Below are 57671 nucleotides of genomic sequence, written 5' to 3' on the forward strand. Positions count from 1 at the left end.
CGCGCGTGCGCACGATGGTTGAGAATCTGCTGGACATGCCGATCATCATCGGCTCGTTCTATTTCTACACGCATGACGACATGCTGCGCAGCGTGGAGCATCACCGCCAGATCATCGCCGCGTTGCGCGCGCGCGATCCGGCATGCGCCGACATCGCGATGCGCTTTCACCTGACCACCACGCACCTGCTTTTTCGCAGCCAGCGCAAGCCGCCTGCGCCGACGCCTGCCGCGTGACACGGCGGCTGATTTCAGCGCCTTTTTTGATTCGTTCCCATGTATTCGCCCCAGATCCTCGTCGCCCTTTTCGTCCTGCTGCTTGCCGTCGTCATTCCGCTGATTGCGCTGATGGTGCGGGTGGTGGAACTGGTTCGATGGCAGACCCAGCCCTATTCGCCCACGCGTGGCGAACGTCCGCGCTTCGCTGGGCCGCTGTTGACGCTGCTGTTCAGTTGCCTGGCAGTCAGCGACTTCACGGACTATGAGCCGTTTCGCACCATCGCCGAAATGAATCCGGTACCGCTGTCGGCGCGCGCGTATTTCACAGTGGCGATGCTGGTGCTGGCGGTGCTGTCGTGGGCATATGGCGGCGCGATCTTGGATCGCATTCTGGGCCGTGCGAAAAACGATAAGGGCTGAAGGAAACAAAATGGGCTGAAGGGCGCACGCAAGCGGCGGCCCTTCAGCCCTTCAACGGTTCCGACATTCCGCGGTTCTGCGGTTCTGCGGTTCAGCTGTTCTGCGGTTCAGCTGTTCTGCGGTTCAGCCATTCAGCCATTCAGCAGTTCAGCCGTTCAGCGATGTCTATCGCCAGGCCCTTAAGGCTTCCAGCCCTGCGCCTTCATCCGCGCGTCGATCCACGACGTGTCCAGCGTGCCGGCGGCGATCTGCGCCAGCATCTGTTCTTCCACTGCGTGCTTGGCGGATGCGGCTTCGTACAGCGCTTCGACCTGGTCATACGGCAACGACAGCAAGCCGTCTTCATCGCCCAGAATCAAGTCGCCCGGTTCGATCGTCATGCCGTCCAGCGAGATGACGGCATTGATTTCGCCGGGGCCATCCTTGTATGGCCCGCGGTGCGTGACGCCCGCCGCATACACGGGGAAGGAACTGCGGCGGATCGTGCCGCAATCGCGGATCGCGCCGTTGATCACGATGCCGGCCAGGCCGCGCGTTTGCGCATAGGTCGTCATGATTTCACCGATGATGGCGTTGGTGAGGTCGCCACCGGCATCCACCACCACCACATCACCCGGCTGAGCCAGTTCCAGCGCCTTGTGCACCAGCAGGTTGTCGCCGGGACGCGTGCGCACCGTCAGCGCGGGGCCCGCCAGCGGATGGCCGTCGTGCATGGGCCGCAGGCGGGCGCCGCCCGCCGTCATGCGCGACATGCAGTCGCTGATATTGGCAACAGGAATGCGGCGGAATTTCTCGACGAAGTCGCTGCTGACCGCGCGCTTGCGCGGGTGGATTTCAAAACCGATCATGGGTGGCTCCGATGGCGTTCAGGGGATCTTGCAAGATCATTGTTTGGGGATGCCGGCTTCCTGCACGACCTTGCCGAAGACGTCGTGGTCGGCGCGATGGCGCTTGCCCAGGTCGGCAGGCGTGCCCGTCATGACGCTATAGCCCGAGTCTTCCAGCTTCTTCACCACATCCGGCTTCGCTTGCGACTTGTTCAGCGCCTGGTTCAGCGTGGCGACCACATCGTCCGGCGTCTTGCCCGGCGCCATCAGCCCCCACCAGATGGTTTGGTTGATGGTCTTGAAACCGCTTTCCGCAAAGGTCGGCACGTCGGGCAAGGCGGGCGAACGCGCGTCGGCCACTACCGCCAGCGCGCGCACTTTGCCGCCGCGAATCTGCGGCAACAGCGATGCGACGGAACCGGTGTAAAGATCAATGCGGCCGCTGGCCAGATCGGGGAACGCCTGCGACCAGCCGCGGTACGGAACGTGCATCAGTTCCATGCCGGCCGCCTTGCGCCACAGATGGCCAATCAAATCGCCGCTGCCGCCAATGCCGGGAATGCCCAGCGAGACCTGGCCCGGGCGCGCCTTGGCTGCCTTGACCACGTCATCCAGCGTCTTGTATGGCGACTCCGGCACCACCACGAACACGCTGGGTGAAGACGCCACCAGACCCACCGGCTTGAAGTCCTTGAAGGTGTCGTAGCTGAGCTTGTTGTACAGCCACGGGTTCAGCACGATGTTGTCCGTCTGCGCCATCACCAAGGTGTGGCCGTCCGGCTTGGCGCGCGCCGTGGCGTCCAGCGCCAGGTTGCCGCCCGCGCCGGGCTTGTTTTCCACGACGATGTTCCAGCCCGTGTCCTGCGCGATGGCCGAACCGATCATGCGTGTCAGCGTGTCGGTGCCGCCGCCCGGCGGAAAGGGCGAGATCAGGGTGATCGGGGCCGAGCCCATGTCGGCCGCGCTTGCTGCGGCCGAGGCGACGAGCAGCGTGGCCGTCAGCAGTGTTTTCAGGGATGTCATTGTCTTCCTCGCTAGTGTTTTGAAATCGGGCAGCCCTCTGCGGGGCCGGCCCTGTCTATCTGATCGATCAGGATTGGCGCGCCAGCGGCGTCAACCACGCCAGCCGGTCGGCAACCGAATCCGGTACGTTGAACGAACCTGCTGCGCGGGCCGCTTCAATGCCTTGCGTGGTGCGCGCGAACAAGCGCTCAACGCCGTCCAGCACCAGCGGCTGCAACCCGGCTTCCACCAGTTGTTCGCGCGCTTCGCGCACTTCGGCCAAGCGGCGCGGCGCGTGCAGCACGTGCGAGCGGACGAAGGAATCAACGAAGGTCGTCAGCGGCGTGCGGTCCATATCGGACAACACTTCATACAGCGATGCGCGCAGGCCCATGCTTTCAGCGGCGACCAGGCATTCGACGGCCAGGCTTTCCATGCCCTTGGTCAGAATGCTGCGCAGCAGTTTCAGGCGCACGGCGTCGCCCGCCTCGCCATCGATGGCTTGCGCGGGCGCGCCGCAACCGGCCGTGAACGCGGCCACCGCAGGGGCGCCCGTGCCGGCGCACAAGAGCGGCGTACGCGCGCCCAGCAAGGCGATGGCGCCCATGATCGCGACGTCGGTAAAGGGCACGCCCAACTGCGCGGCGACCTCGGCCGCCGCGCGCATGTCACCCGAACTGGCGGTCGTGAAATCCGCATAGGCGGCGTCTTTGCGCAGGTGCGGCAGCGCCTGTTTGGCGACTTCAAGCGCGGCGTGGCCGAACACGGCTGACACGACAATGTCCGCCTCGGTCAGCCACGGGCCGGCTTCGGCGTGCAGCACGCTGCCATGCGAGGCGGCGCGCGCCTGCATCTCGGCGTCCTGGCGCAATTCGCCGATACCCACAATGACATGCCCGCCCGCCACCCACTCACGCGCGTAGCAATCGCCGACTTCTCCACAACCTATCAGTGCAATTTTCATCTTCATAAATACAAAAAAAATACATACAGCGTTATAGCCTGGGAGAATTTGGCCGTATAACTCGTGTAAACCCTAGGTTTCCCCAGTTTTTGGAAACATTAAAAGTACAAGAAACCCGGTCATCGATTGCTGGTAGTCTTGCCCTCAGCCGCGCAGGCCCTGCCCGCGCCCGCCTTCAACATTTCAGCGAGACACCTCATGACCGCCCCCCTTTACGACGCCTCCGTCCCCGTCATCAAACAAATGCTGTCCGCGCTGTCGGACGTGCTGAAAAAGGCCGAGGCTCACGCCACCGAGAAAAACATCGACGCGTCCGCCTATCTGGGCGCCCGCCTGTACCCGGACATGTTCCCGCTGTCGCGCCAAGTGCAGATCGCCACCGACTTCGCCAAGGGCATTGCGTCCCGTCTGGCTGGCGCCGACGTGCCGTCGTGGCCGGATGGCGAACCCACGTTTGCCGAGCTGCAAGCGCTGATAGCCAAGACGCTGGCGCACGTGGGCTCGTTCAAGCCGGAACAGTTCGAGCAAAGCGCCTCGCTGGAAATCGTGCTGCGCCCCGGCACGCCGAAGGAAAAGAAGCTGTCGGGCAGCGCCTACCTGCTGCACTATGGTCTGCCGCAATTCTTCTTCCACGTCACGACCGCCTACGCGATCCTGCGCCACAACGGCATTGAAGTCGGCAAGCGCGACTACATGGGCGCGTATTGATGCCTGAGCGCGTCGGCGGCTGACGCCGCACACGTAAAGAAGGGCCGCGAATCACAGATTCGCGGCCCTTTTCATTGGCACTCAGCGCCTGGTGCACGCGCACCGGTTCGCTTTTTCCTCGGCCATCCGACGGGTGCGCACGGCGTTGACGGTGCGCACTTGCTTCGCTCTAATCGCCAGACGCGACGCCGCATGACGCACCACCCGCCTACGCTCTTCCATCGCTGCCCCCGCCCAGGGAGTTCCAAGATGATCGCCACCCCCGTTCTGATCGTAGGCGCCGGCCCCGCCGGTTTGCTGACCGCCGCGGAGCTCGCCCGGCGCGGCGTCGAATGCCTGCTGATCGACGCGCACGAACAACCCATGGACTGGGACCGCGCCACCGTCGTGCATCCTCGATCACTCGAAATCCTGGACGCACTGGGTATCGCTGAACCCCTCTTGCAGGCAGGCGTCAAGCAGCGCCACGCCCATATCCATGCCGACGGGGCCGTGTTGGGCGACATTGACCTGTCACTGTGCGGCAGCCGGTATCCCTTCAATATCGGCATTTCTGAAGAAGTGACTGAATCCAGTCTTCACGATCATCTTGTCGCCCTTGGCGGGGCCGTCACGCGCGCGACCACGCTGGTGGATTTGCAGGTGCAATCCGATGGCGTGATTGCCACCCTCGAACACCACGGCGAGCGCTCGCAGGTTCACGCGCAATGGGTGGTGGGATGCGATGGGCACCGCAGCACCGTGCGCACGCTGATGGGCATTGAACAAGACGGCCACGACATTCATCAGCCCTGGGCCGTATTCGACGCATCCATTGCCGCGTGGCCGATGTCTTACGAAGCGAACTATGCCTATCTGGACCCCACGCCGGTCATTCTGACGGCGCTGCCCGGCCGCCGGTGGCGCGTGTACCTGCGCCCTGCCTCGGCGGATTCCGATCTGGTGGCCGACGCGCTGGTCACGTTGCAACGCTATCTGCCCGACGCGCGCTTTGACGACGTCTCGCATCCCACACGATTCGATTGCCATGCCAAGGTTGCGCAGCAATTCCGGTCTGGCCGCGTGCTGCTTGCCGGCGACGCCGCGCACACGTGCAGCCCGGCGCAAGGGCACGGCATGAATACGGGGCTGCAAGATGCCTACAACCTGGGATGGAAGCTTGCGCTGGTCTGCCAGGGCCACTGCGCCGAGACGTTGCTGGATAGTTATCACGCCGAACGCCGGCCCGTGGCCGACCAGGTGATGGCATCGGGTGATGCGGCCGAAAGCGCGCAGTCGGTCAAAGGGCAACGCGCCCGCCATGAGCGGGACATGGCGATCCAAGCGGCGTTTGCCGACCCGGACACCCGGCACCATGAAGCGGTGGCGGAGGCCGAGCTGGATATCGACTACGCAGGTTCTCCCATCGTCATGGGCGAACCGCAAGCCGCGCTTTGGCCGGGCCAGCGCCTGCCGGACCAGATCACGCTTGCTTTCGCGGACGGAAGTACAGGGCGCTTGCATGCTTGCGCCTATCGCGTGGGCCATACCGCCGTGTTGATCGGCTGCGCCCACACAAGCGACGACGAGCTGGCGCGCGTGCGCCGCGAGATGGAAGCGCTATCGGGCGGCCCCATCATCGAACAAGTCGTCGCGCTGAGTGCGAATGCCGGCGTGGCGGGCGCGGATGCGTACCTGACAGTTGACGTTGCCGACACGCTCGGCGTGCGCGGCATCGTGCTGCTGGTCATCCGGGCGGACGGCCACGTAGGCATGCGAGCCGGACAGGACCATGCCAAAGCCTTGTCGGCCTACATCGACCGCTTGCGGACCTAAGGGTTATTACCGATCCCGGTGATGTCGATTTGGGTGTCCGCTGAACGTCGTAGCAATACGACCCACTCATTCAAGGCGGACACACCATGACTACCGGAACCGTAACGCTCCACCGCGTTCTGCGCGCCTCGCCCGATCGCATCTATCGCGCATTCATCGACGGCGACGCCCTGGCCAAATGGCTGCCCCCGTATGGCTTCACGTGCCAGGTCCACCACCTGGACGCCAAAGTCGGGGGCACCTACAAAATGTCGTTCAAGAATTTTGGTTCCGGCCACAGCCACCACTTTGGCGGTGAATACCTGGAACTGTCGCCGTCAGAGAAGCTGCGCTACTCCGACCGCTTCGACGACCCCAATCTGCCTGGCGAAATGATCACCACGGTGACCTTGCGCAAAGTGATGTGCGGCACGGAACTCACCGTGGTGCAGGAAGGCATCCCGGCCGCGATTCCCACCGAGATGTGCTATCTGGGCTGGCAGGAATCACTGATGCAGCTGGCGAAGCTGGTCGAGCCGGAAATTCAAGACTGAGCGGGGCGGGTGCGCTGGGGGTGCGCTGGGGGTGCGCTGGGTGCTCTACGCGTCCGGCTTTGCCACGAACACCATGGGCGCCCGCAGCGACGCGCAACCGTTGTCCCATTCGCGCTTCATCTTGGCTAGAAATTCTGCGTCGACACGGTGCGCTTCGTCCCGCAGGACTTCGTCCATGGCTGCCGCTATCCGTTCGATAACCGCTTCGGGCCGCGACACGGCGCAAGCCGTACGGCCGAATTGCAGCAAGCCCTTACGCGTCGGATATTCCTTTTTCTTGTTCATCTTCAGCGCAAGGGTGCGGTCAGACAGCGTGCGGCCAGACTGCGGGTCCTCAATTTCGTACACGCTGGTCGTGACCACGTCATACAGCGGCGCCAACGCCGCGGGCTCGGCACCCGGGTGGCGGTAGAGCAATCCAAAATTTTTCAGATGCGCATCCCCGTTGCGCACCATGACCGACAGCGTCACGTATTCAAAATATCGCGCCAGGCTTTCCATTCGATTGGCTCCGCACAACAGGCCGATCATTTCTGCGACGGTCTCGTATGAGCTCAGGTACTTCTCTTTTGCGGTCTTGCGCAACAACACGGCCATGTCTTCAAACCCAAGTTGTTCCGGGCCTTCCAGATCAAAGCGCCGCATCACAAAGAGAGAGCCATCGTCCGACAGCCAAAAATCCGGCACGCGCAGGCCGGCTTTTTTTGCCGCGCTCATGCATAGGAATTCGTTCTGCGCCAGAAAGGGATAGTCTTCGCCCGCCGCTTTCACAATCAGGTCCGACGTGAAGGGGGTGGATTTATCGACGACGGGTTTCGCATTGGCGGTGTCCGCATCCGGCATCATGACTTTCGGTTGAAACCCCGAAATGCCGGACGTGAGGTAGGTGCTGACCAGGTAATCGAAAAGTTCAACGCTTGCCCCGCTGGCCAGCAACGCCGAGAGCCCCATCGTGGGTTGAACCCGCATGGCATCCGCGCCCGGTTCTCGATAGCGCAGGCGTCCGATCTGGTTACTGCCGGTCAAGGCAAGCAAACGCATGTCGTCCAGTTGCACGTCTTTGCCAAAGCGTTCCCAGAGCTTTTCATACAGATAGCCCTCTGGCCGATTCATGGCAAAAATCGGTGGCAAGACGGTGTCGGCGTAACTCTCGGCGCGGTGCGGCATGATGAGCGAGATCTCCCGGTCTTGTTCCGGCCGCGTGTAGTTGAAGACAAAACGGGATTCCTTTTCCAGTAACCCCGACTCGCCTTGCGGCGTGCTGATTTCCAGCTGCTTTATCTTCGCGTTACTCATCGCTCATGCGCTCCACATCGTCATAGTTGATGCTTGCGGTATCAATCCGAAGACCCATGTTGAGCACGGCCAGGGCTCGCATGATCGAATGCAGGCCCACGTTTTCACCTTTCTCGATTTGCACGATCAATTGGCGTGTCAGGCCGGCTCGCTGGGCGAGCTCTGCCTGACTGAGCTGGCGCTGCTTTCGTTCGCGCTTAAAACTGGCTCCGAACTGCGCAGGAAGCACTGCGGTTGGAAAGTACGGCATCGTCGACATTCCTCGAACTGAATCCCACCATGGTGGATATACCGTACATCAAAGCCGCTTCGAAAAGTACGATAAAACAGACAAAATTTAGTTATACCTAATTTTTGTACGATATTTCGTACTTTCATACAGACAGCCTAGCCTTACGGACGCCTTCCTGCCTCCACCTGGATCTTCAATTCCACCTCTGGCTTGAAGCCCATGTCCAAACCAAAGTTCAGGCCGAAATCCTTGCGGCTGAACTTCGTGGATACGTCCGCCCCGCACACCTCGCGCTTTTCCATGGGGTGCTGGATGCATTTGAAGTCGTCGATATCCATCGTCACCTTGCGCGTGACGCCGCGCAGGGTCAGATCGCCGGTGGCTTCTTCGGGGCGGTCGCCGTCGAACTTGGTGAAGGTGCCCTTGAAGGTGGCGGTGGGGTATTTGGCAGCGTCGAAGATGTCGGGCGCGACGGCGTGCTGGTTCATTTCGTCGTGGCCGAAGTCCACGGAATTGATATCCACCGTGACGTCCACGGTGCCGGTACGCGCTTCGCGGTCCAAGACGACCACGCCTTGGGACTTGTTGAATTTGCCGCGCCAGGTGGACAGGCCGCCAAAGTGATCGGCTTCGAAACTGGGATAGGTGTGGGACGGGTCCAGGTCATACGTCACCGGGGCGGCGGCGGCAGGCAGGGTCAGCATCAGCGTGCTGGCGCCCAACAGCAGGGTCGGAATCAACTTCATCAAAGCTCCTTATGACGGGTGGATTTGGCCAGGCGCGAAACGCGCGCTGCCTAGCTCGAAACACCAACAATATCATTCAGGTTGCAGTCAGACTGCAAGTGAAGTCTGACTTCATTTCTCGTTAGGCCGACAGCCTGCAACGCCTTGTCCGAAACCCTCACCATTTTGTAAAGGCGTAACTTCGATTCACGCAATAATGCGCGCATACCTGCTCCGCAATCACGGGAACCACTATGAATAAAGTGTTTGCTTTGCTGATCGCGGCCGCGTTACCGGCAGCGGCCCTGGCGCAACCCACGGTGGAACCGCTGAAGCTCAACGCGGACAACAAGTTGTATTGCAACGCGCAAACGGATTGGTGTGTGGGGATCAACACCGAGGGCACGATGGAAACGAACGGCCCGTACGCCACGAGCCGCACGCTGCGCACCGACCGCAAAGTCTGGGACTTGCCCGACATCCCCAACTTCAAGAGCTTCACCGTCTGGCCCCATCTGATCCGGCTGAGCGAAGAGCGGGCAATTGTCGGCGTCATCGGCCCGTCGCAGCCGGACTACAACCTGGAAACGCCGTTCTCGGGCGGCAGTTTCACGCGCGAAGACCTGTATCTGTTCGAAGTGGATCTGGGCGAGTCCACAAGTTCAAACTTGGTGTTCATCATGCCGAAGTCGGCCAGCGCGTCGATCCGCGCCTGCTTTAACCAAGCCGACGAGAAAAAGCGTGCGGGCCAGTGCATGGATGCGTACCGCTACCAGGCGGAGCTTGCCGCTCTGCCTGGCACGGCGGGCGCAACGGGCAAGGAGTATCCGGACTTGCAGGTGACGACGCAGGCCACGCGCGCGCCCGCTGGCGCGAGCCGCTACGCGGATTCCACGAAGCGGCCGGCGCTGACCGCGGCACAAGCCGCGCCCGCGGCCGATACGGAATGCAGCTACACGGCAACGTACCGTTGGAACCCCGATGGCGGACTCTACGAGCCCGCCAAGCCGGTGCCGGATTGCAGCGAATTCCTGGACGTGACGCCCAAAGCGAAGCCGTAACAGGAAAAGCCGTAACTGGAAAAAGCCGGAACCGGGAAGCCGCAACCGGGAAAGCCGTAACCGGGAAAGCCGCTACCGGGAATGCCGCAACCGGGAATGCCGCAACCGGGAATGCCGCAACCGGGAATGCCGCAACCGGGAAGCCGAAACCGCGAAAGCCTTAACCGGGAAGCCGCAACCGCAATGCGTTATCGCAGCCATAACGGCCACCCGCTAAGCCCCCCGCCCACCTGCGCCCTTAGTCGGCGTAGCCCGGATTGCGGCGGTCCAGCCGGCGCAGCAAGCCCGGCCAGGCCAGAGACGCTTTGTAGGCCCGGTCGGCCGGGGATTCCACGGCGGCGCGCGCCAGCACTTCCGGCGGAATGAAGATCAGCTCACCGCCACCCGCCTGCGCGCGCACCTGCGCCATGCAGGCGGCTTCCAGGCGGTGCATGGCCTGGAAGGCCTCGGCCATCGTCTGGCCCACCGTCAGCAAACCATGGTTGCGCAGGATCATGTAGTTGTTCGCACCCAGGTCATGGACCAGACGCGGTTGCTCTTCCGGGTTCAGCGCCAGGCCTTCGTAGTCGTGATAGCTGAGCGAACGCAGCGCAATGAACGCGAACTGCGACAAGGGCAACAAGCCCGCCTTCTGCGCCGACACCGCCACGCCATTGATGGAATGCGTGTGCAGCACGCACATCGCGTCCTTGCGGGCTGCGTGGATACAGCTGTGAATGGTGAAGCCGGCCGGGTTGATGTTGTATTCCGACTCCATCACCTTGTTGCCGTGCAGGTCGATCTTGACCAGGCTGGACGCCGTGATCTCGTCGAACATCATTCCGTACGGGTTGATCAGGAAATGTTCGGTGCCCGGCACTTTGGCGGTGATGTGCGTGAAGATCAAATCGTCCCATCCGAACAGCGCCACCAGCCGGTACAAGGCCGCCAAATCCGTGCGCACCTGCCATTCGGTTGCGCTGACCTGTTCACGCACGCTGCCGCCCTGCTTGCTTACCGTATCCATTCCCGTCTCCTGTTATTGATGTCGTCCCGCAACGACCGCGCCACGGGACCCGTTTCGCACTTTATTCTTTTTGACGCAAGCAGGTGCAAGGGGGCAATCCGCCGTCCACCTGATGAAAATCCGGGGCGCCCATGCGAGAATCCCCCTCGGAACCCACGGATCAGGACGCCCCATTGACGCAGCATCCGCATCGCCTTCCCGCCTTTTTCCGGTCGCACCTGGAATCGCTATCCGGCGTCGGCCTGCTGCTGGGCACCTTGTTCTTCGCCGCGTCGCTCACGCCCACGCTCGTGCCGCGCACCTATCTCACGCAGGGCGTGCTGGCCGGCGCGTGTCTTGCCGCCGGCTATGGGCTGGGCGTGCTGTGGCACTGGCTATGGGCCTATCTGGAACTGCCCGAGCCCCGCGCCCGCGCGGCGCGCATCGTCAACGCCGTCATCACCGTGGTTTGCCTGTCGGTGCTGGCGCTGTTCCTTTGGCGCGCGGCCGATTGGCAAAACACCATACGCGCGCTGATGCAGATGGAGCCCGTGACCAGCGCCCATCCCTTCAAGGTCTGCGCGACAGCATTGATCACGTTTACCGCGCTGCTAGCGCTGGGCCGGCTGTTCAAATTGCTGGCGCGCTTTGTGGCCAGACATGTACGCCGCGTTGTGCCGCGGCGCGTCGCCAATGTGACGGGCGCGGCCATCGCCGTCCTGATCTTCTGGTCGCTGGCCAACAATGTGTTTTTCCGCGCGGCGCTGCATGTGCTGGACGCGTCGTTTCGCGAATACGACGCGCTGCTGGAGCCGGAACGCCCCCAGCCGTCGGACGGCGCCAAGACAGGCGGACCCGGTTCGTTGATTGCCTGGAATGAATTGGGGCGCGCCGGCCGGGAATTCATTGCGTCCGGCCCCAACGCCAGCGAGATTCGCGCGCAGACCGGCCGCGACGCGCAAGAACCCATCCGCGTGTACGTGGGCCTGCGCGGGGCCGATACGCCGCAGGCGCGGGCGGCTCTGGCGCTTGAAGAGATGAAACGCGTCGGCGCGTTCAAGCGGTCCACGCTGCTGGTCGTCACCCCCACCGGCACGGGCTGGATCGATCCGGCCGCCATGGATTCCGTGGAATATCTGCTGCATGGCGATGTCGCAAGCGTGGCCTTGCAGTACTCGTACCTCTCCAGCCCGCTGTCCTTGCTGGCCCAACCCGAATACGGATCTGAAGCCGCGCGTGCGCTGTTCAGTGCGGTGTACGGGTATTGGACCACTCTGCCCCACGACCAGCGGCCCAAGCTGTATCTGCATGGCTTGAGCCTGGGCGCAATGAATTCCGCGCGCTCGGCGGAGCTCTTTGAAATGATCGGCGACCCCATCCATGGCGCGCTCTGGAGCGGCCCGCCCTTTGAAAGCCGCATCTGGCGCGCGATTACCGACGCCCGCAACCCGGACTCCCCGGCCTGGCGGCCTGAACTGCGCGACGGCAGCTTCGTGCGCTTCATGAATCAACACGGGTCGCCCGTGCCTGCTGATGCGCCCTGGGGGCCGATGCGCATCGTATTCCTGCAATATGCCAGCGACGCCGTGACCTTCTTCGACTATCGCGACCTGTACCGCCGCCCCGCCTGGATGGACCCGCCTTATGGGCCGGATGTGTCGCCCGAGCTGCGCTGGGTGCCGGTCGTGACGATGTTGCAGCTGGCGCTGGATATGTCCGTCAGCACCGAGACGCCCATTGGTTATGGCCACGTCTACGCGCCGCAACACTATGTGGACGCGTGGCTGGCCGTGACGGGCGCGCCGGGTTGGACGCCCGGCGCGCTGGACAGCCTGAAGCAACATTTGGCCGAACGCATGCGCGCGGCGATGGGGGATGCAGACGGCAAGGAAGGCGCGTACGAGAATCGGGGCGGATGACAGGCAGCCAAGCATGCCCGCCCCCGCCCCCGGGGCAGTTCAGTTCGTTTGCACGTTCGCGCCGTCGATGATCTGTTTCCAGCGCACCGTTTCTTCATCAGACAACTTGGCCAGGTCTTGCCGGGTGCCGGCAAACGGCACGGCGCCCTGTTCGGCCAGGTGCGCAACCATCGACGGGTCTTTGGCCAGTGCAATCACCGTTTCCTGCAACTTGCGCACCACGTCGTCGGGCGTGCCGGCGGGCGCCATGACGCCGTACCACGACTCCACCACCGCATCCTTCACCCCCGCTTCCGCCAAGGTCGGCACATCTGGAATGGCGGCGCTGCGGTGTTCACTCGCCACCGCCAACACGCGGACCTTGCCGGGCTTGATGTAAGGCAACACGTTCGGCAGATTCGCGAACAGCACCTGCACCTGCCCCGACAGCAAGTCTGCCGTGGCCGGCCCCGCGCCGCGATACGGCACGTGCTCGAACTTCGCGCCCGAGCGGTACATGAACAATTCGCCCGTCAGATGATTGACGGACCCCATGCCGGCCGACGCCATGTTCAGCTTGCCGGGGTGCTGCTTGGCATACTCGACCAGCTCGGCCACGGTCTTTGCCGGCGTGTCGGCCGACACGGCCAGCACATTAGGCACGGTGGAAAACAACGCCACCGGCGCAAAGTCCTTGTTGGCGTCGTAAGGCAGGTTCTTAGTCAACAGCGGCTGAATGGATTGCTGCCCCATCGTCGCCAACAACAGCGTGTACCCGTCGGCCGGCGCTTTGGCGACGAAGTTCGCGCCGATGCTGCCGCCGCCGCCCGGCTTGTTTTCCACAATGACCGGCTGGCCCAGCGATTCCGACATCCGGTTGGCCAGCAAGCGCCCCATCAGGTTCACCGTCCCGCCCGGCGCGAAGGGCACAACGAGCGTTATCGGTTTGACGGGATACGTCTGGGCATGCGCGCCCAGGCTGATCCCCATGGCTGCGGCAAACGCCGCGACGGTCTTGAGCATTGATTTCCCCTTGATGATGGGCCAGTCAGGCTTCCTGAACGGAACGCTCCGCTGGCTTGGATGACACAAGCTTACCCACGCGCCGCTGCAGCAAGGCTTGCGCGTTGGCCACACGCTGAACCCCCGCGCCGATGATGCCGCGATACTGATCCAGCAAACCCTTTTGCTCGGCGATGTGCGCGCGCACCCGGCCCGGCGCCGGCCCGCCCAGCGATTCCCGCGCGGCCACATTTCGCACGGGGTCCAGGCACGCGGCGATATCGTCTTCGTGCAGCGCAACCGGGCGGCCCAGTTGTTCAGCCGCAGCGGTATTGATCATTGCAGGCGTGATGTGCTTGGCCGGGATGCCGGCCTCCAGAGCCTGCCGCACCACGGCGCCGATGATGTGATGCGCATCGCGAAACGACGCGTCGGCCTTGCGCACCAGCAGGTCGGCCAGGTCCGTCACCGTAGAAAAATCGTCAGCCGCACGGGCCGCCATGCGCGTGCGGTTCGGCTCCACCTTTTCCACCAGCAACTGAATCAGCGCCAGGGCTTTCAAGGATTCGTCGCAGGCCTCCCAGCACGTGCGCGTGCTCTCCCGGCTGCTGTCGCCCGAGTGCGTGAAGTGCGTGGACTTCACCGTCGAGAACGCCGCGGTGGTCAAACCAATCACATGGCCCGTCTTGCCGCGCAGGTACTCCAGCACCGCCGGGTTTTTCTTCTGCGGCATGATGCTGGAGGTGCTGGCGATGCTGTCGGGAAAGCTCAGGTACCCGAACTCGGGCGTGGACCAGATATAAAAGTCCTGCACCATACGGCTGCTGGTGATCATCATGATCGACAGCGCGGCGCTTAGTTCCAATGCGAAATCGCGTGACGCCACGCCGTCCAGCGCATTGGCCAAGGGCTGCGTAAAGCCCAGCATCGCGCTGGTCGCGTCGCGGTTGACCGGGAACGACGTGCCCGCCAGCGCACACGCGCCCAACGGCGAGGCATCTGCGGTGTCCAAAGCGTGCAGCAAGCGCGCGACATCCCGTGACCAGGCATCGACAAGCGCCGACAGGTAGTAGCCATACGTGATCGGCTGCGCCGCCTGCATATGGGTGTAGCCGGGCATCACGCAGTCGGCATATTGCTCGGCCCGCGCCAATGCCGCATCGGCCACGCCGATCAGCGCCGTCGCGATCCGCGTCGCAAAATCCCGCGCACGGATGCGGTCGATGGTGGCGCCGATATCGTTGCGGCTGCGCGCCGTGTGCAACCGTCCGCCCAGCGCTTGCCCCACCAGCTTGATCAGGTGCGCTTCGTAGTTGAAGTAGGCTTCTTCGCGCGCCGGGTCCAGCTCGATGCCGTCCGGCCCATCCGCCTGCATCTTGAGCAGGGCGCGGGCCAGCTCAACCGACGCGTCGTGATCCAGAATGCCTTGCTCGTGCAGCATCACCAGATGCGCAAGATTGATCTGGTTCAGCATCTCGAAATTGGCGAAGAACTCGCGATTCAAGCGCGGAAGAAAAATGTACTGAAGCACTTCCGGGGCGAGCGGTTGCTTCAAGCGGCTGCTGACTTTGGATTCCATTTTCGCGTCGGTCTGAGCATGTAAAACCGTAGTCTCCGCCCGCGCCAATTCATGCGTCAAATCAGATTTTTATAGCTTCGAATACAGAATTGATATGATTTGATCTCAGCATATTTGCAAGCATCCGCCCATGAATTTCAAGCAGATTGAAGCGTTCCGCGCCGTCATGATGACGCGGTCCATGACCACGGCGGCCGGGCTGATGCATACGTCACAGCCGAACATCAGCCGCTGGATCGCGCTGCTTGAGGCGACGCTGGGCTTTGTGCTGTTCAAACGCGTCGGCACGCGGCTGATCCCCACGCCCGAAGCCGATGCGTTCTACACCGACGTGGAACGCGCCTTCATCGGCCTGGAATCGCTGAATGACAGCGCCAACTCGATCCGCCGGCGTGGCACCGGCCTGCTGCGGGTGGGAGCGGTCGGGTCCATCACGCAATGCGTCCTTCCCGACGCCATCCGCTTGTTTCGCGACACGTTCCCCGACGTCTCCGTCGTGGTCAACACAGGCGGCTCCGACGTCGTCGCCAAATGGATGGCCACGGGGTTTTGCGACATCGGATTCTGTTCCATCCAGACCGACGTGCCAGGCTTGCAATACGACCGGATCAATACCGCGTACGGCGTGGGTATTGTGACGCGCACGCACCGGCTGGCGCGCAAGAAGCGGTTGAGCCCCGCCGACTTCACTGGCGAGAACTTCATCTGCTTGCCCTCCGGCAGCTTCAACCGCGCCGCCATTGACCGGCATTTTTCCGACGACGCCAGAATCCTATCCATCGAAACGCCCTACGCCACCACCATCTGCACCATGGTGGGCAAGGGCCTGGGGGTGTCGATCGTGAATCCCGTGGTGTCACGCGCGTTGAGCCTGCCTGACTTACGCGAGATTCCGTTTTCCGAAAAAATCGAATTTCATAGCTACGCGGTCAGCTCAGACCATTTCCCTGTCAGCAGCCCTGCCCAGCAAATGGAAGCGTGCGTGCGGGACGTGTTCAAAGCACTGAGCGCCAGCGCATGACGCTCACCCAGCACGGCTGCCGCCGCGGTCGTGCAGGCCTGCGCGCAAAGTCTTGGCCAGCTCGGCGACGCTTGCCGCATTGACGCTGCCATCAGGGGTTTCCAACCGAGCGATGATCTGGTCGGCCACGTTGATCAAATGCAGCGGCTCTTGCAACACCACCGCCAGCAGCGCATCGCCCAACGCATGGATTTCGGCTTCGCACGCGCGCACGCCCTGCGCGGAAATCGACTGCGCGAGCGCCGCGCCACGTGCTGCGATGTCGTTCAAGCCGAACACCGCGCACGCGCCGCCCAGAGAGTGCAGTTCCGCCAGCAATCGGGGGCCATCTTCCGCGCGCAGCCCGTCCTGCAAGGCCTGCACCGCATCGCGGCAAGACTGCACGAACACCTGCCAGGTGGCGTCCGCCACGGGGCGGCCGCCCAACAGGCCACTGCCGGCCAACGCGTCGCGGCGCAATGGCGGCAGACCCGCGACCTCTGACAACGCCAAGCCCAGGTCGGCCAGCGACAGCGGCTTGCCCAGCACCCGCGCCATGCCGGCGCGCTCGCCCGCTTCGCGCTCTTGCGGCGTCACATTGGCGGTAGCGGCCATCACCGGCATCGCGGGCCAGCGCTGACGCACCTGCCGCGCCAGCGCAAAGCCGTCTTGCCCCGGCATGGCCAAGTCTGTCAGCAACACATCGAACGTGTCCTGCTCCAGGCACGCCAAGGCCTGCTCGGCATCGGGCACGGCGGTAGCGTCGCAGCCCAACAGGGCCAGCTGCTCTTCAAACAGCTTGCGGTTCACGACGTTGTCTTCGGCCACCAGCACACGCAGACGTTTGCCCAGCACCATGCCGTCCACCGCCTGCGCCGCCAAGGCGCGGCCTTGCAAGGCATATTGCAAACCGCTCGCCAGCCCGTGCAGGCCGTACACCGACGCGCTGATCACGCGTCCGGAGGCCACCGGCTGGGCCGGCCCGTCTTCGCTGCAATCGACGACCCATGACGCGTCCTCCACCAAGCGATTCTCGTCGCTGGGATGCCAGGTCTTGCGATCGCCCCAGAACACGAGCGCGCTGGCGTCTTCGACTGATTCTTGCGCAATCAAGGCCGGATGCGCGTAGCTCGTCACGCCCACGCCCCACGCTTGCAAGATGCTGCCCAGCCGCGTGCGCTCGGCTTGTATTGCCGCCACTAGCAGCACGGGTTCACCATCGAAGCGCGGACGCTCGCTGGCCGTGGATGCGTCAGCGTGCAGCGGCAAGCGCAACGTGAAACGGCTGCCCACGCCGGGTTGGCTTTGCACCGTCAGTGTGCCGCCCATGGCCTGGGCCAGCCGCTGGCACAACGCCAGGCCCAAACCGGTGCCCCCGAAGCGCCGGGTGATCGTCGCATCCGCCTGTGTGAAATCCTGGAACAGGGCCGGCAATTGATCCGCGCTGATGCCGATACCCGTATCCTCGACCTCGATCAGCACCTGTGACGCCGCCTCATCGCGCGACAAGCGCAGCGTCACCTGCCCCGTCTCGGTGAACTTGATCGCGTTGGACAACAGGTTGTTCATCACCTGCCCCAGCCGCGCGGGGTCTCCTCGCAGGGGCCAGGTCAGGGTATCGCCCAGCTCACCCGCCAGCGCCAGCTTCTTGGCGCGCGCCACGGGGGCAAACATCATCAAGGTCTGCGAAGCCAGCTCCAGCACATCGAACTCCTGGTCTTCCAGCTGAAGTTCACCGGCCTCGATCTTGGAAAAGTCCAGCACGTCGCTAACCACCGCCAACAGGCCATCAGACGCATTGCGGATGGTGTTCAAGCGGTCGCGCTGCAATTCGTCCAGGGGCGAGTAGGCCAGCAATTCCAGGTTGCCGAGCACCGCGTTGAGCGGCGTGCGGATCTCGTGGCTCATGGCGGCCAGGAAGGCGGACTTGGCGGCATTGGCGGAGTCCGCCGCCTGCCGGGCGTTGCGCAGCTCTTGTTCCAGTTGCTTGTCGGCCGTCACGTCGGTAAACGCCGTCACCAGCACGTCTTCGTCCTGATAGCGCGCACGGACCATGCTCACCGACAAATCCAGCCGCTGCCCGTCGCGCGTGGAAAACGTCAGGTCATCTTCGAAAACCGCCGCGCCGCCCGATTGCGGCGGGGCCAGTTTTTCCTGCTGCAGAAAGTGCCGCGACAAGGCGTAGGAAAGGCCCGGTCCGTCCACCACCACACGGCTGTTCGTGGCAATCATCGACGGGCTGCGCAGCAGCGGCTGCCCCGTGTGCGCCGTGATCAGGCCCAGCCCGACGGGCGCGGTTTCCACCAGCGTCCGGCTCAATTGCTCGCTATCGAACACGCGTTGCGACTGCCGCACTGCCGGCACAAACACGCGCCACTTCACCAACAGCAGCAGCGCCCACGTCAGCGCGATGATGACGGCCGACGTCAGCGCAGCCAGGATAATCTGCGTGCGCACCCCCGTCACAATGTCGCGCCATGACTGCGCGTGCACCAGCGTCCACCCGGTCGGCAACAAGGGCCAGCCGGATAACACGTGCCCTTCCAGAAACACGTTGCGCGACGGCTTGTCCAGCCCCGCGGCCTGCGCCTGGCGCGCCAAGGGCAGCAACGCGGCGGACGCCGCATCCGGGCACGCGACGACCAAGGAGCCGTCCGGCGCCAGCACCAGGCACGCGCCTGCAAAACTGGTCTCGGGCAAGTGTTCGGCCAGCGCGCTCAGCGGCATTTCGTACACCAGGGTGCCAAACGGCGTACCGTCCGCACTGCGCAATTCCGTCGCGATGCGCACGGCTTGCTTGCCGGTCAGCGGACTCTCGTAGGGCGTCAGCCAACGGAACCGGGGGGTGCCGGTGGCGGGGTCGCGCCAACCGCCTTCGGGCGGTGCAATGCCTGCGCCGTCAGCAGACGTCAGCGCCGCAAAGAGGGCGGGCCGCTCGGCCGCTACCTTGTCCTGCCACGCGCTGCCGCCCCACGGCAGGACGGACAGGACCAGCGTTTGACGATCGGGGCTGAACAAGTAGACGGTCAGATCGCCCGCGTTACGCGCGGCGATTCTTGCGGTGGTTGCGGCCATTCTGCGCGCCAGCCGCACGTAGCGCCACGCATCAGTGGCGCTGGCGGATGCATCGCTGCGCAACACCAGCAACGGCGGCCCATCCGCATCCGGCTGCACGCGCAGCAGCCCATCGGGTCCGAAGGGCGCCTCGCGATCCTGCTTGTCGGCGTCCGCGGTGCTCCAGGCCTCCTCCATGTTTTGGACGTTGTTGCGCAACGTGCCGACGGCGCGCGTCGTGAAATCCATGGATCGGCGCATGTCGATCGACACTTCTTCCTTCATGCGCGCCAGATAGGCATTGACCGAGGCCGCCACATCCATCAGGCCGGCCACGAGCACCACTATCGTGATGACCGCCCCGCCCCCCATGACCAGCAAGTGCTGATAGCGGCGCAAACGGGCCAAAACACTGCTTTGCTCGGGAGTCGTCATGAGTCGGGGATGCCGGGAGGGCGCTGACGCCATGATGGGCGTAGCGCCGATTATGACGTGACACCCCCCTATGGGGAAGAGGCGCGCGCCAGCCCGGCCGCAAGCGCGTCCAGCAGTCCCTCTGCCCTATCCAGCCCACGGCCCGTCTTCAGACAGGTTTCGGCATCCGCCGTCAGCCGGCTCAACCCGGGTTCGCCGAAGACATCCAGCATGCCGCGCAGCTTGTGCAGCTCCGCCAACAGTTGCGGGATATTCCCCGCCTGCCTGCCCTGGCCGATTTCCGCTAGCGCCGATTCACAGGCCAGCCGGAACGTGCGCTTCAAGTCCTCACTCATGGCGCGGCCGCCCAGGAAGCTGCGCGGCTTGTCCACCTCCAGACGCCACGTCCGCACGCCGGTGACGTCGGACAGCGCTTGCGCCAGCTCGCCCAGCGGCAAGGGCTTGCCCAGCACCAGCGCCACGCCCGCCTGCTGGCAACGCACCCGCTCAAGCGGCGTCATGTGGGCACTGGCCGCCACGACCGGCATGGCCGGCCAGCGCGCACGCGCGGCCTGGGCCAACGCATAGCCGTCCATCTCTGGCATGGCCAGATCGGTCAGCAACACATCAAACGGCGCCTGTTCCAGGCATGCCAGCGCCTGCACGCCATTTTCGACTGCCGTCGGCTCGCAGCCCAACACGCGCAGCTGCTCCTCGAACAAGCGCTGGTTCACCGGATTGTCCTCGGCGACCAGCACGTTCAGCCGCCGCGCAAGCACCGGCCGCCGCACATCCGGCGCGCTGAGCGGCGTGCCGTGCAAGGCATGGCCCAAGCTGCTTGCCAGCCCCGTCAAGCCGACCATCGACACGCTCAGCACGCGGCCCATCGCCACGGGGTCCGTCGGCCCGTCTTCACCGCAATCAATCACCCACGGCGCTTCCTCGACCAGCCGATTCTCGTCGTCGACCTGCCATGCATGCCGCTCGCCCCACAGCACCACCGCCGCGAATTCGCCCAAGCCATCCGGTGTCAGCGCCGCCGGATGCGCATAGGTCTCGACGCGCAGGCCCCATGCCTGAAGGCTGCGGCCGACAAAAGCTCGCGCCGATGCGCACGCGGTCAGCAGCGCAATGCGCTCGCCCGCAAAGCGCGGCGTCTGCCGGGCCTGTTCGCAGTCGCCCAACGGCAAGCGCAACGTAAACCGGCTGCCTCGCCCCGCTTCGCTTTGCACCGACAAGGCGCCGCCCATGGCCTGCGCCAACCTGGAACACAGCGCCAGGCCCAGGCCGGTGCCGCCGAAGCGGCGGTTGATCGTCGGATCGGCCTGGCTGAACGCGCGGAACAATCGGGACAACTGCTCGGCCGACATGCCGATGCCCGTATCCTCCACGGTCATGACGAGCGACGCCTGCGCCTCGTCGATGGTCAAGGACAGCGCCACGCCCCCCTGCTCCGTGAACTTGACCGCATTGGACAGCAGGTTGTTGATGATCTGCCCCAGCCGCGTCGGGTCTCCCCGCATGGGCAAAGTCACGGTGTCGCCCAGTTGGCCCGTCAAGATCAGCCCCTTGCCGCGCGCGGTGGGCGTGAACATCCGCAACGCCTGCGCGGCCACTTCCAGCACGTCGAATTCAATCGACTCCAGCCGCAGCTCCCCCGCCTCGATCTTCGAGAAATCCAGCACATCGCTGACGATGGCCAACAAGCCGTCAGACGCCGACCGTATCGTGCGCAGCCGGTCGCGCTGCGGGGCATCCAGCGCCGAATGCGACAGCAGTTCCAGATTGCCCAGAATGGCGTTCAGCGGGGTGCGGATTTCATGGCTCATCGCCGCCAGAAAAGCGGACTTCGCCGCATTGGCCCGATCCGACGCCTGCCGCGCCTTGCGCAGCTGCTGCTCAACCCGGCTTTTCGCCGTGACGTCCGTGAACGCCGTGACCAGCACGTTCTTTCCCTGATAACGCGCCCGCACCATGCTGACCGACAAGTCCAGGCCGATACGGTCCTGCGTCTGGAATTGAAGGTCTTCGTTGAACGTTCCTTGCCGCCAGCTCACGTCACCGCGCGCCACATGCGCCTGGTGCAATTGAATGCACGCATCGGGCAGCGCGTCCTCGCCCGGCGCGATACGCGCGGCGATCTCCGCCATGGCCGGGCTGCACAGCAGCGCCTTGCCGGTATCCAACGAGATCAGCCCCAGCCCGACCGGCGCGGTATCGATCAGCGTGCGGCTGAGTTTTTCCCCTTCGTACACGCGCCGGGACCATTCCAGCAGCGGACGAAACACTCGCAGCTTCAACGAAATCAATAGCAGCCACATCATGCCCAGCGTCGGCAAGGTCAGCATCACATCCACGAATACATCTTCGCTGGCGGCGGCTGCAATGCTGCTGCCGGCATAGGCGAACACCAGCACGTGCTTGTCGTCCAGCCCTTGCGACAAGATAAACAGCCCTTCGTCATGCCAGTCCTGCTGGTGCTCGATACCGACGGCAGCCACACGCCGCAGCGTTTCACGCGTGGGCGCCTGCCCGCCATCGCAGCAGTCGCCGACCCATTCGGTGACCTCGCCGTTTTCATCGACGATCATCGCAATGCCCTGCATGCCCGTGATCCTGGCCGGGTCGATCAGCGCCCGGTGCCCATGCTCCATCACCATGGCGTGGCCCAGCGCGAACGCGCGGCGTTGCGCCTCAACATGCGCATTGATGCCCGTGCGTACGCCCATGCCAAGAATCATCAATGCAATCAACGTGCTTGCCAGGCCTCCACCGAACAGCAAACGTCGCTGATACCGGCGAAGGTTCATCAAGGTTTTAAGGTTGCTGTCGGAGGACACGCTTGCGCCACAGGCCCTGTCGGGTCCCGTCCTATGTAAAGTCAAAGATTATGTGATGCCGCGTCCCAATAACGCGGCGTTGCGGGCAAGTTCCGTACGGGTCCGACACGGCTTGGCGCCAGATTCGTACCGGAACGACAGGCCGAAATAGCCTGCAAAAAATCCAGCCGATTCCGGCGGATTACGCTACATTTCTTGGGTTATCCCCAGCTCATTCGGCCCTTGCCAGGCCACACGCCGCGCCATGAAAATTCATGTCTTGCTCGCCGATGACCATCCCGCCCTGCTTGCGGGCATCAAGCACGAACTGGATTGCATACCGTCCATCGCCATTCAGGGTGTGGCGCGCGACTCCGGCCAACTGGTCGAATTGCTCAACAGCGCGACCTGCGATGTGCTGGTGACCGACTACGCCATGCCAGGCGGCGCGTACGGCGACGGCATCATGTTCATCTCGTACCTGCGGCGCCATTTTCCCGATGTGAAAATCGTGGTCTTCACGACGCTGGACAACCCGGCCATCGTGCAAGAGCTATCCAAGCTGGGCGTGCAGTCGGTACTGAGCAAGGCGCATGAGACGAGCCAGCTCGTCTCCGCCATTCATGCGGTCTACGCGGGCGCGCGCTACTTTCCTTCCGAGGGCATCGGCGCGTCGGCCGCGCCGACCAAACCGCGCACCGCCGGCCCCGACCTGACCAAGCGCGAACTCGAAGTCGTCCGCCTGTACGTGACGGGCATGTCGGTCAACGAAATCGCCTCGCACCTGAGCCGATCCAAGCAGACCATCAGTTCTCAGAAAGCCAGCGCCATGCGCAAGCTGGGAATTGAACGCGAAGCTGACCTGTTCCGCTTCGCCTTTGAAACCGGCATCACCGTGACATCGGATGCGGGCGACAGCGAGCCGCAGCAGGCTTGATACGCCATACCGCCGCGCGGCTCATGGCCGTCTTCCCGCCTTGCGCAACGCGTCAAAGGACAGATGTCCCGGCCCGCACGCAAGCAGCATGAGCAGGGCCGCCGACGAATACAGCCGGAACAGCAAGGGAGCAGGCCGCGTCAGATCCCACAGCAAGGGTTCAAAGAACAACGACGCGGCATTGATCATCAGCAAGCCCGCGCACGCGCTGCTCATGAATGCGCCCAGAATCAACAGCACTGCACAGACAATGTCGGCCGCCACAAACAGGCCAGCCGACCACACCGGCGTAATCAGCGGCAAGGGAAAATCGTGCGTGAATAACGCCACGGCCGCCTGCCAGTCAGCGGCTATGGCCACCCCCCGCTCCATGAACTGGGCGGCGACATAGGTGCGCAGACAAAACACGCACAGCGAGAGTATTCCCATAGGCCACGCCGCGACGACGCCTGGCATCCCTCACGCCACCGCCTGTTTGCGCCTCGCCGGCAGGCGCATGCATGAAGACGCCGGCAGAACGTGTTCAATGAAAGCGTCCACCTCCATCGGCCGCCCCAGCCCATACCCCTGACCGATGCGGCAGCCCAGCGCGTGCAGCTGGCGCGCCTGCTCCTGCGTTTCGATACCTTCGGCAACCACCGCCAGTCCCAGCGCGCGTCCGAGCCACAACGCGGCGCTCACGACGGCATGCGAGGCCTGGCCGGACTCCAACCGTTGCACAAACGACTGGTCAATCTTGAGTTCACTGAACGGCAGGCGCGTCAGGCGTTCCAGCGTGGAAGCGCCCGTGCCGAAGTCATCCATGCTGACGCCGAAGCCGCACGCGCGCAGCCGCCGCAGTCCGGCCTCCAGGGCCGTCTTGTCCTGGATGGTTTCATCTTCGGTGATCTCGACGGTGATCAGTTCCGGCGAAATTCCCCGGCGCAAGGTGCGTGTTTCCAGACTGAGCGCAACGCCCGGCGCCGACAACGTCGACACCGAAGCATTCACGGATATGCGCTGCGACACGCCCTGGCCCGCCAATTGCGCCTGCACGTCCAGCACGCGTTCCGTCACGAAGTGGAACAGCATCGGGTCCATCGACAGCCGGCTGATCGCCCGCACGAACTCCGCTGGCGGCACATCGCCTGCCTGCGGATGACGCCACCGGGTCAGCGCCTCGGCGCCAAGAACTCTTCCTGTGGCCAGGTCGACTTGCGGCTGCAACACCACGCGGATGCCGTCCTTGGCGCCCAGCGCCAAAATCACATCTTCATCGGTAAAGCGCGGCGCGGGCGCGTCGGGCTTGACCGGCTCTTGCCACTGCGAAAAACGGGCAAGCGCGGCCGGAATGAACGCCGCGCTACGCACGATGTGGATCACGGCGCCCGCCGCGCGCAGTCCGCTGGCATACGCGTCCAGCACACATCGCGGCAGATCGCTGATCCACAGCACGGCGGGCATGCGCGGCAGGCGGCCAGCCTGGACTTCGCCTTGCAGGCGCCCCGGCACCAGCAGCCCTTCACAAGCGACGCCGGTGACTTCACATACGACCAGATCCGCCGCCTGTTCGCGCAGCGCGATGGCCAGAGCATCCAGGCCGCAGGCGCTGCGCAACGTGTGCAATATGCCGCCGTCGAGCAACGCATTCAACGCCGTGGCGCTGCGCGGGGCGCAACCCATTTTGATGGCGGCCAATCCGCGGGCGCTGCCCGGCCGTTGAGGGGAGATGTGATGAACCATATTGACGACTCGCATAGTGGACTCAGTATGGTCTGACGCCCCTGCACGAACAATCTGACTAGTACCAAAACGGCTCCGCGCGCGCTACTCGTGCTCGGCCAGCATCGCGTCCATCGTGTCGTGCTCGCTCGGTGTACCGCCTTCGGTCAACAGCCCGGTTTCGTAGGCAAAGCGAAACAGCTCGACATCGCGCTCAATGCCCAGCTTGCGCATGGCGCTGGTCTTCTGCGAACTGATGGTTTGCTTGCTGCGATTGAACTGGCTGGCGATCTCGTTGATGGAGACGCCCGACACATACAGGCGCACCACTTCGGTCTCGCGCCGCGTGAGCTTTTGCGCGGGGTCGATCTGCGCCACGCGGCCAACAGCGGAGGATGACCGGAACTTCGGCGAAAAGTAAGTGGCGCCGGCATACACCGCATGGATGGCCGAGATCAGATGCCCGATCACATCCACCTTGCTCAACACCGCATGCGCGCCGATCTTCACCATCTCGGCCACCATGGCGCGGTTGTCGATCGTCGTGAACACAATGATCTTCAGGTCGGGATAACGGCGGCGCAGAAACGACAGCATGGTCATGCCATCGCCGAACTCGCCGCCGGGCATCACGTAGTCGGTCACGAGCACGTCGCAGTGCGATTTCGCCAGCAACTCGAACGTTTCCGTCGAATTGCTGGCCGTGCCCACGATGGAGATGGTGTGAAAGTCCGCCAGTTCGTGCTTGACGCCGGTGATCAGGGCGGGATGATCATCGGCAATGATGAGAGATATCTGCATGGCGCATCCAGCCTCCTGGGCTTTGTCAGGTCCAAATGCAGCCAATGTAGTATCCGTGCCCCGCAATTCATCTCGTACTTGTCCCGCTACGGCACCCGGACAGATCGGATTAGTACGAAAGTGAAAAGGGGGCAGCGGCGGCGCTTACCCCTGCGCGGGTTTGCAGACCTTGCCGTCTTTCATGATCACGCTCAGGCTTTGCTCGGGTTGCGCGATCAGTTGCAGGTTTTCAAGCGGGTTGCCATCCACCAGCAGCAGGTCGGCCATGGCGCCGGCTTGCACCACGCCCAGCTTGCCGGGATACGGATTGCGCGGGCCGGCCATGGCGCACAGTTCACCATTCACGCTGGTTGCCATGCGCAGCACCTCGGCCGCGCCGTACCAGCGGCTCATCTTCGCCAGCTGCGCGCCTTGGCGCGTGGCGAGCCGCGCGTCGAACAGCGTGTCCGTGCCCCACGCGGTCTTGATGCCCAGGCGGTGCGCCATCTCGTAGGCGCGGTCGGTGCCGGCGACCATGGCCAGCTGCTTCTGGCGCGACGACGGTGACTGCGTGGGCACGGCGTCTTCGTCATCCAGAAAGGGCTGCAAGCTCCACCAGACCCCCATGTCCGCAATACGGCGCGCGGTGTCTTCGTCAATCAACTGGCCGTGCTCGATACAACGCACGCCCGCATCCAGCACCATGCCGACCGCGCGCGAAGTGTAGGCGTGCACGGTCACGTAGGTCCCCCAGTTTTCCGCCGCGGTCACGGCCGCCTTCAGTTCTTCCAGCGAGCCCTCGGTCACGTCCAGGCCATCGTAGGAAGACATCACGCCGCCGCCCGCCATGTACTTCAGCTGCGACGCGCCGCGCATCAACTGTTCGCGCGCGCGCAGCAGCACCTGATCCGCCCCGTCGCAGATCGCGGTGACGCCCACTTTTTCCACATAGCTCAGCCCGCCCTCCGGCGAGCGCGGCAGATCGGACAACAGCCGGAAATCACCGTGGCCGGAGGTCTGGCTCAGGAAGGCGCCCGACGGGTAAATGCGCGGCCCCGGCGTCAGGCCTTCGTCGATGGCGCGCTTCAGGCCAAAGGCCGGACCGCCCATGTCGCGCACCGTGGTGAAGCCGCGCATCAACGTGGCGCCCGCCTCCACCACGGCCATCGTATGCACGTAGTTGAAGTCGGCGGTCATGGCCATCAGGATGCTGGGGCGCGCCAAAATCGAATGCCAGTGCGCGTCGATCAGGCCGGGCATCAGCACACCACCCTTGCCGTCGATCACCTGGCAGCCTTCCGGCAGCGGCAGGGATTGCGGCTCCACCGCCTTGATCTGGCGCCCTTCCACTACCACGCGCATGCCGGTCAGGAGTGCGTCCGAGACGCCATCGAAGATGCGCACGTTCACAAAGGCGATGGGCGGATGGGCGGCGGGATGCGGTGCGGCGGTGCTGTGAGGGGCGGTGGCGGCTGTCGATGCTGCGGCAGCCGATGCTGCGGCAGCCGGTGCTGCGGCAGCCGGTGCTGCGGCCACCGACGCCGCGGCGCCGCCAAGATTCGCCGCTGCCGCTTCATGCACGGCGTACAACGCGTTGATGCGGGCGGCGGCCGGGTTGTGGCAGCCGCAGTTGACGGCGCTTAGCCGGTTGATGGACGTGGCATCCACATCGAACATGAAGGTGACTCCCGGGTTGGATTCGTGTCTGAAGACTTATTGCGCGCTGTCGGCGTTGATGCGCCCCAGCGAAAAAGCCAGTGTGGCCGCGCCGGTCAAGGCGGCGGAATACGCATCGGCCCGCGCACTGCGCGCGGCCAGCAAACCATTGGCGGCCTCGGTGGCGGCGGTAACGGTGCCTACGCCATGCCGGTATGCATCCAGCGCGGCGTCGTAGGTCAGCGTGGCGGCTTCCTCCAGGCTTGTCGCGGCTTCGTTAGCCTGCAACGCGGATTCCAGCGTGGTGGATGCCACCACAATCTGGCGCATCGCTTCCATCCGCAACTTGGACAGCGCGGCTTGCGAGGCCTGCACGCGTTCGCGTGCGTCCTGCAAACGCGAGCTACGCAGGCCGCCATCAAAGATCGGCACGCTGATCCCGACGATCACCCCGTTGGCGTTCGACTGGCCCGCAAGAATGGGCAGGTTGCCCACATCCAGGTTGCGGTTACCGGCGGCGGCAAAGCCCGCCAAATACACCTTGGGCAGAAAGTCCGCGCGCGCGGCGTCCACGGAATGCTCCGCCGCTTTCAGCGCCGCCACGCTCGCCATCACGTCCGGCCGGTCGGCCAGCGCTTGATGCAGGATCTCCTGGCTGGCGACATCGGTCGCAGGCGGCAGCGGCCGCCGAGTCAGGGGTGCGATGCGCAGCGTGGCGGTGGGGTCAATACCCACTGCCGCGGCCAGCGCCTGGTATGTGTTGCGTTCGGCGCCTTGCGTCGTGACGACGCGCAAGCGCGCCTGCGCCACCAGTTGCCGCACCTGCGCCAGCTCGATGGTGGTGGCCATGCCGTTGCGCCGCCGCGCGTCCACCGCCGCCAGCACCGCTTCGCTATTGCCCAACGACGCCTTGGCGATCTCACTGCGCTGGCGCGCCGCGTCATGTTCGTAATAGGTGCTCATCACGCTGTAGATCAGCTTCTGGTGCGCACCGTTGTAGAGAAAATTGGCGCCCAGCGACAGGCTGCGCGCGCTGTCGCGCAAGGCGCTGCGCTGGCCGAAATCGAACAGCAGCCATTGCAAGGTCGCCAGCGGCACCACGCCGCTGGAACTCGTATCCACGTGCGGACGCTGCCCCAGGATTTCAGGCAGTTGATTGCGCGTAGAGATGTAGCCGCCCACCACGTGCGCCGACAGCATCGGCAGGAACGTGGCGTCGGCGATGCCCACGGTGGATGCGGCCTGACGCGCCTGGCTCCATGCGAGCCGGGTGTCGGGGCTGTTGCGTTGGGCCAGGTCGATGAGAGCGGGCAGATCGTATTCGCGGCTGGGGTCCAATGGCGGCGGCTGGCCGGGCAGATTGGCGGCAGGCGCGCCCGACACGGCAAGCGCGCGCCATTCAGCGGGCGCATCGGATGACTGCCACTGCCGTTGCGCCGACTCGGGCGCGCCTTGGTTGCCGGTGGCCACACATGCAGTCAGCGCCATCAGGCATGCGATGGCGCCCAGCCCCATCGCCGCCGCACGCCCCGCCGAGGCTATCCGTCCTTCCATCCTATTGCCCTTCCATCAGTTGGTTCACCTGCTTGACGCTTCCTGGCTCATCGTTGCGCACCGCGTGCGCCATGGCCTCCAGGCGTGCGGCAAGCGCCTCGTCCGGCTCAGGCGCGTCGATCAGCAAGCGCATGCACAGCGCCTGCACCGACTGCGTGACCGCGATCAATTCCCGCAAGCGGGCGCTATCCAGCCGCAGCGTTCGGGGTTCCAGCGTGGCCAGCCCCAGCGCGCGCCGGATGCCCGCCAGTTGCCCGGCCACGGCGCTGGCCTGCGCCACCGCCCGGTCGCGCCCGCCCTCGCCCAGCCGCGCCAACTTCGCCAAGCCCTCCAGCGCGCGCCCAAGATCTTCGCGCACCCGGTGGCCAACGCTAACGGGCCACAACTGCGTGAACACCAGGTACAGCACCACGTTGCCCAGCAAGATGCCGATCACGCGGTCCATGGCGACAGACATATCGATGCTGGGGCCGAAGCCCTGCAACACCGTCATCATGAATGCCAGCGCAATCTGCACGCCCGCATACGACACGCGCTCCGAGCCCACCGCCACCCAAGCCGCCACGAACGCGCCGGCGAATACCAGCACCATCAAGCTGCCCACGCTGCTCATGTGCGGGATCAAAAACAGAATGGCGCCCACGCCCATCGCCGCGCCGATCAGGCAGCCGATGATGCGCAGCATGAGCTTTTGCGTGGTTTCCGCCACGGAACCCAAGGCGGCGACGTAGCACGTGATCATCGCGGTGTGGATGTCTTGCCAATCCAGCGCGGAGTAGATCAGGTAGCAGATCAGCGCGGCGGCCGTGGTCTTGATGGCGTAACGCACGTGTTCCGGATTGCTGAACGCATCGGGCGCCATGAACGGTTCGGCGGGCTGCGGAGCGGGCATGGTGGAGGCGTCGCCCCCCATTGCCGACAGCGCGCGCCACGCTTGCCGGGCTGCGGCGGGTTGCGTGGGGCTGTGCGTGGAGTCGGGCACCGGGGGGTGCGTGGGAAGGTGCGTGGGGGGTTGCGTGGAGTCGTGCACCGGGGGGTGCTTCGGGGAATGCGTAGGAGGAACGGCGGCGGCCGGCGCAGCGCGGCCCGCGGCCAGGGCCTGCCCGGCCTCGCGCGCACGAGCGGCGAGCGCATCCTGCCCGCCGCCACGCATCGCCAGCGCGGCGAAAAGCAGCCGGTAGGACTCTTGCAACGCCATTCCCAAACGACGCGTTTCATCGCGCCGCGCCAGCGCCAGCCCGCGCAGCAGCCCCCAGCGCTTCATGGATTCCTCTTGCCCTTCGCCCAGCATCTCGCGAAGACGCGCGCGGCCCGCGCGTCCGCCGCTTTCCAGATACGTGGCAACGGCGTCCAGCCGGTCGCCAACCGTCGTGCGCAGCAACGTCAGCGGCCGCCGGCCGATCGTGATGCTGACGATCAGCACCAGCGCCATCGGCATCGTCGCCATCAGCCACGCATACAGGATGCCCCGCGTGGCCGCTTCGCCAACCGGCACGTAGCTCAGCAGCGTCAAGCCAAACGCCAGCACCAGCGCGATGATGCCGCCAAGCGGCCCCAGCTTGCTGGCTGAGGCCAGGAACAACAGCAATAGCGACGACACCGCCAGCGCCACAATGCGCATGGCCGGCTGCGCCAGCGTCAGGTTGGTCAGCAAGAGCAGCACGCCGACGACAAGCATCACCAGCACCGACAGCGCCACCGCCAGCAAAGAGCTTTCGGCCGCGTCCGGCTTCATCACGAAGAACACCAGATAGCAGCTGATGGCCGACTCGGGAATGCCGTAGGTCATGGCGACCATGGCCGTCAATGCGCAGACCAGCGCAGTCCGCCACGCCATCGCCGCCCGGCCTGGAAAGGGCGCGAGCTGGCTCAGCCAGGCGGCGTCAACACCGCTTTTCATGATCGACCAAGACGACGGCCGACGCGCCCACGCGCATCAGTTCGGCGGGCGGGTTATCCAGCTTCACGCGGACGGGAAAGCGCTGGCCCACTCGCACCCAGTTCAAGGACTTGGGCACATAGGGCAAGCGGCGCGGCAGGTTGATCAGGTCTTCGGCGCTGACGCCCCAGCCGGTGGATTCCACCACGCCCTTCAAGCCCAGCCGGCGGTCAGCGGCCACGTACACCGTGGCGCAATCGCCGGGCTGGATGGCGGGCAACTCGGTTTCCAGAAACGTGGCCGTGGCAAACCAGCGCGTTGTGTCGATCAGTGAAAACGCAGACTGCGCCGGCACCATGTAATCGCCCTCGGTGATCGACAAGCCGGCGACCCGGCCATCGAACGGCGCCTTGACTTCGGTTTCGCGCAGTTGGCGTTCGGCAATGGCCAGCGCCGCGCGCCGTTCGGCCACCAGCGCTTGCGCGCCCTCGGCGTCGCCGACCAGCGCCTGCGCGGCCGCCAGCTGCGCCTGCGCTTCCTTCAGGCTGGTCTCGGCATTGCGCTTGAGCGTGGCCGCTTCGTCTACCTGCTGGCGCGTTACGTAGCCCTTGGGTAGCAGCGCATTCAGCCGTTCCCACGTCTGCGCCGCCAGCGCCGCATTGGCGCGCGCCCGAGCAATCTGTTCGGCCGCGATGGTGGCGTTGGACTGCTCGGCTTGCACCGACCGGCCGCGCGAGCTCAGCGCCGCTTCCGCCATGCGCAAGCCTGCGGCGGCCTGCTCAACCTGCAAGCGATAGAACTCCGGGTCGATCGCAAACAGCACCTGGCCACGGGTGACCTGGCTGTTCTCGCGCACGTTCAGCGCCACGACGCGGCCCGGAACGGCGGCGGCCACGCGCGCTACGTCGGTCGTCAGCACCGCATCTTCGGATAGCGGCTTGGCCTGCATCCGCATCACATACGCCAGCCCGGCCGCCACGGCCAGCACCACGATCAGCACGGCCATCACCACCGCGATGCGCCGCTTGTTGGAAGAAGACTGGGAGGTCGGCATGATCAGCAGGTGAAAGTCAGCGGGTGAAAGTCAACGGGTGAAAGTCAGCGGGTGAAAAACAGAAGCGAACTCAGGAACATCAGCGCGGCGGCCAGGCTCAGGTACACCAGCACGCGTAATGGCATCACGTCGTCAATACCCCAACGCACCAGCAGCACGCGTATGAGCGATGCGCCCACGACGCCGATCACGGCGCACAGTATCCAGGCCGGAAAATAGGAATCGAACACCGTCACGTAGGGCGCGCTGCGCGGAACGCAGCCTGATAGCAGGACGGCGGCGGTGACAGCGGGCCAATGCATCGGAAAGCTAGCCATGTTCTTTTTCTTCACCCTTCAAAGTCATCGAGCCGGTGGAAAGCGTTCAGTAGCGCACGCGCCGTCACCCTGACACGCGGCCAGGGGCGCACGCCCTCTAACGCAAATGCGCTTCGTGCAGGTCCAGCAAACGCGCATGCTCGCGCGCCAGTGAATCAGAAATACGGTGGGTGCGCGCCAGGTGGAAGACGGCATCGCGCGAGGCCGCTATCGCCTCCAGCCGCAACTGCCGTTCAATGGCGGCTTGTTTGGCGACCTGTTCGGCGGAGGTGCCGTCCGGCGCCTCGCCCGCCTGGCGGCGCAAGGTGGCGGTCAAGCTGTCGGCCACCTCCAGATACAGGGCGGCCTCGTCGGGATGTTCCGCAACCCGGCGCTTGGCGCCCGCGGCCACGCTGTCCAGCGCGGCCTGCAATATGGCTTCCTGCGCCAAAGACGCTTCGCGTTGCACGCGGCTGTTGGCGGGAAAGTGCAGGCCGCGCATCAGGCTGGGCAAGGTCAGGCTGGCCAGCAGCAATGAAAACACAATGACCATGGCCGCCAGTGACACCGCCAGATCGCGTGCGGGAAACGGCGCGCCGCTATCCAGCGCGAACGGCAGCGTCATGACGCCCGCCAGCGTAACCGCGCCACGAACGCCCGCCACGGACACCGCAAGAATCACCCGAATGCCCACCTCGGGCGGTTCAGTCCCGCGCCGCCGCGCCGCCATCGCGCTGAGCTTGAGCGACACCGTCACCCACAGCAAGCGGAACAGGATCAGGCCCAGGCACACCGCCAGCCCGTACACCGGCAACCAGTACAGGGACAGCCCGCCCGCCTCGCCCGCGGCACGCGACAATCCGGCCAGAATGGTCGGGAACTGTTCGCCCAGCAGCACGAAAATCATGCCGTTCAGCGTGAACTGCACCATGTCCCAAACGGCGCGGCGTTCCATGCGCGTGGCGGCTAGCGCCCGGCCGGACAGCTCGGAATAGCTCATCATGACCCCGGCCGCCACGGCCGCCAGGATGCCGGAAGCGTTGGCGTGTTCGGCCACGAAATACACGAAGAACGGCGTCAGCAGGCTCAGCAACACTTCCGAGCCCGGCTCTTCGCCCAGCCGCTTGGTGATGAACCTGCGCACCTGCATGATCAGCCACGTCAGCCCCGCGCCAATCGACAGGCCCGCGATGGACACCCAGAGAAACGACAGCGCCGCTTCCGACAGCGAAAACGTGCCGGTGGCGGCTGCCGCCACGGCGAAGCGGAACGCAACCAGGCCGCTTGCATCGTTGAACAGCGCCTCGCCTTCCAGAATCGCCATCATGCGGCGGGGAATGTGGACGCGGCGCGAGATCGCCTCGACCGCCACGGGGTCCGTGGGCGACACAATGGCGGCAATGGCGAATGCAACCGGCAGCGGCACGTCGGGAATCATCCAGTGGATCAGGTAACCCACGCCAATCACCGTCAGAAATACCAGGCCGAACGCCAGCTGCAAGATCGAGGACGATTCGCGAATCACCGCCAGCTTCGACACCCGCCAGCCATCCAGGAACAGCAAGGGCGGCAGGAACAGCAGGAAGAAGATATCGGGTTCGATCAGTACGCCGCGCTGAAACACGGCGGCGATCAGAAAGCCCAGCGCGATCTGCACAAACGGCAAGGGAATGGCAAGGGGAATCAGCCGGACGATCACGCCGCTGAGCAAAACGGCGACCAGCATCGCCACCACTACCGTGAAAGTCCCCAACGATCACCCCTGTAAGCCCAACATCGGATAAATCCTACGTTGCGACCTTACCCTCGCGCCAGAGGACGCGCAATCCCAATTGTTGAAATGCAACATCAAGATCAGAACGGGCGCCGATCCCTCACGCCGCCAGCCCGCTTCTCAGCCCGTAACGCACCAGATCCATATCGCTGTGTACGTCCAGCTTGCGCATGGCCGCCCGCTTTTGCGCGCTGACCGTCTGCTTGCTGCGATGGAATTTCTGGGCGATCTCTCCAAGCGAGAAGCCCGACAGGAACAGGCGCACCACTTCAACTTCGCACCGGGTCAGCGGGTCTTCATGCTCAGCGGCGGTATCCGATTCCAACGCCGCCTGGATGCGCGGCGAGCGGTACGGCTCGCCACACCATGCGGCGTACAAGGCCCGGCGCAAATGCTCGGGCATGTCACCCTTGCTGACGATGGCGCGCACCCCCAGCGCTTCCAGCGCCTGCAACACGATGCGATTATCAAGCGACGTCAGCACCACCAGTTTTAGGCGGGGATAGCGCTCCTGTATCCGCGCGAACATGCTCAGACCATCACCAAAATCCGCCCCCGACATGACGTAGTCGCTGACAAGCACGTCACAGTGGTGCGTGTCCAGAATGTCGAACAGCTCGGTGGAATTGAAGGCGCAGGCGACAACCTGGGCAATATCGGCCACGGATATCTCGATTTGCACGCCCTTGACGCAAATGGGGTGCCCGTCGGCCAAGACAACGCGAATGACGTCTCGCACGGCGTCCCTCACTTTAAACCGTTGAAGAAGCCACGCCTGCCGCCGCGCGCAATGCCCGGCTTGCGCGCAAGGGCAACGCGATGACGACGGCGAAGGTCGTGCTTGACGAACGGAATACGCAGGAGGTGTCTCATCTGTGTCCTTTATGTTTTGGCTAAGGATTGACAGTGAGGCTATCCAGGTTCAGACGGCGGGGCAATCGGACTCGACCGAAGACGCCCGCCTGACGCATGGGACTGATCAAAACTCCATGCTTATCCCGCGATGCGGGCGCGGTTTCCCATGCAACTGACGCTCCGGCAGGCGCATCAGCTTGCTTTTTTGAAGGCCAGGACGGCGTTGTTGCCACCCATGCCGAACGAGTTGCTCAGCGCCGCCTGAAGCCCCGGCAGCGGCCGTGCCGCGCCTGGCACATAGTCCAGATCGCACTGCTCATCGCCGGGTTCGAAGAACAAGGTCGGCGGCACCTGGGCCTGGCGCAACGACATCGCGGTGACGGCGGCCTCGATGGCGCCCGCCGCGCCGATCGTGTGCCCCAGCGCCCCCTTGATGCTGCTGACCGGAACCAACCCGGCGCGCTCACCAAAGACGCGCTTGATGGCCGAGGTTTCGATGCGGTCGCCCACGTAGGTGCCCGTGCCGTGCGCGTTGATGTACCCGATGTCCTCGGGCGTCAGGCCGGCGTCTGACAAGCACCGCGACATGGCCAGGGCCTGCCCTTCGTCGTCGGGCCGCAGCGGATGCGTGCCGTCGTTGCTGACGCCGTAGCCCACCAGTTCGGCGATCACCACCGCGTTGCGCGCGCGCGCATGCGCTTCCGATTCCAGCACCAGCATGGCCGCGCCTTCGGCGAGCACGAAGCCCGAGCGGCGCGCGCTGAACGGCCGGCAGCCCCCGACGCTGCCGTCTTCGGACAGTTCCGCGCTCAGCACATGCAGCTGCTTCCAGGCCGTGACGATGGTTTCCGTCAACATGGATTCGGTTCCGCCCGCGATGGCCACGTCCAGATAGCCGTCGCGGATGCGGCGAAAAGCTTCCCCGATGGCCACGGCCCCGGCGGAACAGGCGGTGGCGTAGGTCTGCGCCTCGGTCGTGGTCTTGAGCGTCTGCGCGATTTGCGCGGTGGCGGCATTGGGCATCACCGACGGCACCACCAGAAACGTGCGCCGGGGCGCCAGGCCGTGATGGATCTCGATGGCTTCCGACAAGGACGACACGCCGCCGATCCCCGTTCCCACAAACACGCCGCATTGCTTTTTCTGTTCGGCGCTGAGCGCGGCGGCGGCCAGCGCCTGATCGGCGGCGTACTGCGCCACCAGCGCCACGCGGTCCATCGACCGCAACTGGCTGGGCGAGGCATCCACGTCCAGCGGTTCGCGGATGAAGCCGACCTGCTTGTCGATGGCGGCGTCGGGATGCTTACCCACGCCGCATTTTCCCGCCATCAGCGCGTCGAACGTTTTATCCGCCGTGTTGCCCAGCGGCGTAGCCATGCCAACCGCCGTGATGAAGACTCTTCTACGTTGCATCTTTATCAGCCTTTTCAGGGGGTTGCGGCGTGGGCGCGTCGGTCGCGGCCAAGGCCGCCAGCCGTGCCGCTTCCTTTGCCGCCACTTTTTCCTCGGCAACCCGAACGACGACCGTGCGCATGTAGGCCATCAACCCGTCCAGGTCTTGCGGAAACGCGTTCGTGATTTCCTGCGGCTTGTATGCCCCGTCGGTCGGCAGCATGTCGTCCGTAGTGATGTGAAATTCCGTTTCGATTTCCAGCAGGATCTCAAGCACCATGATCGAATCAAAATCGCTCATCACGGTTGCGAAGGATTTCCCTTCCAGCAACGCGTCACGATCGCACCGGCCGATGGAAGAAACAATGGTCGCCAGTTTCTCCCGGAATTCGGGGTCTTCGGGCAAGGGAGGGATATCAGATTCGAACTTGGCTCGCATTAACGCACCATGAAAGATGGGGTTGATCTTCTGCCCAAAGCGCCCGGGCGGCGGCGTTAACTATAGGTAAAAGTGATGGTCGCCGTCGACAACACCGACCCCGCCGTGACCGTGCCCCCTGTGCGCAGATAAGACGCGCCCAGTTTGTACGACCACGTGGAATTTGGCGTTGAGCTGATGAGCGTACCGCGATTGGGCAAGGTGCTGTTGAACGCCGCCCGTTCAAAGTTGTTCAAACCCGGGTTCCACAGCCACAACCTGACGCCCACGCCCTGCGCGCCGTTTTGGGCCTGGTTCGAGACCGTGTCGGGCGAGCCATTGGCCGCATAGTTCGTCGTCAACTTGACCGTGGGCGACGCCTGACTGCTCATGCCGCAATCCACCTGCAATTCGCTGGTATACAAGGCGTTTTCGCCCGCTCCGCTATTCATGGCAGTGGCGGTAACGTTACCCAGCGCGATCGTCTGGCTTTGCGGATTCTTGATCTGGCAGGTCGGGGCGGTGACGGTAATATTGCCGCTCATGCCCACGCGATACAAGCCCGCCGGCGCTGAGCCGGCAGACACCGAGGCCTGGCCAAAGATGTTGCTTCCAACAATGACGCCCGGCTTGATCGTGGCGCCCGTCGCCACGAAATCGATACGCGTGCGGTAGGTGCCGCGTGCGCTTGACGACATCGGGAACACCAACGCGCCCGTCGCATAGGTATTGTCAAATGTCTGCGGCGCGGCCAACTCCTCGCCATTGCCGATGTAGTAATAGACGCGATATCCGATACCTTGCAAGCCAGTCGCATAGCTTCTGGAATAGGAATCGTAGCTGCCGTTGCCCCGGAAATATTCCTGGGTGCCGGGCGGGCAGTTGTACAGCGGCGCCACATAGCCTTGCGACGCGCCTTCATACTGAGGCAGCACGCGCTCCACCGTCGAAAACAGCACGCTGCCGGTCGTACCCGGCGCGGGCATGGGTTGGACGGTGCGTGTCGGGCTGAGGGAATACACGTTGGCCGTCGAGGAGTACGCGTAATACTGATTGCCCTTGCTTGTCGTGCCCCCGCTGTTCACGGTGCACGACACGGCGCGCGTGTCCAGCGGACCCGCGTAGGCGGTCCCGGTGATGCCGCCCAGGCAAGCCACCAGGGCGAAGGTGGCCGCTACGGCGGGCAACACACGTCCCCGCACGCCGCCCCGACTTTTCACGATAGTGCGCGACAGTCCGATCATGCGCATGTCAGTTCCTTTTTCACTTCGTCGGTCTTCAGTTCTTCGCCCGACACATCAATGTCAAACGCGCACTGCCGTTCCTGGTTGGCGCCCCATTTCACGATGAAGCGGTTCGCGCCTTGCAGGCCAGTCAGCCATGCCCGCCCCACCGGCCCGACCACTCCGCGCTGCTCGCCGTCAACGTTGTAGATCGCTGCGCCGAACGGCACTTCCGCGCCATCCGCGCCACGCAACGTCGCCAGCAGCGTACGCCCCAATTCCGTATTGAAATGCGCCACGACGATGGCCCCACGTGTCGGCACCACGGTCTGCACGTTCTCTTGAATCGTCGCGGTCATATCGTCATGGTTCGGTGTCAGCGAAATACGGTTTTCACGGTATGGGCTGGCGTAGGGAATCAAGGCACGGCCCGAGCTGTCGGTGCGCACGCCCGGATAGGAGTCCACTTGCACCCCGGCCGCGCCCGGCACGTCCACCACCACGGCGGTTTCGCCCAACGATTGGCCCAGCAGCACCCCCTTGCGGTCCACCACCAAGGCGCCGCTGAAATCGACGTTGGTGCTGGAGTTGTTGCGCGAATACGCATGGCTCAGGTTGGCTTGGCCGATGGGCGAGGCATAACCCAGCGACCCATAGGCATGGCCGCCGCTATCGGTGCCGCCGCTCGTCACGCCCGTTTGCAAGGCATAGGTGGCCGCGTAATCGTCCGTCAATGCGCCGTTCAGGTTGACGTCGTGGCTGGTGCCCTGGCCCGAGCTGTGGTTCATGGCATAGCTGCCCGTGTTCGTGCCGCCCAGCGGCAGGCTCAGCGTCAACATGATGGTGGTCTGGCTGTCCTGCCAGGGGCTTTTGTTCCTGCCCAGGTTCAGCGAATAGCCGACTCGGCCGATCGCGCTTGAGAACCCCATCTGCATGTACTCGGCCTTGCGCGGCGCATTCCGATAGCCGATGCCGTAGTAGTTGAACGACAAAGAGCCCACATTGCCCAGGCGTTGCGACAACGACAACTGATACTCGTGCTGGCGCTGATAGCCCTGGAACAGGTCGCCTTCCGTGCGGTCGCGCACGGCGTCTTCCAGGCTGCGATAGCCGGTTGAGTTATAGCGGTAACCCGCCAGCGTGAAGTCCGTGCCGCTGCCCGGGAACGACTTCGCATATTGGATGCGCGCCGCCGTGCCGACCAGCGTCTTGCCGTCGCGCTGACGCGAACGCGAATTGGTGGTGTCCACCGACACCGCGCCCAGGGATTGCATGTTCAGGGCCAGGCCAATCGCGCCCGCGTGATAGCCGTCAGCCGCGCTGGTCCAGCCGCCATAGGCTGTCAAGCCAAAGGGCAAGCCATAGGCCAGCGTGGCCTGGCCCAGCATCGGCTTGGCGTCGCCATAGGTGGGCCGGTACTGGCCCACCGCAAAGTTGTAGTTCCAGATACCTTCGCGCATCATCGCCGGCAAGGCGGAAAACGGCTGGAAGAACCGCGTCGTGCGGCCGCCCAGTTCCTCGACTTCAACTTCAAGGTCGCCCGCGCCGGGCGTGGAATACAGGTCGTCAATCACAAACGGGCCGGCCGCCACGAAGGTGGAATAGATCACATGACCGTTCTGGCGCACCGTCACCTTGGCATTGCTGGGCGCCACGCCGCGCACGATGGGCGCGTAGCCGCGCATGCTGTCCGGCAGCATGCCTTCATCAGAGCGCAACTGCACGCCGCGAAAGCGCGTCGACGTGAAGACGTTGCCAGAGGTCGAGCTATCGCCCAGGCGCAGCCAACCGCGCCAGGCAGCCACATCGCGCTCCGCATAGAAGTCGCTCCAGTCCCATTTGGAACTGCCATCGTTGTCATAGAACGTGCCGTTGGCGCGCAGGCGCCAGGCGTCCAGGTTGAAGCCATTGCGCAGGCTCAGAAAGCTGGAGTGGCCGCTGGAATTGCTTCGGCCGCCCGAGCTGCGCATGTCGTTGTACGACAAACGGTAGGACGACCAGAACGCGGTCTCGCCCACATCCCACAAGTCAGGGGACACCACGCCACGCGCCTGGCGCACCAGCGCGGCTTGCGGAATCGACAGCGTCAGCACGTTCTTGTCGGCGTCAAACGCCGCCGAGGACGACGCAATGAACTCCAGCGTCTTGGTGCATTGCACGTCCTTGTCTTGCGCCAACTTCGGGAACGCCAGCATGTTCACGCCGATGTCTTCCAGGAACGGCACGGGCAGACACGGTTGCGCGTCTTCCTTGTCGTCAACCTGCACGAAATCCACATCTCTCACGCCCAGGAACTGGCCGTTCAGGCGCACCGACACCGACTTCAATCCCGGCAGCACGCGGTTCGAAAACGCGAACACCGACAGGTCAACGCTGGGCTGACTGCTGCCGCGATGCAAAAAGCTATTGTCGAACGCCGCAGGCGCCTGGGTTTGCTCCTGGGTTTGCTCCTGCGCTGCGGCCGAAACCGGCGACGGCGCCAGTTCGGCGGACCAGATGAGCTGAGTACTCGCAAGGCCCAGGATGGCCCCCATGCCCAGTGCAACGGGACGGCATGGCATACGCCTAGGTATCACTTCTGGCCTCCGACCGTTGCTTGCACGGCCTCTGCGCCGCGCTCGCCTGCGGAGACCGTCGGCCACGCTTCGATGACGCCGTAATCATTGACGACCTGCGGCGTCACGGACACGGCGCCTGCCGGGCACTTGCCCAGCGGGATGTAGGTGGTTGCCAGCGGCTTGGCGACGACGGTCTTGCCCAGGCCTTCCGGCTCGCCGGGCACATCGACGCGAGCAAAGTTGATGTTGTAGGCCGACGTGTTGTCAACCGCCAGGCGGCAGCTCTTGCCGTCGCGCGCGATCGACCACTTCGATTGCTCGGCGCCGCGCGGCATCTTGTCGATGGCGGCGGGGCGGTAGAAAAGTTTGATGCGCGTGCGCGTCGCCAGCGTCAGGCTGTTGTCCTTCGACTCGCTCTTTTGCGGAATCTCCAGCACATTGATCCAGTAATACGACTCGCGGTCCTTGGGCATATCGTCGCCCACGCGCGTGATGTTCAGGCTGCGCTCGGAAGACCCGTCAAAGCGGCTCAGCGGCGGCGTGATGAAAAACGGCGTTTCCATCTCTTCTTTTTCGCCATCGATCCAGGCCTGCACCACGAACGGCGTGGCCGTCAGATTCTTGGCGAAGACCGCAACGTTGCGGTCTTTCTCGTTCATGATCGCGCGAGTGCTGGACAACTGAATGGCTGCGTGAGCGGCGCTGCCGGCAAGCACGCAGGAAGCGGCGACGCACGCGGGAAGGAGGCGTTTGAAGAGTAGAGTCATGGCTATGTCCGGCAGGTTCAAGCGCTGCGGCGCGCAAACGATTAGTGCAGGGGAAAGCGTCATCCCGAACGGCGCCGGGATGACGAAGAAAAATCAGGAGTAAGTGAGCGTCACCGTGGCGGAAGCATTGGCGGTGCCGGGCTTCGCAGTCGTGCCGTACTTGTAGTAGTACGCGGTGAATTGGTAGGTGCTCTTGCCCGACGAAATGTTGAAGTTGTGGGTCGAGGCTTCGTTGAAATTGACCATTGCCGCGCCGTGGGTGGTGTCGGTTGCGAACATCCTCACGCCAAAGCCCGACGCCGCGCCCGTACCCGAGGCCAGCGCCAGCGTAGAGGCATCGTTGATGGTGGTGCCCTTGAACTTCAGCGACGCCGCGTTCAAGGTGCTGAGCAAGCAGCCGCCTAGCGTGACGTTGAAATTCTTCTGGTAGGCCGCGGAGGGCACGGCGTTGCTCGCGAACTCGCTGATGGGCACGTCGCCCATGGCCACCGAGCCGACGGACAAGGTGCAGGCGGTGTTGGTGATTCTGCCCGTGACGGACACCGTCGCCTGCTGGGCTTGAGCCGCGCCTGCCATCAGGCACAGCGCCGCCGCGACCAAGGAGTATTTAAGGTTGCATTTCATAGTCGTATGCCGATACAGACGCGCACGCTTGCCGCTCAGCGACAGCTGATGCGCGCATGCAATTGGAATTCGGGGAGTTGTGCCGGGCCTCGCGTAAATCGAAGCAGACTCGCCAGAGGGAGATCGCCGTGTTTGGCGCCGCCCTTGCGTGGCCGGCACCCACCCGGTACGGGTGGGAGCGGAACCGAAGAGAGCCTCCGGTTCCGCCAAGAAGGGGCGCTAGACCCCTTTCACGTGCTTAGGAGTACTGAACTTCAAACACGGCTTGGGCGTTCGCCTTACCTGCGGTCACCGTGGCGGCGGTGGCTTCGTAGTAAGCCTTGAAGTTGAAGTTGTTGGTGCCCGAGATCAGGTTGTACGTCACGCCAGCGCCGCCAACGGCGATAGCAGTGCCGTTTTCGTCAGCCAGACCGACGGCCACGCCTTGGGCGCCGCTGCCGCTTTCCAGGCTCAGCAGGCGGCTGTTGATGACGCTGCCAGCGCCCGGACGGAAGGAGATCGAAGCGGCGGTGGACACGGTCGGGTCGCAGCCCAGCAGCGCAATCTTGAAGTCGGTTTGCGGGCCCTTGTCGCCAACCGCCTTGAACATGTTCGTCGAGATGCTGCCCATCTTCACAAGCATGTCGGCGCCTTGCTGACCGCCACCGATCGAGCAAGCCGACTGCGTGATGTCGCCCTGGAAGGAGATGTTGCCGGTGTCGGCAGCAGCAGCGGTGCCAGCGGCAACCACAAAAGAGGCGGCCAACAGAGTGTTGAGAAGAGTCTTAGTCATGATGTTGGAAAAATCCAGTTTTAGTTGAGTCGTAAAAGAAACACACATTCGCTGATTAACCACCGATGCCGATTCCCGTGGTGTTGCGTTCGTGCATGAACCTGTCGGCACGCGCAACGACCACTAAACCACCCATTAACAAGTTAGCGGGCCAGAAAATACCCCGGCGAATAATCAAACCCATTACGTGCGGTTTTTTATTCACACCCCGCTGATATTTAATATCAGCCACCATCCACCGGACGGCTGTGGCCAGCACGCGAGTCAACGCCGGATGCTTACGCATCAATCGCAGACACGGCACGGCCCAAAGGCGGTATCCCTGGTAAGACATCGCCGAAAATTTCTGTGCACAGTCGCTGGCGTCATAGGCCCAATCCGATCCTGAAATCAGATCTTGCCGACGCAGTTCGGTGCACACGATCTTCTGCGAAAAATCAACCCAGATACCTAACTTGCTCATTCGAATTACTCGATGTATTAATTTCACGAAAAGGCTTTTGGCCTTGCGTCGCCCTATCTATGAGCGTGAAAAGATAATAGTCCGCGGGGAAAATGATTAATATCGGTCCAGAACGAAATATGCCGACCCAAACGTTTCCGACTCGTACCCGTCCTAAATCTCAACCAAATCTTTCATATTTTTGCGTTTGCCGCCGAGATTATCGGGATGACTATTCCCGGTTTTGTTGCGTAATAACAAGGCGGCCAATGACAGCAACAGCCACAACGGGATTCCATAGAACAGGGCCGGCGCGAAGGCATCGATCTGTAGCGTTGAAACCGCAATCGCCATCATCACGACAACGCCCACGATGCCGCGCCACGCCCCCTTGGCCCCGCGCGCTTCGCCGCCAAGCCGCTGAAAGCGGATGTAGGCCAGAAAGATCACCATCCATATCGCCAGCAAGCTGGTAATCGCCATGGACGATGCGGCCACATACACCACGCCTGGAAAAACCAGGTGCGCGGCGTAGACCAGCATGGCCGCCCCCACCACGACCGTGACGGGCGCGCGCAGCTTGCCGGCTCGCCCCAACACGGCGGGCGCCTGACCCGCCCGGGCCATGCTGAACACCATGCGCGAACCGCCATAGATCTGGCAATTCAGTACCGACACCACGGTCACGGCCATCAACACAGTGAACGCCAGCTGCGCGCCCGGCAACTTCGCCAGTTCAAGCAACTGCACAAACGGCGTGAGGTTGGGCGCGACGGGCTCATGCCACTGGAACCATGCCGATGCGGCGACGCCCGCCACCACCAGCACCACCACCCACCACGCCGCCATCCGCATCGAGCGGCCCAGCCCACGGGCCGGAACACGGGTCTCGGCGCCCGCAATCGACATCACTTCAAGGCCGATAAAGCCCATCGTTGCAATCGTGAACGCTTGCCACACCTGCGGGCCAGTCATGCCCGCAAGAATCGTGGACGATGCGGTGCGCGCGCCGTCAACCGTGGGCGGCGCGGCATTGAAGGCGTAGACGCACGCAATCACGATCAGGGCAAGCAACGCCAGCCCTTTTACGGCGCTTAATGCGAACTCGACCCAGGCAAACACACGTGCGCCCGCCAAATGCAGAAGATTCAGTCCGGCCAGCAACGCAATGACCACCAGCGAAGGTGGAACCTGCGGCATCCACCAGGCCAGCACGCGCTCCAGCATGGCGATTTCGGTTCCCACGATCGTCACAACGGAAACGACATACGCGGCCCGCACGACAAAACCGGTGCGATGGCCCAGAAACGCTTCGGCATACGACGCGAAACCGCCCGGCGTGGGATGGGCGGCCGTCATGTCTGACAGGCAGCGCATCAACAACAGCGCGATCAGCGCGGCCGCTGCATAGCTCAGCACCGCGGCGGGGCCGGCCACCGTCAGCGGAAATGCGCTGCCCGACACGACGCCATAACTAATGACGGCGCCGACCGCAATCGCCGCCAATTGTCCGCGCGTAAATACTGCGGGCAGGCCGGATTCCCGGCGAATGATCTGGTTGATGTTCATAGCAAAAGAGAAGGATGCGCCTAGGCCGCGAAACAGACGCGCAAAACGTGCGGCGGCGCGCGCCACGCGCAGCAGGATCGCTGGCGGGCATGGGCAAATACGATGGGGAAAGTGTGCAGGACGCCGTACCCCCGTTCAATCGGACGAGTACGAAGCTGGGCCGGGCGTGAGCCGAATGCGGATCAGCCAGGACGGGGCGCGTGGGCGGGGCGCGTGGGCGGGACTTTCAGCCGGAGCAGGCTGAATGGCGCGCGCGGCGCAAAGGCCGCGCGGCTTGAGAGCGTGATTAGGAGTACGTCAGCGTGACCGTTGCGGTCGCGTTGGCGGTGCCGGGCGCGCGTGAAGGTGCCGTCGGTGAACGGATATAGCTCGCCAGGAAGGTATAGCTGCTCTTTCCCGACGACGGCCGGAACGCATACGACTCAGAGCCATCAAATTTGACGGGCGTGCCGGTGCTGCCATGCTGGGAATCGTTCGTGGTGATTTGCACGCCGATGCCTACCGCCACACCCGCGCCATTCATATTCGTCAGCGCCAGAATCGACGTGCTGCCGGTGATCGTGCCCGAGAACTTCAACGAGGCCGCCGACAAGGAGCTGACTTCGCAATTCTGCAATCTGACGTCGAAGGACTTGCTGTACCGCGAGGCCGGCACATTCGACGACGTGAATTCCGACAACGGCACGTCGCCCAAGGCAATGGCGTCAACCGTCAGCCCGCACGACGGGCTGGTCACCAGGCCCGTCATGGTCAGTGCGTAGCTTTGCGCGTGAGCGGTCGCGCCCGTGAGGCTCAACGCCATCATCAGGAGCGGCGTTGCAAGATTCATTTTCATTGTTTAGTCAGTGCATGGATAAATTTTTTCTGAGTGTACCGATGCGTCCCGGCGCTTGATATCGGATGCGAACCAAAAAAAAGCCATAATCGCGGAAACCTCGGACTGGTCCTATTTTTTCGGCATGTTCAGCCCACAGCCCTCCACGTCTTTCTACTTGAGCGCAGACGTTCTGCGCAGCCGCAGCGTCGGCGGCGCGGTCTTGCACGGTGTGATCGACACGCCCGCGCCCCCTGCCCGCGTCGTAGCGGATTGGGAACGTGAGACGCGCACGCAAACCCTGCTGGAACCCGGCGACGTGGAACAGATGCCGCTCATCCGCACGCGGTTTCGCTGGCCGGCATTCGACGATTGCCTGCGCGCCATGCAAGCCTGGACGCAATCGATCGGCCTGGAAGACGTGCTGGCCGCAAGCGACATCGCCTTGATGGCGTGCCGGGGCGCGCGGTATCACCATGATGGCGAGCAATACGGCAGCGCCGCGTTCTGCAACCTGTTCCTTTCCGAAGACAAGGGGCTGGACGTGCATTTTCCGCACACGGGCCAACGCATCCCGCTCACGCGCGGCGTGGCCATGCTGTTCGATACCTGCCAGCCCCACGCCGTCATCCGCCGCGGCGCCAGTGGCTACACGGCGTCTGATTTTCCAGAAGACGAAGACCTGTCGCAGTGGTTCCTGACCTGGGAGCTTCCGATTGAAGACGCCCGCGTGGCGCAGGCGCTGGGCGTGACGTTTGATGTGGACCCCGCCACCGCGGCGCAGTTGGCTGACGAACAGGTGTGGGTGGACGGCGTGCGCGCGGTGGTGTGCCCGGAATCGGGGCAGTGGCGGCGCGCGGTCTGACGGCACCATCGCAATCAGACGGGGACAGCGGGGGTAGCGCTCCCCCGCGCGTTGAGCCACGCGCCCGGCGCTGGCGCACCCGCAAAAAATAAGTGACGGACCGATTGCACCCGGACACCCTATCCAACATCCTGTGCCGCACGGCTCATCAAGCTGCATCACCCCGCCGCTATACTCGTTTCACTTCCATTTTCCCGCGCCGCGCCTTTTAAGCGACGCTCACTTATGCCTTTGTTGACGGCCCTGATGCGTCCCCTTGGACGCGCCCTACTCTGTGCAGTTTTCGCCCTAGTCTGCTCGCCCGCGCTGGCCGCCCCGCCCACGCTGGCGCAATGCCACGGCATCAAAGACCTGGCTTTCGTCGCCCACCTGGACGACGACCTGCTATTCATGAACCCGGACATCGCCTCGAACATCGAGGCGGGCGGATGCGTGCGCGTGGTCTACATGACCGCCAGCGATGCCGGTGAGGGCGAAACGTACATGCTGGGCCGTGAACGCGGCGTGCGCGCGGCCTACGCCTATATGGCGCATAAGCCCGACGTGTGGAAAACGGACGTGGGCATGGCCGGCGGCCGCCACATTGCGCGCTTCACCTTGCAGGGCAATCCGCGCGTGCAGCTCTGGCACATGCGCCTGAAAGACCCTTGGCTGGGCAAGGGCTGGGGCAGCCTGACGCCGCTGTCCCGCACCGAATCTGAAGCCGGGCAAAGCGTGGATACGCTGGGCCCCAACCCCGAGGTCTACACGCGCGAACAACTGATCGACACGCTGGCGGAATTGATCCGCCAATACGGGCCGACCACGGTGCGCCATCTGGACGACACCATCAGCGTGCCGTACACGCAGCTGTGCTGGCGTTGCGCCGGCCACGGCCACCCCGACCACATCGCAAGCGCCCGGCTGGTACGCGAAGCCATGGTGCGCGCGCCCGGCAACTACGCCGAAACCGGCTACATCGATTACCCCAGCCAGGAACGCGCCACCAACCTGGCTGAAGCGGAAATTGAGACCAAGTCAGTGATCTTCCAGCACTACGCCTGGAACGACTACCACTATTGCGCAGGCCCGACCGGCTGCAAGGAACCCGCCGGCCCCGCCGCCGCCTGGGTGCAACGCGCGTACTACGTGTCGCGCCAGGACATCGCCCCGCAGCTGTACCCGGATGGGCGCGGCGGCCTGGTCGTATTCGCCGCGGGCGAAACTAATGCCGCCGTCAACCGCTGGGACTCGGGCCAGCAACGCTGGCAAAGCCTGGGCGGACGCACGAGCGGCCCGCTGGTGTCGTTCACCCATGCCGATGGCACGGCCGGGCTGATGGCGCGCGACCCGCTGGGCGGCGTCTGGGCCAACAAGCAACGGCACGACGGCACCTGGCAAGGCTGGCAAGCGCTGGGCGGCCTGCGCGTGACGCAGATTCCGGCCGTGGCGCCACGCGGCGAAGCCGCTGCTGTGGCCTTGGGATACGACGGCCTGCTGCATTGGATTGCGCCGTCGGGCATCGATGGCAGCTGGAGCACCTGGCAAGACTTGCCGCCGCTGGAAGGGGCCACCGGCGCGCCGGCTGCGGCGCGCGGCGCCGATGGACGCTATGTGATCTTTGCCGCCACCACCCAAGGCGAACTGTTCTACACCCGCCAGTTGCCTGCGGCCAAGGGCCAACGGCCCGAGTGGCATGCCTGGCGTCGCGTCCCCGCGCCCGAAACGGCGGGCGGGCTGGCGGCCATTCGCAATCATGAAAATCGCGTTGAACTCTACTTCCGTCAGCGCGGCAGCAACCACCTGACCCAGCTGGTGGAAGCGGGCGACACCACGGATATGGACATGGACTGGAGCAAGGCCGCCGACCTGGGCTTGCCCTTCATCGGCCGCCCGGCCATCAACGCCGATGCGCAGGGCAACGTGGTGCTGGCCGTGCTGGAACGCGCGGATGGCCACCTGTGGCTGGTTGAACATGGCAAGCCGTCGCGGCTGGACGCCGAAGCCGCCTCGCCGCCCGCACTCAACATCATCGATGGCACGCTCTACATCGTGGCGCGCACGGCCGGCGGCCCGCAGCGCTATCAGGTGCTGTCGCGGCGCAGCGGCGCATGGGCCACGGCAGTCACGCTGGATGGCGTGCCGGCCACAGGCGGCGGCCCCTTCGCCACGCTTGCGGCCCGCCCGGCGGATCTGCCCAACCTGGGTTCGCACGGCGCCAACAACACGGTGGTGGTGCGGCCTTCAACGACCGATCCCAGCACGCTCAGCGTCGAACGCATGCCCACGCAGGTGTCACGGCCCGCCACGCCAACGACGGTGCAGTAAGCGGGATCAGTCGGCGTCGCCCCGCAGCGTGTCGGTGACGCGGACAGGCGCGACCGGCATCGACTGAACACTACGGGACAGGCGCCACCGGCATCGCCTGAACGCTACTAGACGCGCGGCGGCGCCAGCACCGGCACCTGGCGCGGCAGCTCCACGCGAAAGCGCGTGATGCCGTCCTTGGATTCCGCGCTGATGCGGCCGCCGTGGGTCAGCACGATCTGCTGCGCGATGAACAGCCCCAGCCCCAGGCCCTTGTGGCTATCGGGGCGGCGTTCGCCTCCCCGGAACGGGTTGAACAGGTGAGGCAGCAAGGCCGGCGGAATCGTGCCGCCGTTGCTGACCGTGACACCCACCTGCCCCGGCTGCGTACCATCTACTTCCACGCGAATTGGCAGATCGGCATCCCCGTGATGCAAAGCATTGCCCATCAGATTCGCCAGCACCTGGCTCAGCCGCTTGCCATCCCACGTGCCGATCAGATCCCCTTCGTAGATGGGCTCGATCACGCGGTCGGGCGCGCCCGCCAGCACTTCATCCAGCGTGCGCTGAACCAGCCCTTCCATGCTGGTTTCAGCCGGCGACAACGTCAGCCCGCCCGCCTGACGGATGCGCGTCACGTCGAGCAGGTCTTCGATCAGGCCCGTCATGCGTTCGCCGCTTTGCGCCATGCGCTGGGCCAGGCTGGCGACACGCGCCGGGTCGCTCTGGCGCTGCAACAGCGCGGCGCCCATCACAATGGACTGCAACGGCGTGCGCAGATCGTGGCTGAGCACCGCCATGAACATCTCGTTCACCCGCAACGCTTCCGTGCGCTCTTCCAGCTGCCGGGCCAGCGCGCGCTTGCGTTCATGCAGCTCGAAAAACACGTTCGCCTTCATGCTCAGCATGTGCGGGTCGATCGGCTTGTACAGAAAATCCACCGCGCCACTCTCGTAGCCACGGAATTGCCAATTCTGTTCACGCGTGCCGGCCGTAATGAAAATCAGCGGGATGTGACGGGTGCGTTCGCTGCCCCGGATCAGTTCGGCCAGTTCGAAGCCGTTCATGTCCGGCATCTGCACATCCAGCAGCGCCAGCGCCACATCACCATGGGTCAGCAACAGTTCCAGCGCTTGCGGGCCGGACTGCGCTTTCAGCACCTCGACCCGATCGCTACCCAGCAGCGCTTCCAGCGCAACGAGATTCTCGGGGACGTCGTCGACCAGCAGGCATTTGATGCGGTCTTCAAGGGGCTTGGCGGATGTCAGGATCATGGCGTCAAAACAGGTTGGGATCACAACAATCGTTGCGCATGCAGTTGAATGAACCGGGCCGCAATGGCTTCCGGCGTCAGGACGTGGGGGGCCGGGGTTTGGCCCGAAAAGCGCGCCAACGCCGCTTCGGGCATGGTGGGCATGGACGCGCTGGCGGGGTCCTGCACGATGGTGTAGCCGCCTGCTGCATGGATGGCGGCCAGGCCGGCTGCGCCGTCATCATTCGCGCCAGACAGCAGCACGCCCACCAGCTTGTCGCCGTAACCGTCGGCGGCCGACTCGAACAACACGTCAATCGAAGGCCGCGAAAAATGCAACGGCGCATCCACGGACAGCGCCAGGCGCGGCCCGTTATCGATCAGCAAGTGGTAGTCCGGCGGCGCGAAATACAGATGGCCGCCCTGTATCAGCTGCTGGTCTTCGGCCTCTTGCACCGGCAGCGCGCAACGCGTGCGGAAAATATCGACTAGCAGGCTGCGGCGGTCGCGCGGCAAATGCAGCAGCACGATCACCGCCGCGCGCAGCCCCACCGGCAGGCGCGGCAACAGCACGTTCAACACGTCGATCGCCCCCGACGAACCGCCGATGACGATCGCCTGATAGGGGCCTCCTGGGCCGCCAGCCGGCGTGTTGGATGCATTCGCCGCGCTCGCGTTCATCGGCCGGCCTTCTTGCGATAGACGCGGTCTTCCAGCACGAAGTCGTCAAAGTGCTCGGCCTGCGCCGAGAACCGCAACGACTCTTTCGAACCCAGGCCCAGAAAGCCACGATGCACCAGCGCGTCGTGGAACAGGCCAAGCGCGCGGTTCTGCAAATCGCGCTCGAAATAAATCAGCACGTTGCGGCACGAAATCAGATGCACTTCCGCGAACACGCTGTCGGTGGCCAGGCTGTGGTCGGAAAACACCATGTGTTCGCGCAAGGCCTTGTCGAACACCACGCGGCCGTAGCGGGCGGTGTAGTAGTCAGACAGCGAGCTGCGCCCGCCCGCACGCGCGTGGTTCTCGGTAAAGGCCGCCACCCGGTCCAGGTCAAACACGCCCTGCTCGGCCGCGCGCAAGGCGTGCGGATTGATGTCGGTGGCGTAGATCAGCGTGCGGTCCAGCAAACCTTCCTCGTGCAGCAGGATGGCMAGCGAATAAACCTCTTCACCGGTGCTGCACCCGGCCACCCACACCTTGATGGACGGATAGGTGCGCAAGATGGGCACGACCTCGTTGCGCAACGCCAGAAAGTAGCTGGGGTCGCGGAACATGTCGCTGACCTGCACCGTCAGGTATTGCAGCAGGCCCGTGAACACGGCGGGCTCATGCAGCACGCGGTCTTGCAGCTGCGACAGCGTCTTGCAGCTGAACTGCGTCAGCGCGCTTTGCAGGCGGCGCTTGAGCGACGCCTGCGCATACGCGCGAAAGTCGTAGTGGTACTGGTGATAGATCGCATCAAGCAGCAGCCGCTGCTCGATGTCCGCGATACGCGCCTTGGTCTTGTGGGGCATGGCTGTGCTCGACTCGATGTTGCGCAGGCAGCGCCTTAATTACGCATCCAGACACGCACCAGCGACAGCAGGCGCTCAACGTCCAGCGGCTTGGCGATGTAGTCATTGGCGCCCGCGGCCAGGCACTTCTCCTGATCGTCTTTCATGGCTTTGGCGGTCAGCGCAATGATCGGCAGGCGGCGCCATTCGGGCCGCGTGCGTATCTCGCGCATGGCGGTGTAGCCATCCATCTCGGGCATCATGATGTCCATCAGCACCAGGTCAATCGACGCGTGGCCATCAGAACCCGCGCGTTCCAGCGCATCCAGCGCTTCACGGCCATTGCGCGCAATCTCCACGCGCAAACCGGTCGGCTCCAGGATGCTGGACAGCGCGAACACGTTGCGCACATCGTCTTCCACCACCAGCACCGTGCGGCCTTCCAGGCCGGCGTCGCGGCTGCGCGCCTGCTCCAGCATCTGGCGATGCTCGGGCGGCAGCTCGGCTTCGACCTGATGCAGGAACAGCGTCACTTCGTCCAGCAGGCGCTCGGGCGAACGCGCGTCCTTGATAATGATCGACTTCGAGAAGCGGCGCAGGTGCTGCTCTTCGTCGCGCGACAGCGCGCGGCCGGTATAGACGATGACGGGCGGGAACGACACGCTGTCCTGCTCGGTCATCTCCTGCAACAGCTCGTACCCGCTCATGTCTGGCAGGTTCAAGTCCATCACTACGCAATCAAAGGTGGTTTCGCGCAACTGATTCAAGGCGGCGGCGGCGGTTGCGGCTGGCACGATCTCAACATCATTGCGCGCCAGCAGCTGGCGCACGCTTTCGCGTTGGCGGTCGTCGTCTTCCACGACCAGCACGCGCCGCATGTTCTGCGTGAACTTGGCTTCCAGGCGCTGCAACGCGTGAACCAGCTCTTCGCGCTTGACGGGTTTGAGCGCGTAGCCGATGGCGCCACGGCCCATCGCTTCTTGCGCGTAATCAGCCACCGACACCACATGCACGGGGATGTGGCGGGTCTGCGGATTGCGCTTGAGCTGGTCCAGCACGCCTAGCCCGGAGAAGTCAGGCAGGTTGATGTCCAGCACGATGGCGTTGGGGCTTTGCTGCACCGCCTGCGCCAGGCCGTCGCTTGCCGTATGCGCAAGCAGGCAACCAAAGCCCATCTCGCGCGCCAAGTCGGAAAGAATGCCGGCAAAGCGTTCGTCGTCTTCGATGACCAGGATGGTGCGGCCTGGCACCTGGGGGTCGGCCGGAGCCTCGTCCGACCGCGACTGCGCGGCGGGCATTGCATCTTGCAGGATACGTGCGGCCATGTCTGACGTTGCCGGGCGTGCCTGAGGCGCCGGCGGCGCGCTGCGCGCGCGCTGGGCAGGCGTGGGCGGCGCGGCGGTCAGGCGAATCGGCACTTGCAGCGTGAACACGCTGCCCTGGCCCGGCGTGCTGGCCACCGTCAGCGAGCCGCCCAGCAAATCGGCCAGATCGCGCGAGATCGACAGGCCCAGCCCCGTGCCGCCATGCTTGCGGTGCGTGCTGCCGTCGGCCTGGCGGAAGGCTTCAAAAATCAGTTCCTGCTGGTCTTCCGGCACGCCAATGCCGGTATCCCGCACGGCGAACGACAGCCGGTTGCCCGGCGCGCGCGACACGCGCAGCGCCACCGTGCCTTGCTGCGTGAACTTCAACGCGTTCGACAGCAGATTCTTCAGCACCTGGCCCAAGCGTTGCGGATCGGTATACATGGCCGCGGGCACATCCGCGTCCACCTCAAGCTCAAACGCCAGCTTCTTCTCTTGCGCAATCGGCCGCAGCGGGTCGAACAGGCGTTGCAGCAGCGCGGGGATGGCCACTTGCTCGACCTCGACCGTGGCTTGCCCGGCTTCGATCTTGGCCAGATCCAGAATGTCGTTGATCAAGGTCAGCAGGTCGGTGCCTGCCGCGTAGATGGTCTGCGCGTACTTGACCTGCTCGGTGCTCAAGTTGCCGGGCTTGTTGTCCGACAGCAGCTTGGCCAGGATCAGCGTGGAATTCAACGGCGTGCGCAGTTCGTGGCTCATGTTGGCCAGGAACTCGCTCTTGTACTGGCTCGCCTGCGCCAGCTGGCGGGCCTTGTCGGACAGCGCATCTTGCACGCGCATCAACTGTTCGGCCTGCTGCTCCAGGTTGGCGTTGGTCTGCTCCAGTTCGGTCTGTTGCAGCTCCATGCGCGCCTGCGATTCCTGCAAGATGCGGCTCTGTTGCTCCAGCTCTTCGTTGCTGACGCGCAGTTCTTCCTGCTGGGTCTGCAACTCTTCGGACTGGCGCTGCGTTTCTTCCAGCAGCGCTTCCAGACGGGTGCGGTCCAGGCCCGAGCGGATGGACGACGCCAGCATTTCCGACGCCCCTTCCAGCAGGGCGCGCTCGGTCTCGCCCACCGGGTGGTTGAAGCCCAGCTCCAGCACCGCATACACGCGGCCATTCTGCATGGCGGGCGCCAGGATCAGCTCGGCCGGATTGGAGCGGCCCGAGGCGGATGCAATCTCAAGGTGGCCCGCCGGCACGTCGCGCACATGCAGCAGCTTGCGCGAGGCGGCGGCCTGCCCGATCAGCCCTTCAGCCGGCTGGATCTTCTGCGCCAGCCGTTCGGGCGGCAGCGCATAGCCGCCAAAGAGTTCGAGCTCGCCCGTGCTGCGGTCCAGCACGTAGCCCGCGCCCACATTCGCGTCCAGGTATTCGGCCAGATATTCCAGCGACCGCTTGCCGATTTCATCGACACGGTGATCGCCCTGCAAACGCATGCTCAGGCCCGACAGACCCGTCGTCACCCACGTCTGGCGCGCCTTCACGCGGTACTCGCGCATGGTCATGGCGCCGGAAATCAGGATCAGCACCAGCAGCACCATCGAGCCGCCCCACGAGTAATACGTGGAGGTCGTGGCGGCGGCGGCCCAGGCTTCCTTGCCCTCGGCCAGCTCGCCCATCTGTCGCGAGTACAGGTCGGCGACCAGGTCACGCAGCCGRTCCATGGCCTCTTTGCCCGCATCGGTGCGCACGACCGCCATCGCGCCTTCCACATCACCGGCCTTGCGCATCTCGATGGTGTCACGCAGTTCCACCAGCTTTTGCCGCGTGATGCCATCGATATCGTTGGCAATCCGGCGCTGCGCCGAATCTTCACTGGCCGCTTCCTTGACCACGCCCAGCCGCTGTTCGATCAGCGGCAACGAACGCAGATAGGGTTGCAGGTAGGCCAGGTCACCCGTCAGCAGATACCCCCGCTGCCCGATCTCGGCGTCTTTCAGCGCCGAGTTGAACAAGCTCAACTGCCGCAAGACTTCCGTCGTGCGGTCCATGGCCTTGACGGCCTGCACCCGGGTATCGGCGGAGCGCACGTTGACGAAGGCGATGACCAAGGTGGCCAAGGCTGCCGTGATGAAACCGGCAAGCAACGTCTTCGGAAAAGGATAGCGGCGGGAACGCTGAGGCGACGAATTCGGCATGAGGGCGGGTACCGGTTCAATGGATTCAGGCCTGCGGCGGCGCGCAGAGCCGATGCGCAAGCTGATGGAAACAAGGCGCAGTCATAGCAAGCGGTGCAAGCGCAGGACTATACAGGGTGATCTTCGCATCCGGAATGCAGCCGCGGGCGCAGCGGTGGCACTGGCCGAAAAATTATATTTATATCAGGCACTTATGGAGAAATGATCGGCATAGTCACTCGTCACTAGCCCATTTGGCTTGCCCGGGGCCTTAACGCAACAACGCCCCTGTATGCACGCATACGAGGGGCGTTGAAGTGCCTCTGATGCAACGGGCGTCAAGTGCCGGCCACCCCCGGCCGAATCACCTTGCCGCTGCGCGACCCCGTGCTTGCGCCCGCCTGCCATGCCACGCTGCCGTTGACCACAACGTAGTCGATGCCTTCGGCCTGGCGGGTCGGGGCGGCCCACGTCGCCGTGTCGGCGATGGTGTCGGCGTCGAACACGACGATATCCGCCGCATGGTTTACCGCGATGCGGCCGCGTTCGGGCAAACGGAAATACGCCGCGGGTTTGCCGGTCATCTTGTGCACCGCCTGCTCCAGCGAGAACAGGCCGACGTCGCGGCAGTAGTGGCCCAGCACGCGCGGGAAGGTGCCCCACAGGCGCGGGTGCGGCGCGGGGTCGTGCGGCATGCCATCCGAGCCGATCATCGTGCCGGGGTACGCCAAGATACGTTCGACGTCGGCCTCGTCCATGATGAAGTAGATGGCGCCTGCCGGTTGCAGGGCGTCCACCGCGTCTTCCGGGCTCAAGCCCAGTTCCCGGGCGATGTCATCCAGATCGCGCCCGGCGTACTGCGGGTACGGCACCGACTTCGTCACAATCACGCGGCTGGACACGGCCAGGCGGTCTTTGCGCAGAATGGTGGAGCCGGCCACGTAGGGGTAGCAGTCCAGCGCCACTTCCTGGCGCTGGCTGGCTTCGGTGATGTGCGCCAGCGTCTGCACCGAGCGGCCGTGGTTGCGCGGGCCGATCAGTTTGTGATGCGAGATCAGCACCGGTGCGCCGCCGGCCGCGCCCACCGCGAAGGCTTCGTCCAGCGCCGCGAAGATGCGGTCGCCTTCGTCGCGGATATGGCTGGCGTACAGGCCGCCGTGTTCGCGCAGCACGCTGGCCACCGCCATCAGTTCGTCCAGCGTGGCGGGCATGGCGGCTGGATACGCCGTGCCGGTCGACAAACCGATCGCGCCGCTTTGCATGGCCTCGCGCAGCAAGGCCTGCATGTGTTCGATCTCGCTGGCGGTGGCGGGCCGGTCCAGCTCGTCCATGGCGGCGGCGCGCAGCGACGTATGGCCCACCAGGCAGGCGGCGTTCACGGCGGGTGGGTGGCGGTCCAGGTTGCGCAGGTAGGCGCCAAACGTTTCGTAGGGAAAATCGCTGACGTCATTGCCCAACAGGTTGACCGGCGCCGGCACGTCGCTGCGCCAGCCCGAACGCCACGGGGCCTGACTGATGCCGCAGTTGCCCGTCACGACCGTCGTCACGCCCTGACTCAGCTTGGCGGGCATGCCGGGGTCGATCGACAGGTAGCGGTCGTCGTGGGTGTGGGTGTCGATGAAGCCGGGCGCGACGATGCGGCCGGCGGCCTCCAGCACTTGCGCGGCCTGTGCGCCATGCAAGTCGCCAACGGCCGCGATGCGGCCCGCGCGCACGGCCACATCGGCGCGGACGCGGCCGGCGCCCGTGCCATCAATCACCGTGCCTCCACGGATCAGCAAGTCGTAGCGTTCTTGGATCATGGCGTTCTGGATCATGGCGTTCTGGATCACGGCGTTCTGGGTCACGGCGTTCTGGGGCATGGCGGTCAGTCGATCTTCACGTTGGCTTGCTTGATCACCTGCGCCCACACCGGGCGTTCGGCATGCGCGCGGTCAAACAACTGCTGGCGCGGGCCGATGTTCGGCACATAGGCCAGGCTCTTCAGCTTTTCCTGCACGTCGGGCGATTGCAGCGCCTTGTTCATCGCGGCGTTCAGGTAGTCCAGCACCTTCGGGTCGGTGCCGGCGGGCGCCACGTACCCTGTCCACGCCACCGCGCGATAGCCCTTCAAGCCCTGCTCGTCCATCGTGGCAAGCGCAGGCATGGACGGATCACGTTGCAGGTCGGTCACGGCCAGCGGCACGACCTTGCCCTGGTCCACGAACGACGCGATGGACGAGATGTTGTCGAACACCAGATCGGCTTCGCCCCGCAGCACGGCCAGGTCCGCCTCGACACCGCCCTTGTACGGCACGTGCATGAATTCCACGCCCGCCATCGAACTGAACATGGCGGCGCTCAGGTGCCCCGTCGTGCCGTTGCCGCCAGACGACACCACCAGCTTGCCCGGCTCCTTCTTGGCCAGTGCAATCAGGTCGGCCACGCTCTTGACGTTCAAGCCCGGGCGCACGGCCAGGATGTTCTGCACGGAACCGGTCAACGCCACGGGCGCCAATTGCTTGTCGGCGTCGTATTGCAGCTTGGCGTACAGGCCCTGGTTGATGGCCAACGTGGCCACGTTGGCGAACCCGATCGTGTAGCCATCGGGCGTGGCGTTGGCCACCGCCTGCGTGCCGATGATGCCGGAGGCGCCCGTGCGGTTCTGCACCACGAAGTTGCCGCCCGTCTGCTTGGCCATTTCGGCGGCCA

The 57671-nt window shown here is 64.3% G+C and carries 48 protein-coding genes (2 of these 48 only partly in view); 11 read left to right on the forward strand and 37 right to left on the reverse strand.

Going from position 1 to position 57671, the window contains the following annotated elements; all coding sequences use genetic code 11:
• A protein-coding gene (locus AC1DB0_RS18820; RefSeq protein ID WP_476758463.1) for a GntR family transcriptional regulator crosses the window boundary here: on the forward strand, positions 1 to 236 show its 3' end. Its footprint begins 430 nt before the window's first position; only the last 236 of its 666 coding nucleotides appear in the window; the start codon falls outside the window, past its left edge; the stop codon is at positions 234 to 236.
• A gap of 39 nt (positions 237 to 275) precedes the next feature.
• The gene (locus AC1DB0_RS18825) at positions 276 to 638 is read left to right on the forward strand and encodes a hypothetical protein (RefSeq protein ID WP_175170169.1); all 363 of its coding nucleotides are present in this window, start codon (positions 276 to 278) and stop codon (positions 636 to 638) included.
• Between the two features lie 179 nt (positions 639 to 817).
• Here the strand turns inward: AC1DB0_RS18825 and AC1DB0_RS18830 are convergent, their stop codons facing one another.
• The 3 genes from AC1DB0_RS18830 to AC1DB0_RS18840 all read right to left on the reverse strand — a co-directional run bounded on the left by AC1DB0_RS18830 (position 818) and on the right by AC1DB0_RS18840 (position 3431).
• Positions 818 to 1486, reverse strand: a complete 669-nt coding sequence (locus AC1DB0_RS18830; protein ID WP_476758464.1) for an RraA family protein — start codon at positions 1484 to 1486, stop codon at positions 818 to 820.
• 36 nt (positions 1487 to 1522) lie between these two features.
• A complete protein-coding gene (locus tag AC1DB0_RS18835) occupies positions 1523 to 2488 on the reverse strand; it encodes a Bug family tripartite tricarboxylate transporter substrate binding protein (RefSeq protein WP_054422832.1) in 966 nt (321 codons plus the stop codon).
• 67 nt (positions 2489 to 2555) lie between these two features.
• On the reverse strand, positions 2556 to 3431 hold the full coding sequence (locus AC1DB0_RS18840; RefSeq protein ID WP_447578616.1) for an NAD(P)-dependent oxidoreductase: 876 nt from the start codon (positions 3429 to 3431) through the stop codon (positions 2556 to 2558).
• A 198-nt stretch (positions 3432 to 3629) separates the two neighbouring features.
• Here AC1DB0_RS18840 and AC1DB0_RS18845 point away from each other — a divergent pair, with 198 nt between their 5' ends.
• From AC1DB0_RS18845 to AC1DB0_RS18855, 3 genes are all read left to right on the forward strand, one after another.
• Positions 3630 to 4139: a DUF1993 domain-containing protein gene (locus AC1DB0_RS18845; RefSeq protein ID WP_054423329.1), complete on the forward strand. Its 510-nt coding sequence runs from the start codon at positions 3630 to 3632 to the stop codon at positions 4137 to 4139.
• Positions 4140 to 4388: 249 nt separating this feature from the next.
• Entirely contained in the window at positions 4389 to 5954 is a 1566-nt protein-coding gene (locus AC1DB0_RS18850) for an FAD-dependent monooxygenase (RefSeq protein WP_476758465.1), read from the forward strand.
• Positions 5955 to 6040: 86 nt separating this feature from the next.
• Positions 6041 to 6487 carry an SRPBCC family protein gene (locus AC1DB0_RS18855; protein ID WP_447578618.1) on the forward strand — a complete coding sequence of 149 codons (447 nt, stop codon included), beginning with the start codon at positions 6041 to 6043 and terminating at the stop codon, positions 6485 to 6487.
• Between the two features lie 45 nt (positions 6488 to 6532).
• On the opposite strand, the gene AC1DB0_RS18860 is transcribed toward AC1DB0_RS18855, so the two are convergent.
• The 3 genes from AC1DB0_RS18860 to AC1DB0_RS18870 all read right to left on the reverse strand — a co-directional run bounded on the left by AC1DB0_RS18860 (position 6533) and on the right by AC1DB0_RS18870 (position 8761).
• Positions 6533 to 7783, reverse strand: coding sequence for a type II toxin-antitoxin system HipA family toxin (locus AC1DB0_RS18860; RefSeq protein WP_476758466.1), 1251 nt, complete (start codon positions 7781 to 7783; stop codon positions 6533 to 6535).
• Positions 7776 to 8033, reverse strand: a complete 258-nt coding sequence (locus tag AC1DB0_RS18865; RefSeq protein ID WP_175170173.1) for a helix-turn-helix domain-containing protein — start codon at positions 8031 to 8033, stop codon at positions 7776 to 7778. Before AC1DB0_RS18865 ends, AC1DB0_RS18860 begins: the two co-directional genes overlap by 8 nt.
• Before the next feature lie 143 nt (positions 8034 to 8176).
• The gene (locus AC1DB0_RS18870) at positions 8177 to 8761 is read right to left on the reverse strand and encodes a YceI family protein (RefSeq protein ID WP_054422838.1); all 585 of its coding nucleotides are present in this window, start codon (positions 8759 to 8761) and stop codon (positions 8177 to 8179) included.
• A gap of 233 nt (positions 8762 to 8994) precedes the next feature.
• On the opposite strand from AC1DB0_RS18870, the gene AC1DB0_RS18875 reads away from it, so the two are divergent.
• Positions 8995 to 9801 carry a hypothetical protein gene (locus AC1DB0_RS18875; protein WP_054422843.1) on the forward strand — a complete coding sequence of 269 codons (807 nt, stop codon included), beginning with the start codon at positions 8995 to 8997 and terminating at the stop codon, positions 9799 to 9801.
• Positions 9802 to 10039: 238 nt separating this feature from the next.
• Here AC1DB0_RS18875 and AC1DB0_RS18880 read toward each other — a convergent pair whose 3' ends face one another.
• On the reverse strand, positions 10040 to 10807 hold the full coding sequence (locus tag AC1DB0_RS18880) for a class II aldolase/adducin family protein (RefSeq protein ID WP_175170174.1): 768 nt from the start codon (positions 10805 to 10807) through the stop codon (positions 10040 to 10042).
• Between the two features lie 131 nt (positions 10808 to 10938).
• On the opposite strand from AC1DB0_RS18880, the gene AC1DB0_RS18885 reads away from it, so the two are divergent.
• Entirely contained in the window at positions 10939 to 12705 is a 1767-nt protein-coding gene (locus tag AC1DB0_RS18885) for an alpha/beta hydrolase (RefSeq protein WP_427948881.1), read from the forward strand.
• A 39-nt stretch (positions 12706 to 12744) separates the two neighbouring features.
• On the opposite strand, the gene AC1DB0_RS18890 is transcribed toward AC1DB0_RS18885, so the two are convergent.
• Both AC1DB0_RS18890 and argH read right to left on the reverse strand, forming a co-directional pair.
• Positions 12745 to 13707 carry a Bug family tripartite tricarboxylate transporter substrate binding protein gene (locus tag AC1DB0_RS18890; RefSeq protein WP_054422847.1) on the reverse strand — a complete coding sequence of 321 codons (963 nt, stop codon included), beginning with the start codon at positions 13705 to 13707 and terminating at the stop codon, positions 12745 to 12747.
• A gap of 25 nt (positions 13708 to 13732) precedes the next feature.
• Positions 13733 to 15265: an argininosuccinate lyase gene (argH, locus tag AC1DB0_RS18895; RefSeq protein ID WP_346551342.1), complete on the reverse strand. Its 1533-nt coding sequence runs from the start codon at positions 15263 to 15265 to the stop codon at positions 13733 to 13735.
• 130 nt (positions 15266 to 15395) lie between these two features.
• Here argH and AC1DB0_RS18900 point away from each other — a divergent pair, with 130 nt between their 5' ends.
• Positions 15396 to 16286, forward strand: coding sequence for a LysR substrate-binding domain-containing protein (locus tag AC1DB0_RS18900; RefSeq protein ID WP_054422851.1), 891 nt, complete (start codon positions 15396 to 15398; stop codon positions 16284 to 16286).
• Positions 16287 to 16289: 3 nt separating this feature from the next.
• On the opposite strand, the gene AC1DB0_RS18905 is transcribed toward AC1DB0_RS18900, so the two are convergent.
• The gene (locus tag AC1DB0_RS18905; protein WP_476758468.1) at positions 16290 to 19754 is read right to left on the reverse strand and encodes a hybrid sensor histidine kinase/response regulator; all 3465 of its coding nucleotides are present in this window, start codon (positions 19752 to 19754) and stop codon (positions 16290 to 16292) included.
• Between the two features lie 68 nt (positions 19755 to 19822).
• Positions 19823 to 22573 carry a hybrid sensor histidine kinase/response regulator gene (locus AC1DB0_RS18910; protein ID WP_476758469.1) on the reverse strand — a complete coding sequence of 917 codons (2751 nt, stop codon included), beginning with the start codon at positions 22571 to 22573 and terminating at the stop codon, positions 19823 to 19825.
• A 244-nt stretch (positions 22574 to 22817) separates the two neighbouring features.
• Between AC1DB0_RS18910 and AC1DB0_RS18915 the strand changes: the two genes are divergently transcribed.
• Complete coding sequence (locus AC1DB0_RS18915; RefSeq protein WP_054422859.1) at positions 22818 to 23489, forward strand: response regulator; 672 nt, start codon at positions 22818 to 22820, stop codon at positions 23487 to 23489.
• Between the two features lie 21 nt (positions 23490 to 23510).
• Here the strand turns inward: AC1DB0_RS18915 and AC1DB0_RS18920 are convergent, their stop codons facing one another.
• The 20 genes from AC1DB0_RS18920 to AC1DB0_RS19015 all read right to left on the reverse strand — a co-directional run bounded on the left by AC1DB0_RS18920 (position 23511) and on the right by AC1DB0_RS19015 (position 45638).
• Positions 23511 to 23918 carry a DoxX family protein gene (locus AC1DB0_RS18920; RefSeq protein ID WP_181953187.1) on the reverse strand — a complete coding sequence of 136 codons (408 nt, stop codon included), beginning with the start codon at positions 23916 to 23918 and terminating at the stop codon, positions 23511 to 23513.
• Positions 23919 to 23948: 30 nt separating this feature from the next.
• On the reverse strand, positions 23949 to 25226 hold the full coding sequence (locus tag AC1DB0_RS18925; protein WP_175170180.1) for an EAL domain-containing protein: 1278 nt from the start codon (positions 25224 to 25226) through the stop codon (positions 23949 to 23951).
• A gap of 69 nt (positions 25227 to 25295) precedes the next feature.
• Positions 25296 to 25991: a response regulator gene (locus AC1DB0_RS18930; RefSeq protein WP_175170181.1), complete on the reverse strand. Its 696-nt coding sequence runs from the start codon at positions 25989 to 25991 to the stop codon at positions 25296 to 25298.
• A gap of 144 nt (positions 25992 to 26135) precedes the next feature.
• Positions 26136 to 27647, reverse strand: coding sequence for a metal-dependent hydrolase family protein (locus tag AC1DB0_RS18935; RefSeq protein ID WP_476758470.1), 1512 nt, complete (start codon positions 27645 to 27647; stop codon positions 26136 to 26138).
• A 36-nt stretch (positions 27648 to 27683) separates the two neighbouring features.
• The gene (locus AC1DB0_RS18940) at positions 27684 to 29180 is read right to left on the reverse strand and encodes a TolC family protein (RefSeq protein ID WP_342067291.1); all 1497 of its coding nucleotides are present in this window, start codon (positions 29178 to 29180) and stop codon (positions 27684 to 27686) included.
• Between the two features lies 1 nt (position 29181).
• Positions 29182 to 31080 carry an FUSC family protein gene (locus AC1DB0_RS18945; RefSeq protein ID WP_447982514.1) on the reverse strand — a complete coding sequence of 633 codons (1899 nt, stop codon included), beginning with the start codon at positions 31078 to 31080 and terminating at the stop codon, positions 29182 to 29184.
• Positions 31064 to 32113 (reverse strand): multidrug transporter subunit MdtN, encoded by a 1050-nt coding sequence (gene mdtN / locus AC1DB0_RS18950; protein ID WP_454669722.1) that lies wholly within the window; start codon positions 32111 to 32113, stop codon positions 31064 to 31066. Before mdtN ends, AC1DB0_RS18945 begins: the two co-directional genes overlap by 17 nt.
• Before the next feature lie 44 nt (positions 32114 to 32157).
• On the reverse strand, positions 32158 to 32430 hold the full coding sequence (locus tag AC1DB0_RS18955; protein ID WP_054422875.1) for a YtcA family lipoprotein: 273 nt from the start codon (positions 32428 to 32430) through the stop codon (positions 32158 to 32160).
• A 97-nt stretch (positions 32431 to 32527) separates the two neighbouring features.
• Complete coding sequence (locus AC1DB0_RS18960; RefSeq protein ID WP_427948862.1) at positions 32528 to 34162, reverse strand: Na+/H+ antiporter; 1635 nt, start codon at positions 34160 to 34162, stop codon at positions 32528 to 32530.
• A 121-nt stretch (positions 34163 to 34283) separates the two neighbouring features.
• Entirely contained in the window at positions 34284 to 34922 is a 639-nt protein-coding gene (locus tag AC1DB0_RS18965; protein WP_054422880.1) for a response regulator, read from the reverse strand.
• A gap of 308 nt (positions 34923 to 35230) precedes the next feature.
• A complete protein-coding gene (locus AC1DB0_RS18970; RefSeq protein ID WP_427948860.1) occupies positions 35231 to 36451 on the reverse strand; it encodes a beta-ketoacyl-[acyl-carrier-protein] synthase family protein in 1221 nt (406 codons plus the stop codon).
• Positions 36441 to 36869 carry an acyl carrier protein gene (locus AC1DB0_RS18975; RefSeq protein ID WP_175170187.1) on the reverse strand — a complete coding sequence of 143 codons (429 nt, stop codon included), beginning with the start codon at positions 36867 to 36869 and terminating at the stop codon, positions 36441 to 36443. The genes AC1DB0_RS18970 and AC1DB0_RS18975 overlap by 11 nt, the downstream gene beginning before the upstream one ends.
• A 56-nt stretch (positions 36870 to 36925) precedes the next feature.
• A complete protein-coding gene (locus AC1DB0_RS18980; protein ID WP_476758471.1) occupies positions 36926 to 38098 on the reverse strand; it encodes a fimbrial protein in 1173 nt (390 codons plus the stop codon).
• Positions 38089 to 40632 carry a fimbria/pilus outer membrane usher protein gene (locus tag AC1DB0_RS18985; protein WP_342067286.1) on the reverse strand — a complete coding sequence of 848 codons (2544 nt, stop codon included), beginning with the start codon at positions 40630 to 40632 and terminating at the stop codon, positions 38089 to 38091. The genes AC1DB0_RS18980 and AC1DB0_RS18985 overlap by 10 nt, the downstream gene beginning before the upstream one ends.
• Before the next feature lie 11 nt (positions 40633 to 40643).
• Entirely contained in the window at positions 40644 to 41396 is a 753-nt protein-coding gene (locus tag AC1DB0_RS18990; RefSeq protein WP_054422886.1) for a fimbrial biogenesis chaperone, read from the reverse strand.
• 93 nt (positions 41397 to 41489) lie between these two features.
• Positions 41490 to 42020, reverse strand: a complete 531-nt coding sequence (locus AC1DB0_RS18995) for a fimbrial protein (protein WP_054422888.1) — start codon at positions 42018 to 42020, stop codon at positions 41490 to 41492.
• A gap of 238 nt (positions 42021 to 42258) precedes the next feature.
• Complete coding sequence (locus AC1DB0_RS19000) at positions 42259 to 42792, reverse strand: fimbrial protein (RefSeq protein WP_175170189.1); 534 nt, start codon at positions 42790 to 42792, stop codon at positions 42259 to 42261.
• Positions 42793 to 42847: 55 nt separating this feature from the next.
• Positions 42848 to 43255 carry a hypothetical protein gene (locus AC1DB0_RS19005; RefSeq protein WP_054422891.1) on the reverse strand — a complete coding sequence of 136 codons (408 nt, stop codon included), beginning with the start codon at positions 43253 to 43255 and terminating at the stop codon, positions 42848 to 42850.
• 153 nt (positions 43256 to 43408) lie between these two features.
• The gene (locus tag AC1DB0_RS19010) at positions 43409 to 44803 is read right to left on the reverse strand and encodes an amino acid permease (protein ID WP_054422893.1); all 1395 of its coding nucleotides are present in this window, start codon (positions 44801 to 44803) and stop codon (positions 43409 to 43411) included.
• Between the two features lie 286 nt (positions 44804 to 45089).
• Positions 45090 to 45638, reverse strand: coding sequence for a fimbrial protein (locus AC1DB0_RS19015; protein ID WP_245636317.1), 549 nt, complete (start codon positions 45636 to 45638; stop codon positions 45090 to 45092).
• A 124-nt stretch (positions 45639 to 45762) separates the two neighbouring features.
• On the opposite strand from AC1DB0_RS19015, the gene AC1DB0_RS19020 reads away from it, so the two are divergent.
• On the forward strand, positions 45763 to 46482 hold the full coding sequence (locus AC1DB0_RS19020; protein WP_476758473.1) for a hypothetical protein: 720 nt from the start codon (positions 45763 to 45765) through the stop codon (positions 46480 to 46482).
• Positions 46483 to 46728: 246 nt separating this feature from the next.
• The gene (locus tag AC1DB0_RS19025; RefSeq protein ID WP_476758474.1) at positions 46729 to 48789 is read left to right on the forward strand and encodes a DUF8189 domain-containing protein; all 2061 of its coding nucleotides are present in this window, start codon (positions 46729 to 46731) and stop codon (positions 48787 to 48789) included.
• Between the two features lie 107 nt (positions 48790 to 48896).
• On the opposite strand, the gene AC1DB0_RS19030 is transcribed toward AC1DB0_RS19025, so the two are convergent.
• The 6 genes from AC1DB0_RS19030 to AC1DB0_RS19055 all read right to left on the reverse strand — a co-directional run.
• Positions 48897 to 50042, reverse strand: a complete 1146-nt coding sequence (locus tag AC1DB0_RS19030) for a hybrid sensor histidine kinase/response regulator (protein ID WP_476758475.1) — start codon at positions 50040 to 50042, stop codon at positions 48897 to 48899.
• Between the two features lie 20 nt (positions 50043 to 50062).
• The gene (locus tag AC1DB0_RS19035; RefSeq protein ID WP_476758476.1) at positions 50063 to 50701 is read right to left on the reverse strand and encodes a chemotaxis protein CheB; all 639 of its coding nucleotides are present in this window, start codon (positions 50699 to 50701) and stop codon (positions 50063 to 50065) included.
• Positions 50698 to 51537, reverse strand: coding sequence for a CheR family methyltransferase (locus AC1DB0_RS19040; RefSeq protein WP_175170196.1), 840 nt, complete (start codon positions 51535 to 51537; stop codon positions 50698 to 50700). The genes AC1DB0_RS19035 and AC1DB0_RS19040 overlap by 4 nt, the downstream gene beginning before the upstream one ends.
• A 35-nt stretch (positions 51538 to 51572) precedes the next feature.
• Positions 51573 to 55001: a response regulator gene (locus tag AC1DB0_RS19045; RefSeq protein ID WP_476758477.1), complete on the reverse strand. Its 3429-nt coding sequence runs from the start codon at positions 54999 to 55001 to the stop codon at positions 51573 to 51575.
• Positions 55002 to 55318: 317 nt separating this feature from the next.
• Positions 55319 to 56782, reverse strand: coding sequence for an N-acyl-D-amino-acid deacylase family protein (locus AC1DB0_RS19050; RefSeq protein ID WP_476758484.1), 1464 nt, complete (start codon positions 56780 to 56782; stop codon positions 55319 to 55321).
• A gap of 65 nt (positions 56783 to 56847) precedes the next feature.
• Positions 56848 to 57671, reverse strand: the 3' portion of a protein-coding gene (locus AC1DB0_RS19055; protein WP_175170200.1) for a Bug family tripartite tricarboxylate transporter substrate binding protein. Its footprint extends 163 nt past the window's final position; the window shows 824 of its 987 coding nt (coding positions 164-987); its start codon lies off the right edge, out of view; it ends in the stop codon at positions 56848 to 56850.

The organism is Achromobacter sp. 10T422 (genome assembly GCF_056394065.1).

Bases quoted from the DNA above. Each gene is read 5' to 3' on its own strand.
- AC1DB0_RS19010 (WP_054422893.1), bottom strand. From the start codon at position 44,803: ATGAACATCAACCAGATCATTCGCCGGGAATCCGGCCTGCCCGCAGTA.
- AC1DB0_RS19000 (WP_175170189.1), bottom strand. From the start codon at position 42,792: ATGACTAAGACTCTTCTCAACACTCTGTTGGCCGCCTCTTTTGTGGTT.
- AC1DB0_RS18935 (WP_476758470.1), bottom strand. From the start codon at position 27,647: ATGTTCGATGTGGATGCCACGTCCATCAACCGGCTAAGCGCCGTCAAC.
- AC1DB0_RS18890 (WP_054422847.1), bottom strand. From the start codon at position 13,707: ATGCTCAAGACCGTCGCGGCGTTTGCCGCAGCCATGGGGATCAGCCTG.
- AC1DB0_RS18940 (WP_342067291.1), bottom strand. From the start codon at position 29,180: ATGGAAGGACGGATAGCCTCGGCGGGGCGTGCGGCGGCGATGGGGCTG.
- AC1DB0_RS18915 (WP_054422859.1), top strand. From the start codon at position 22,818: ATGAAAATTCATGTCTTGCTCGCCGATGACCATCCCGCCCTGCTTGCG.
- AC1DB0_RS18870 (WP_054422838.1), bottom strand. From the start codon at position 8,761: ATGAAGTTGATTCCGACCCTGCTGTTGGGCGCCAGCACGCTGATGCTG.
- AC1DB0_RS18850 (WP_476758465.1), top strand. From the start codon at position 4,389: ATGATCGCCACCCCCGTTCTGATCGTAGGCGCCGGCCCCGCCGGTTTG.
- AC1DB0_RS18865 (WP_175170173.1), bottom strand. From the start codon at position 8,033: ATGCCGTACTTTCCAACCGCAGTGCTTCCTGCGCAGTTCGGAGCCAGT.
- AC1DB0_RS18840 (WP_447578616.1), bottom strand. From the start codon at position 3,431: ATGAAAATTGCACTGATAGGTTGTGGAGAAGTCGGCGATTGCTACGCG.
- AC1DB0_RS18835 (WP_054422832.1), bottom strand. From the start codon at position 2,488: ATGACATCCCTGAAAACACTGCTGACGGCCACGCTGCTCGTCGCCTCG.
- AC1DB0_RS18875 (WP_054422843.1), top strand. From the start codon at position 8,995: ATGAATAAAGTGTTTGCTTTGCTGATCGCGGCCGCGTTACCGGCAGCG.
- AC1DB0_RS18975 (WP_175170187.1), bottom strand. From the start codon at position 36,869: ATGCGAGCCAAGTTCGAATCTGATATCCCTCCCTTGCCCGAAGACCCC.
- AC1DB0_RS18995 (WP_054422888.1), bottom strand. From the start codon at position 42,020: ATGAAATGCAACCTTAAATACTCCTTGGTCGCGGCGGCGCTGTGCCTG.
- AC1DB0_RS18925 (WP_175170180.1), bottom strand. From the start codon at position 25,226: ATGCGAGTCGTCAATATGGTTCATCACATCTCCCCTCAACGGCCGGGC.
- AC1DB0_RS19035 (WP_476758476.1), bottom strand. From the start codon at position 50,701: ATGAACGCGAGCGCGGCGAATGCATCCAACACGCCGGCTGGCGGCCCA.
- AC1DB0_RS18970 (WP_427948860.1), bottom strand. From the start codon at position 36,451: ATGCAACGTAGAAGAGTCTTCATCACGGCGGTTGGCATGGCTACGCCG.
- AC1DB0_RS18985 (WP_342067286.1), bottom strand. From the start codon at position 40,632: ATGCCATGCCGTCCCGTTGCACTGGGCATGGGGGCCATCCTGGGCCTT.
- AC1DB0_RS18830 (WP_476758464.1), bottom strand. From the start codon at position 1,486: ATGATCGGTTTTGAAATCCACCCGCGCAAGCGCGCGGTCAGCAGCGAC.
- AC1DB0_RS18900 (WP_054422851.1), top strand. From the start codon at position 15,396: ATGAATTTCAAGCAGATTGAAGCGTTCCGCGCCGTCATGATGACGCGG.
- AC1DB0_RS18905 (WP_476758468.1), bottom strand. From the start codon at position 19,754: ATGACGACTCCCGAGCAAAGCAGTGTTTTGGCCCGTTTGCGCCGCTAT.
- AC1DB0_RS18860 (WP_476758466.1), bottom strand. From the start codon at position 7,783: ATGAGTAACGCGAAGATAAAGCAGCTGGAAATCAGCACGCCGCAAGGC.
- AC1DB0_RS18845 (WP_054423329.1), top strand. From the start codon at position 3,630: ATGACCGCCCCCCTTTACGACGCCTCCGTCCCCGTCATCAAACAAATG.
- AC1DB0_RS18980 (WP_476758471.1), bottom strand. From the start codon at position 38,098: ATGCGCATGATCGGACTGTCGCGCACTATCGTGAAAAGTCGGGGCGGC.
- AC1DB0_RS18945 (WP_447982514.1), bottom strand. From the start codon at position 31,080: ATGAAAAGCGGTGTTGACGCCGCCTGGCTGAGCCAGCTCGCGCCCTTT.
- AC1DB0_RS18855 (WP_447578618.1), top strand. From the start codon at position 6,041: ATGACTACCGGAACCGTAACGCTCCACCGCGTTCTGCGCGCCTCGCCC.
- AC1DB0_RS18955 (WP_054422875.1), bottom strand. From the start codon at position 32,430: ATGGCTAGCTTTCCGATGCATTGGCCCGCTGTCACCGCCGCCGTCCTG.
- AC1DB0_RS18885 (WP_427948881.1), top strand. From the start codon at position 10,939: ATGCGAGAATCCCCCTCGGAACCCACGGATCAGGACGCCCCATTGACG.
- AC1DB0_RS18920 (WP_181953187.1), bottom strand. From the start codon at position 23,918: ATGGGAATACTCTCGCTGTGCGTGTTTTGTCTGCGCACCTATGTCGCC.
- AC1DB0_RS18990 (WP_054422886.1), bottom strand. From the start codon at position 41,396: ATGACTCTACTCTTCAAACGCCTCCTTCCCGCGTGCGTCGCCGCTTCC.
- AC1DB0_RS18930 (WP_175170181.1), bottom strand. From the start codon at position 25,991: ATGCAGATATCTCTCATCATTGCCGATGATCATCCCGCCCTGATCACC.
- mdtN (WP_454669722.1), bottom strand. From the start codon at position 32,113: ATGCCGACCTCCCAGTCTTCTTCCAACAAGCGGCGCATCGCGGTGGTG.
- AC1DB0_RS19020 (WP_476758473.1), top strand. From the start codon at position 45,763: ATGTTCAGCCCACAGCCCTCCACGTCTTTCTACTTGAGCGCAGACGTT.
- AC1DB0_RS19050 (WP_476758484.1), bottom strand. From the start codon at position 56,782: ATGATCCAAGAACGCTACGACTTGCTGATCCGTGGAGGCACGGTGATT.
- AC1DB0_RS19030 (WP_476758475.1), bottom strand. From the start codon at position 50,042: ATGATCCTGACATCCGCCAAGCCCCTTGAAGACCGCATCAAATGCCTG.
- AC1DB0_RS19015 (WP_245636317.1), bottom strand. From the start codon at position 45,638: ATGAAAATGAATCTTGCAACGCCGCTCCTGATGATGGCGTTGAGCCTC.
- AC1DB0_RS19005 (WP_054422891.1), bottom strand. From the start codon at position 43,255: ATGAGCAAGTTAGGTATCTGGGTTGATTTTTCGCAGAAGATCGTGTGC.
- AC1DB0_RS18880 (WP_175170174.1), bottom strand. From the start codon at position 10,807: ATGGATACGGTAAGCAAGCAGGGCGGCAGCGTGCGTGAACAGGTCAGC.
- AC1DB0_RS18825 (WP_175170169.1), top strand. From the start codon at position 276: ATGTATTCGCCCCAGATCCTCGTCGCCCTTTTCGTCCTGCTGCTTGCC.
- AC1DB0_RS19025 (WP_476758474.1), top strand. From the start codon at position 46,729: ATGCGTCCCCTTGGACGCGCCCTACTCTGTGCAGTTTTCGCCCTAGTC.
- argH (WP_346551342.1), bottom strand. From the start codon at position 15,265: ATGGAATCCAAAGTCAGCAGCCGCTTGAAGCAACCGCTCGCCCCGGAA.